41 protein-coding genes and 1 pseudogene are annotated in these 44,174 nt (G+C 76.0%); 23 read left to right on the top strand and 19 right to left on the bottom strand.

Going from position 1 to position 44,174, the window contains the following annotated elements; translation table 11 throughout:
- On the top strand, positions 1-623 hold a 623-nt coding region (locus KVT14_RS12815; protein WP_217616013.1), incomplete at its 5' end, for a sugar nucleotide-binding protein.
- A gap of 45 nt (positions 624-668) precedes the next feature.
- On the opposite strand, the gene rfbA is transcribed toward KVT14_RS12815, so the two are convergent.
- On the bottom strand, positions 669-1,541 hold the full coding sequence (gene rfbA, locus KVT14_RS12810; RefSeq protein ID WP_217616012.1) for a glucose-1-phosphate thymidylyltransferase RfbA: 873 nt from the start codon (positions 1,539-1,541) through the stop codon (positions 669-671).
- Positions 1,542-1,663: 122 nt separating this feature from the next.
- Here rfbA and KVT14_RS12805 point away from each other — a divergent pair, with 122 nt between their 5' ends.
- A complete protein-coding gene (locus tag KVT14_RS12805; RefSeq protein ID WP_217616011.1) occupies positions 1,664-2,611 on the top strand; it encodes a glycosyltransferase family 2 protein in 948 nt (315 codons plus the stop codon).
- Here KVT14_RS12805 and KVT14_RS12800 read toward each other — a convergent pair.
- Entirely contained in the window at positions 2,580-3,566 is a 987-nt protein-coding gene (locus KVT14_RS12800; protein ID WP_217616010.1) for a lysylphosphatidylglycerol synthase domain-containing protein, read from the bottom strand. The two genes, KVT14_RS12805 and KVT14_RS12800, sit on opposite strands and share 32 nt — an antisense overlap.
- Positions 3,567-3,622: 56 nt before the next feature.
- On the opposite strand from KVT14_RS12800, the gene KVT14_RS12795 reads away from it, so the two are divergent.
- The 4 genes from KVT14_RS12795 (at position 3,623) to KVT14_RS12780 (ending at position 9,020) form a co-directional block, all read left to right on the top strand.
- Positions 3,623-4,717, top strand: coding sequence for a glycosyltransferase family 4 protein (locus tag KVT14_RS12795; protein ID WP_217616009.1), 1,095 nt, complete (start codon positions 3,623-3,625; stop codon positions 4,715-4,717).
- Positions 4,718-4,748: 31 nt separating this feature from the next.
- A complete protein-coding gene (locus KVT14_RS12790; protein ID WP_217616008.1) occupies positions 4,749-5,612 on the top strand; it encodes a bifunctional 2-polyprenyl-6-hydroxyphenol methylase/3-demethylubiquinol 3-O-methyltransferase UbiG in 864 nt (287 codons plus the stop codon).
- 86 nt (positions 5,613-5,698) lie between these two features.
- Positions 5,699-6,901, top strand: a complete 1,203-nt coding sequence (manA, locus tag KVT14_RS12785; protein WP_217616007.1) for a mannose-6-phosphate isomerase, class I — start codon at positions 5,699-5,701, stop codon at positions 6,899-6,901.
- 13 nt (positions 6,902-6,914) lie between these two features.
- Positions 6,915-9,020 (top strand): hypothetical protein, encoded by a 2,106-nt coding sequence (locus KVT14_RS12780; protein ID WP_217616006.1) that lies wholly within the window; start codon positions 6,915-6,917, stop codon positions 9,018-9,020.
- 75 nt (positions 9,021-9,095) lie between these two features.
- Here KVT14_RS12780 and KVT14_RS12775 read toward each other — a convergent pair whose 3' ends face one another.
- Positions 9,096-9,854 carry a TIGR03089 family protein gene (locus KVT14_RS12775; protein WP_308161057.1) on the bottom strand — a complete coding sequence of 253 codons (759 nt, stop codon included), beginning with the start codon at positions 9,852-9,854 and terminating at the stop codon, positions 9,096-9,098.
- Positions 9,855-10,037: 183 nt separating this feature from the next.
- Between KVT14_RS12775 and KVT14_RS12770 the strand changes: the two genes are divergently transcribed.
- Genes KVT14_RS12770 through KVT14_RS12760 form a run of 3 tightly spaced genes read left to right on the top strand, consistent with a single transcriptional unit; the run spans position 10,038 to position 16,067 of the window.
- Positions 10,038-10,367: a WhiB family transcriptional regulator gene (locus KVT14_RS12770; RefSeq protein ID WP_306795790.1), complete on the top strand. Its 330-nt coding sequence runs from the start codon at positions 10,038-10,040 to the stop codon at positions 10,365-10,367.
- Between the two features lie 26 nt (positions 10,368-10,393).
- Entirely contained in the window at positions 10,394-14,428 is a 4,035-nt protein-coding gene (locus KVT14_RS12765; protein ID WP_217616005.1) for a glycosyltransferase, read from the top strand.
- 1 nt (position 14,429) lies between these two features.
- Entirely contained in the window at positions 14,430-16,067 is a 1,638-nt protein-coding gene (locus tag KVT14_RS12760) for a DUF5719 family protein (protein WP_217616004.1), read from the top strand.
- Between the two features lie 15 nt (positions 16,068-16,082).
- Here the strand turns inward: KVT14_RS12760 and KVT14_RS12755 are convergent, their stop codons facing one another.
- Positions 16,083-16,976 carry a glycosyltransferase family 2 protein gene (locus tag KVT14_RS12755; RefSeq protein WP_217616003.1) on the bottom strand — a complete coding sequence of 298 codons (894 nt, stop codon included), beginning with the start codon at positions 16,974-16,976 and terminating at the stop codon, positions 16,083-16,085.
- Positions 16,977-16,988: 12 nt separating this feature from the next.
- Positions 16,989-17,468, bottom strand: coding sequence for a metallopeptidase family protein (locus tag KVT14_RS12750; protein WP_308161056.1), 480 nt, complete (start codon positions 17,466-17,468; stop codon positions 16,989-16,991).
- Between the two features lie 73 nt (positions 17,469-17,541).
- Here KVT14_RS12750 and KVT14_RS22445 point away from each other — a divergent pair, with 73 nt between their 5' ends.
- From KVT14_RS22445 to KVT14_RS12725, 5 genes are all read left to right on the top strand, one after another.
- Positions 17,542-17,922: a DUF3499 domain-containing protein gene (locus KVT14_RS22445; RefSeq protein WP_147794069.1), complete on the top strand. Its 381-nt coding sequence runs from the start codon at positions 17,542-17,544 to the stop codon at positions 17,920-17,922.
- A 6-nt stretch (positions 17,923-17,928) separates the two neighbouring features.
- Positions 17,929-18,222 carry a hypothetical protein gene (locus KVT14_RS12740; protein WP_254630858.1) on the top strand — a complete coding sequence of 98 codons (294 nt, stop codon included), beginning with the start codon at positions 17,929-17,931 and terminating at the stop codon, positions 18,220-18,222.
- Between the two features lie 75 nt (positions 18,223-18,297).
- Positions 18,298-19,767 carry a phosphomannomutase/phosphoglucomutase gene (locus KVT14_RS12735; protein ID WP_308161055.1) on the top strand — a complete coding sequence of 490 codons (1,470 nt, stop codon included), beginning with the start codon at positions 18,298-18,300 and terminating at the stop codon, positions 19,765-19,767.
- A complete protein-coding gene (locus tag KVT14_RS12730; RefSeq protein WP_205693691.1) occupies positions 19,764-19,973 on the top strand; it encodes a Trm112 family protein in 210 nt (69 codons plus the stop codon). The genes KVT14_RS12735 and KVT14_RS12730 overlap by 4 nt, the downstream gene beginning before the upstream one ends.
- A gap of 76 nt (positions 19,974-20,049) precedes the next feature.
- A complete protein-coding gene (locus KVT14_RS12725; RefSeq protein ID WP_217616001.1) occupies positions 20,050-20,973 on the top strand; it encodes a cation diffusion facilitator family transporter in 924 nt (307 codons plus the stop codon).
- A gap of 120 nt (positions 20,974-21,093) precedes the next feature.
- Here the strand turns inward: KVT14_RS12725 and KVT14_RS12720 are convergent, their stop codons facing one another.
- The 9 genes from KVT14_RS12720 to KVT14_RS12680 all read right to left on the bottom strand — a co-directional run bounded on the left by KVT14_RS12720 (position 21,094) and on the right by KVT14_RS12680 (position 31,647).
- Positions 21,094-22,536 carry an MFS transporter gene (locus tag KVT14_RS12720; protein ID WP_217616000.1) on the bottom strand — a complete coding sequence of 481 codons (1,443 nt, stop codon included), beginning with the start codon at positions 22,534-22,536 and terminating at the stop codon, positions 21,094-21,096.
- Positions 22,533-24,029 (bottom strand): allophanate hydrolase, encoded by a 1,497-nt coding sequence (locus KVT14_RS12715; protein ID WP_217615999.1) that lies wholly within the window; start codon positions 24,027-24,029, stop codon positions 22,533-22,535. Before KVT14_RS12715 ends, KVT14_RS12720 begins: the two co-directional genes overlap by 4 nt.
- On the bottom strand, positions 24,026-24,700 hold the full coding sequence (locus tag KVT14_RS12710) for an urea amidolyase associated protein UAAP2 (RefSeq protein ID WP_217615998.1): 675 nt from the start codon (positions 24,698-24,700) through the stop codon (positions 24,026-24,028). The genes KVT14_RS12715 and KVT14_RS12710 overlap by 4 nt, the downstream gene beginning before the upstream one ends.
- A 2-nt stretch (positions 24,701-24,702) precedes the next feature.
- The gene (locus KVT14_RS12705) at positions 24,703-25,539 is read right to left on the bottom strand and encodes an urea amidolyase associated protein UAAP1 (protein WP_217615997.1); all 837 of its coding nucleotides are present in this window, start codon (positions 25,537-25,539) and stop codon (positions 24,703-24,705) included.
- 9 nt (positions 25,540-25,548) lie between these two features.
- A complete protein-coding gene (locus tag KVT14_RS12700; RefSeq protein ID WP_217615996.1) occupies positions 25,549-26,190 on the bottom strand; it encodes a cysteine hydrolase family protein in 642 nt (213 codons plus the stop codon).
- Positions 26,191-26,226: 36 nt separating this feature from the next.
- Positions 26,227-27,225, bottom strand: a complete 999-nt coding sequence (locus tag KVT14_RS12695) for an ABC transporter permease (RefSeq protein WP_147794062.1) — start codon at positions 27,223-27,225, stop codon at positions 26,227-26,229.
- Positions 27,226-27,297: 72 nt separating this feature from the next.
- Positions 27,298-28,182, bottom strand: a complete 885-nt coding sequence (locus KVT14_RS22440; protein WP_210417357.1) for an ABC transporter permease — start codon at positions 28,180-28,182, stop codon at positions 27,298-27,300.
- On the bottom strand, positions 28,179-29,936 hold the full coding sequence (locus tag KVT14_RS12685) for an ABC transporter ATP-binding protein (protein WP_217615995.1): 1,758 nt from the start codon (positions 29,934-29,936) through the stop codon (positions 28,179-28,181). Before KVT14_RS12685 ends, KVT14_RS22440 begins: the two co-directional genes overlap by 4 nt.
- A gap of 94 nt (positions 29,937-30,030) precedes the next feature.
- On the bottom strand, positions 30,031-31,647 hold the full coding sequence (locus KVT14_RS12680) for an ABC transporter substrate-binding protein (protein ID WP_217615994.1): 1,617 nt from the start codon (positions 31,645-31,647) through the stop codon (positions 30,031-30,033).
- Between the two features lie 255 nt (positions 31,648-31,902).
- Here KVT14_RS12680 and KVT14_RS12675 point away from each other — a divergent pair, with 255 nt between their 5' ends.
- On the top strand, positions 31,903-33,168 hold the full coding sequence (locus tag KVT14_RS12675; protein WP_217615993.1) for an amidohydrolase family protein: 1,266 nt from the start codon (positions 31,903-31,905) through the stop codon (positions 33,166-33,168).
- Complete coding sequence (locus KVT14_RS12670; protein WP_217615992.1) at positions 33,161-33,892, top strand: TetR/AcrR family transcriptional regulator; 732 nt, start codon at positions 33,161-33,163, stop codon at positions 33,890-33,892. The genes KVT14_RS12675 and KVT14_RS12670 overlap by 8 nt, the downstream gene beginning before the upstream one ends.
- A gap of 143 nt (positions 33,893-34,035) precedes the next feature.
- On the opposite strand, the gene KVT14_RS12665 is transcribed toward KVT14_RS12670, so the two are convergent.
- The 3 genes from KVT14_RS12665 to KVT14_RS12655 form a co-directional block, all read right to left on the bottom strand.
- A complete protein-coding gene (locus tag KVT14_RS12665) occupies positions 34,036-34,962 on the bottom strand; it encodes a glycine betaine ABC transporter substrate-binding protein (RefSeq protein WP_217615991.1) in 927 nt (308 codons plus the stop codon).
- Between the two features lie 97 nt (positions 34,963-35,059).
- Positions 35,060-35,959, bottom strand: a complete 900-nt coding sequence (locus KVT14_RS12660; RefSeq protein WP_308161054.1) for a proline/glycine betaine ABC transporter permease — start codon at positions 35,957-35,959, stop codon at positions 35,060-35,062.
- Complete coding sequence (locus KVT14_RS12655; protein ID WP_217615990.1) at positions 35,956-37,308, bottom strand: glycine betaine/L-proline ABC transporter ATP-binding protein; 1,353 nt, start codon at positions 37,306-37,308, stop codon at positions 35,956-35,958. Before KVT14_RS12655 ends, KVT14_RS12660 begins: the two co-directional genes overlap by 4 nt.
- A 541-nt stretch (positions 37,309-37,849) precedes the next feature.
- Here KVT14_RS12655 and KVT14_RS12650 point away from each other — a divergent pair.
- The 5 genes from KVT14_RS12650 (at position 37,850) to KVT14_RS12630 (ending at position 42,474) form a co-directional block, all read left to right on the top strand.
- Positions 37,850-39,283, top strand: a complete 1,434-nt coding sequence (locus KVT14_RS12650) for a sensor histidine kinase (RefSeq protein WP_254630856.1) — start codon at positions 37,850-37,852, stop codon at positions 39,281-39,283.
- A gap of 52 nt (positions 39,284-39,335) precedes the next feature.
- The gene (locus KVT14_RS12645; RefSeq protein ID WP_217615989.1) at positions 39,336-40,001 is read left to right on the top strand and encodes a response regulator transcription factor; all 666 of its coding nucleotides are present in this window, start codon (positions 39,336-39,338) and stop codon (positions 39,999-40,001) included.
- A 164-nt stretch (positions 40,002-40,165) separates the two neighbouring features.
- Positions 40,166-40,756, top strand: a complete 591-nt coding sequence (locus KVT14_RS12640; RefSeq protein WP_217615988.1) for a hypothetical protein — start codon at positions 40,166-40,168, stop codon at positions 40,754-40,756.
- A gap of 46 nt (positions 40,757-40,802) precedes the next feature.
- Positions 40,803-41,114: a hypothetical protein gene (locus tag KVT14_RS12635; RefSeq protein WP_217615987.1), complete on the top strand. Its 312-nt coding sequence runs from the start codon at positions 40,803-40,805 to the stop codon at positions 41,112-41,114.
- 121 nt (positions 41,115-41,235) lie between these two features.
- Positions 41,236-42,474 carry an acyltransferase family protein gene (locus KVT14_RS12630; RefSeq protein ID WP_217615986.1) on the top strand — a complete coding sequence of 413 codons (1,239 nt, stop codon included), beginning with the start codon at positions 41,236-41,238 and terminating at the stop codon, positions 42,472-42,474.
- Here KVT14_RS12630 and KVT14_RS12625 read toward each other — a convergent pair.
- A complete protein-coding gene (locus KVT14_RS12625; RefSeq protein ID WP_217615985.1) occupies positions 42,464-43,027 on the bottom strand; it encodes a hypothetical protein in 564 nt (187 codons plus the stop codon). The two genes, KVT14_RS12630 and KVT14_RS12625, sit on opposite strands and share 11 nt — an antisense overlap.
- A 102-nt stretch (positions 43,028-43,129) precedes the next feature.
- On the opposite strand from KVT14_RS12625, the gene KVT14_RS12620 reads away from it, so the two are divergent.
- Positions 43,130-43,426: a nucleotidyltransferase family protein gene (locus KVT14_RS12620; protein WP_217615984.1), complete on the top strand. Its 297-nt coding sequence runs from the start codon at positions 43,130-43,132 to the stop codon at positions 43,424-43,426.
- Between the two features lie 19 nt (positions 43,427-43,445).
- The gene (locus KVT14_RS12615) at positions 43,446-43,757 is read left to right on the top strand and encodes a HepT-like ribonuclease domain-containing protein (RefSeq protein ID WP_217615983.1); all 312 of its coding nucleotides are present in this window, start codon (positions 43,446-43,448) and stop codon (positions 43,755-43,757) included.
- Between the two features lie 146 nt (positions 43,758-43,903).
- On the opposite strand, the pseudogene KVT14_RS12610 reads toward KVT14_RS12615, so the two are convergent.
- Positions 43,904-44,174, bottom strand: a pseudogene (locus tag KVT14_RS12610) (LLM class F420-dependent oxidoreductase); the annotation flags it as partial.

Below are 44,174 nucleotides of genomic sequence, written 5' to 3'. Positions count from 1 at the left end.
CGACGGCCGCCGGACCCGCCCTGCTGGACCGCGCCGCGCGCGCGGCCGGGGCCCGCCTGGTGCAGGTCCCCACCGACTACGTCTTCGACGGACACGCGGACCGGCCGTACGCCGAGGACGCCCCGATCCTGCCGCGCTCCGCGTACGGCCGCACCAAGGCGTCGGGGGAGTGGGCCGTGCGCGCGGGGGCGCCGGACCACCTGGTCGTGCGCACGGCGTGGCTGTACGGCGCGCACGGCGGCTGCTTCCCGAAGACCATCGCACGCGTGGCCGCGGAGAAGGGTGGCCTCGACGTCGTGGCCGACCAGGTCGGGCAGCCCACGTGGACCGCCGACCTGGCGGACCTCGTCGAGCGGCTCGTCGCGTCGGGGGCGCCGGCCGGCACCTACCACGGCACGTCCCAGGGGCGGACGTCGTGGCACGGGTTCGCGCGGGCCGCCGTGGCGGCCGCCGGCCTCGACCCCGCGATCGTGCGGGAGACGACCTCGGAGAAGTTCGTCCGTCCCGCGCCGCGGCCGGCCTACTCCGTCCTCGGGCACGAGGCGCTGCGCGCCGCGGGGGTCGAGCGGATCGGGGACTGGGCCGCGCGCTGGGAGGCCGCGGCAGGGTCCGTCCTCGCCTGACACCGGCGGGCGGGTCCGGCGACGTCGCCGGACCCGCCTCCCGGATCAGCCGCGGCCGTCGGTCAGGAGACCGAGCAGGTAGGTGCCGTACCCGGACTTGACCAGCTTCTCCGCACGCACCCGCAGGTCGTCGTCCGACAGGAACCCGCGGCGCCAGGCGACCTCCTCGGGCGCGCCGATCTTCAGGCCCTGCCGGGACTCGATGGTCCGCACGTAGTCCGAGGCCTCGAGCAGCGAGTCGAAGGTCCCCGTGTCGAGCCATGCGGTCCCGCGGTGGAGCACCTCGACCTGCAGGCGCCCCTGCTCGAGGTAGTGCCGGTTGACGTCGGTGATCTCGTACTCGCCGCGGGCGGAGGGCGCGAGGTCCTTCGCGATCGCGACCACGTCGTTGTCGTAGAAGTACAGGCCCGGGACGGCGTAGGACGACTTCGGCTCGGCCGGCTTCTCCTCCAGGGAGAGCGCCCGGCCCTGGTCGTCGAACTCGACGACGCCGTACGCGGTCGGGTCGGCCACCCGGTACGCGAAGACGGCGGCGCCGTCGATGTCCTCGAACCGCGTCAGCTGCGACCCGAGGCCGGGGCCGTAGAAGATGTTGTCGCCGAGCACCAGGGCCGCGGAGTCGTCGCCCACGAAGTCCTCGCCCAGCACGAACGCCTGCGCGAGCCCGTTGGGCTCCGCCTGGACGGTGTAGCTGATCGAGATGCCGAACTGCGAGCCGTCGCCCAGGAGGCGCCGGAAGTGCTCCGCGTCGTGCGGGGACGTGATGACCAGCACGTCCCTGATGCCCGCGAGCATCAGGGTGGAGAGCGGGTAGTAGATCATCGGCTTGTCGTAGACCGGGACCAGCTGCTTGCTGACGCCGAGGGTGATCGGGTGCAGGCGGGTGCCGGAGCCTCCCGCGAGGATGATGCCGCGCATGGGCACACAGTGTGGCGCATGACGGTCCCGGTGCGCGGCGTGACCACCCGGGAGGGTGGCGGGCGACCCCTGCGCGGGACCTGCGATACTGACGCGTCCCCTCCCCGCGCGTCAGGAAGCTCATGAAGGTCTTCGTCCAGATCCCCTGCCTCAACGAGGAGGACACGCTCCCCGCCGTGCTCGCCTCGATCCCGAAGCAGATCGACGGCGTCGACGAGCTCGAGATCCTGGTCATCGACGACGGGTCCTCGGACCGCACCGTCCAGGTGGCCCGGGAGCTCGGCGTGCGGCACGTCGTCCGGCACTCCCGGAACATGGGCCTCGCCCGGTCGTTCCGCGACGGCGTCGACTACGCGCTGTCGCACGGGGCCGACGTCGTGGTGAACACGGACGGGGACAACCAGTACCCGCAGGACCGGATCCCCGACCTCGTGCGGCCGGTCATCGAGGGGGTCGCCGACATCGTCATCGCCGACCGGCAGACCGCGACGATCGCGCACTTCTCACCGTTCAAGAAGGTCATGCAGCGGTTCGGCAGCGCGGTGGTCAACCGTGCCGCGGACACCCGGCTGCCGGACGCGGCGAGCGGCTTCCGCGCCTACTCGCGCGCCTCGCTGTACCGGCTGAACATCGTCACCGAGTTCTCCTACTGCATGGAGACCATCATCCAGGCGGGCCACAAGCGCCTGCGGATCGTGTCGGTCCCGGTCACCACCAACGCCAAGACCCGCGAGTCGCGGCTCTTCAAGAACATCTTCCACCACATGGCCAAGTCGGGTTCGGCCATCGTGCGCAGCTACCTGATGTTCAAGCCCTACGCGATCTTCGCGACGCTCGCGGTCGTGTTCGGCGCGCTGGCGCTGATCCCGATGGTGCGCTTCCTGATCCTGTGGGCGCTGCACGGGGACGCGGGCAACGTCCAGTCCCTGATCTTCGCCGCGATCATGTCGGTCGCGGCCCTGCTCTCCGTCGCGCTCGGCGTGCTCTCCGACCTGCAGCGCACCAACCGGGTGCTGCTCGAGGACCAGCTCGAGCGGATCAAGCAGATCCAGTACGACCGGACGCGCTGACCGCCGTCCGGCGGGCGTGCGCCTTCTCGGCCAGGATCGCGGCCCCGGCGCTGACACCGTCCCCGGCGAGCATGAGGAACCGGCTCACCACGGCGAGCACGAGCGCGTCCTCACGGGGGAGCGCAGGGGCCAGCGCCAGGACCAGCGCGGCCTCGCGTGCCCCCGCTCCCGCGGGGAGGAACACGATCACGAACCCGACGACCCAGGCGAGTGCGTAGCCGCCGGTCGTCAGCAGGAACAGGCCCTCCGAGGGTGCCCCGACGGACCGGGCGAGCAGCCACAGGTGCGTGCCGAACGCCGCCCACATCCCGAGGCACCACAGCGCCGACGTGAGCACGGCCCGGCCGCCGATCGCGCCGGCGGGCTCGCGGCGCGTGACCCGCAGCGCCAGCGTCACCAGCCGGTTGAAGACGGGGGGCAGCAGCACGACGACGCCGGCGACCGCGACCAGCACGAGCCACCAGTAGCTGGCGAACGCGTCGGGCGAGGACAGTGCCAGCGTGACACCCGCCACGCAGACGCCGACGACCAGCCCGACCAGCATCTGGGTGAGCGACGCCAGGCCGGCCCGGGCCCGGGGGACGCCGTACTCCTTCGACAGCTCGGCCTGCGCCACGATCGGCCACACGCTGCCGGGGACGTACTTGCCGAGCTGTCCGAGGAAGTACACGCGCGCCGCTGCGAGGTGCGGCAGCCGGGAGCCGACGCCGGCCAGCACCGCACGCCAGGACAGCATCGCGCAGCACAGCCCGGCGAGGATGGCCACGACCGCGCCGGCGACGGACGGCAGGTCGAGCCGTCGCAGGCCCGCGACGAACCCGGACCACTCCTGCGCGACGAACACCGCGGCGAAGACCACCACGAGCCCGAGCGCGGCCCACTTGAGGACCGCGCGCCAGCGGGCCCGAGGGGTCGCGGCGGCGGGCGTGGTGGTCTGCGGTTCGGTGTCGGGCACCCCGCGATGGTAGTCGGCGCCGGGATGCTGCCCCGTTCCGCGTAGGGTGCAGCACCGTGGCCACCGCGACGCTCTTCGTGACCCGGAAGTTCCCTCCCTCCGTCGGCGGGATGGAGACGCTCGCCTCCGACGTGTGGGCGACGCTGTCGGCCGGGGGCGACGGCCGCGACCGGCTCATCGCCCACGGCGGGCCCAACGCGCGGATGCCCCTGTGGCTGCCCGGGGCGGTGCTGCGCACCGTCCGGCTCGTGCGGCGTCGCGAGGTCGGGTACGTCCTGGTCGGGGACGTCCTGCTCTACCTGCTGCTGCGCCCGGTCCTCGTGCTGCTGCGGGTCCCGCACGCCACGATGGCGATGGGGAAGGACGTGGTGTGGCGGCAGCCCGTCTACCAGCGGCTCGTGCGCCTCGTGCTGCCGCGCGCGCCGCGCGTGCTCGCGATCAGCGCCGCGACGGCGGCGACCGTCGTCGACGCGGGAGCTCCGGCAGACCGGGTCGTCGTGGTGCGCCTCGGGGTGCGGCTGCCCGAGGGCGGTCCGGCGCGCGACGCCGCGCGGGCCGAGCTGAAGCGCCGCTTCGCCGTCCCCGAGGGGGCGACCGTGCTGGTCACGGTCGGTCGCCTCGTCCGACGCAAGGGGGTGGCCTGGTTCCTGGACACGGTGCTGCCGGAGGTCCCCGGTGCCGTGCACCTGGTCGCCGGCTCGGGGGAGGACGCGGACCGGATCGCCGCCGCGGTCGCGGCGCACGGGCTCGGCGACCGGGTGCGGCTCCTGGGAGCGGTCGACGATGTGGACCGGGAGCTGCTGATGCGCGGCGCCGACGTGTTTGTGCAGCCCAACGTGCCGGTCGCCGGGGACATGGAGGGGTTCGGCCTGGTGGCGGTCGAGGCGGCCGTGCGCGGGTCGCTGGTGCTCGCCGCCGATCTGGAGGGTCTGCGCGACGCGGTGCTGCCCGGGGAGACGGGCGAGCTGCTGCCGTCCGGCGACGCCGAGGTGTGGCGCGCGGCGCTGGACGAGGTGGCAGCCGACCCCGTGGCGGCGGAGCGTCGCGCCGAGAGGTACGCGAGCCGGTGCCGCGAGGTCTACTCCCGGGAGCAGATGGGTGCGCAGCTCCGGCTCGCGCTCGGGGCGGCGTCGACCCCCCCGAACCGCTGACGCGACGTCCGTCGTTCCGTACATTGAGGACATGACGGCGAGCAGCCCAGGGGGCCACGACGGCGTGCGCGGCGAGGCGACGACCGAACGCATCACGGTCGACGAGTACCAGTCGTCGGAGGGCGACTACCTCATCTACGTGCTGCACACCGCGACCTACGACTTCGCGCGGCCCCACGTCGAGGGCAAGGAGGTCCTCGACTTCGGATGCGGCACCGGCTACGGGACAGCCGGGTTGGCGGGGGTGGCGACGCGCATCACGGGGGTCGACATCGCACCCGAGGCCGTCGCGCACGCGCAGGCGCACTACCAGCTCCCGAACCTCGAGTTCCGGACCATCGGGGCGATCGAGCACAGCGCGCTGCCGTTCGAGGACGACGTGTTCGACGTCGTGGTGTCGTTCCAGGTGATCGAGCACGTCCGCGCGGTCGACCGCTACCTCGCGGAGATCCGACGGGTGCTGCGGCCGGGCGGTGTCTTCCTGTGCGTCACGCCCGACCGGACCCTGCGGCTCTTCCCGGGCCAGCGGCCCTGGAACGAGTTCCACATCACCGAGTACGCACCCGAGGGGCTGCGCTCCGTGCTGGCCACCGAGTTCCCCGACGTCGAGCTGCTCGGCATGACGGCAGGTCCGGCCGTGCTGCGCGCGGAGCTCAGCCGGTACCGGCGGACGCGCCTGCTGACCTATCCCGTGACGTTCCCCGGCATCCCGGACCGCTGGCGTCTCGGGGGCGTGCGCCTCGTGAAGCGGCTGATCGGCGGCAGGTCGGCGGGAGGCGCTCCGACGGGAGGCCGGCGCGACTTCGGGTTCGGCCCGGGGGACGTGCGCGTCGCGGCCGGCGCGACGCCGTGCGTCAACATCGTCGCGGTGGCGCGGACGCCGCAGCACGGCTGATCGCGTCACCCGAACGCGCACCAGGAGGCCGTGAGGCGGCGGCTACCATCGGATCCCTGTCCTGCCGCCGAGCTCCCGGGGACCACGTGTACCGCCTGACGACCGCGATCCAGAACTACGCCTGGGGATCGCCGACCGCGATCCCGACGCTGCTCGGGCTCGAGCCGACGGGACAGCCGGTCGCCGAGGCGTGGTTCGGCGCGCACGCCAGCGCCCCGTCGCGCTGCGTCCCGGAGGAGGGCACGCCGGGGCCGCCGATGCACGAGGTGATCGCCGCGGACGCGGCGGCCGTGCTCGGGACCGACGTGGAGGCGCGGTTCGGCGCCGCCCTGCCGTACCTCCTCAAGGTGATCGCAGCCGAGACGCCCCTCTCGCTGCAGGTGCACCCGCAGATCGATCGCGCCCGCAGCGGGTTCGAGGAGGAGGAGTCCGCCGGCGTCCCGGTGGACGCACCGCACCGGAACTTCCGCGACCGCAACCACAAGCCCGAGCTCGTCTACGCCCTGACCCGGTTCGAGGCGATGTGCGGGTTCCGTGCGCCGCGCCGGGCCGCCGAGCTGCTCGAGGGGCTCGACGTGCCGCTCGCTCGCGAGCTGCACGCGACGCTCGCTGCGTCGCCGTCGGCGGCGGGCATCGAGGCCGTCTTCACGCGTCTGCTGCGGCCCGAGACGCGGCCGGCCCCGGAGGCGGTCGCGGAGGTCGCGGCGGCGTGCGCGGCCCGGCTCGAGGGCGGTTCGGTCTCGCCGCGGGCGGATCGCACCGTCGTGCGCCTGCAGGACGCGTATCCCGGGGACCCCGGGGTGGTGACGTCGCTGCTGCTCAACCCCGTGACGCTCCAGCCGGGAGAGGCGCTGTTCGTCCCCGCGGGCGGGGTCCACGCCTATCTCAAGGGCCTCGGCATCGAGATCATGGCGAGCTCGGACAACGTGCTGCGCGCAGGACTGACGCCGAAGCACGTCGACGTCGACGAGCTCCTCCGGAACGTCGACTACGTCGCGGCCCCGCCGATCCGGATCGCGCCCGAGAAGTTCCACGGCGCGACCCGGGTCTACTACGCGCCCGTCGACGACTTCGAGCTGTCGGTGACGCGGGTGGACGACGGTCAGGTGCACCCTCTCCCAGGGCGTGGCCCGCGGGTCCTGCTGTGCCTCGAGGGGCGCATGACGGTGAGCTCCGCGGGAGACGGCGCCCTCACGCTGACCCGCGGGCAGGCGGCGTTCGTCCCGGCGTCCGACGGGGCGCTCGCCGTCGAGGGCGGCGGCACCCTCGTCCAGGCCGACGTCCCCTGACGGGGCGACCGCGGTGAACGTGCCGCGCGGCGAGCTGCAGGCCCCGCCCGCAGTCCGCCGGCCGGAAGCCGTGCGGCGCACCGCCGAGCTCGCGGGTGCCGCGGTCCGCGAACTGCCCGACCGGGCGCCCGTCGTCCTGCTGGCGCTCGGGCTCGCGGCGCTCCTCGCCGTGCTGGCGGGGCAGTTCCGGCCCGTTGTCGTGCTGCCCGTCGCGGTGGTCCTCGTCGTCGTCACGTGGCGCTGGGTCCCGTCGTCGCCCGCGGGCCGGCGGCACCTGCTGGCCGCCCTGGCGGCCCTCGCCCTGGTCGCGGGGTGGGCGGTCTGGGGATGGTCCCGCGCGGGCGAGTACGTCGTCGTGAACCGCGACCCCGGGTTCCTGACGTTGAAGGCGCTGTGGCTCACGCACCACTCGTCCAGCGCGATCCCCGTCGGGAGCGCCGAGGCTGCGGCCGCGGCGACCGCGGGAGGCAGTGCAGCCACCGAGGCGTTCTGGCTGCAGGACGGCGCGCTGCACGCCCAGGGCAGCAGCATGCTGCCGGCCCTGCTCGCGGTACTCGGCTGGGGCGGCGGTGAGCAGGCCGTGCTGGCGGGCGGGACGGTGCTGGGCGCGGTCGCGCTGCTGGCCGTGTTCGCGGCGGCGCGCCGGGTCGCCGGACCCTTCTGGGCGCTGACGCCCGTGGCGGCCCTCGCCGCCAGCCTGCCGTTCCTCGTCGGCACGCGCGCCGCGTACACGGAGCCGCTCACGATCGCACTGCTGTGCGGCGGGCTCGCGGTCGGCCACGGCGCCTGGCGCCGCGGGGCCGTGGGGACGCACGCACTCGCCGGGCTGCTCCTGGGCGCGGTGGGTGCCGCGCGGATTGACGGCGCCGTCGTCCTGGTCGGCCTCGCCGTGGGCTGCGCGGCGGCAGGTGCGTCGCCGCCGGGGCGGGCCGACCGCCGGGCCGCGACCCGGGGTGGGTTGGCCGCACTCAGCGCCGGTGCGGCGATGGTGGGGCTCGGCCTGGCCGACGTGCTGCTCCTCAGCCCGGAGTACGCGCGGGTGCACACCACGCAGCTCCGAGCGCTCCTCGTCGCCGCGGGGCTCGTCGTCGTGCTCACCGTCCTGGTCCTCGTGCTGCCGTCCGCGTGGCTCCAGCGCGTCCGGGCGGCGGCGCTCGATCGTCGCCGCGGCTCGGGCCGCGTCGCGATGGCCGTGATCGTCGCCGCTGGCGTGGTGCTCGCCAGCCGGCCGTCGTGGTGGCAGGGCCACTACGTCGACCCGTCGTCCGGGGCCGGCTACGCCGTGCAGATCCTGCAGGCTGCGGCAGGCGAGCCGCTGGACGCCACGCGGTCGTACGACGAGCGCACGCTGGCCTGGGTCGGCTGGTACCTCGGCGTGCCCGCCGTGGTCCTGGGCTTCGCCGGTCTCGCGCTGCTCGCGCGCCGGGCCGTGGCGGGCCGCGACCCGGCCGCGACGGTGGTCGCGGCCGTCATCGGTGTCGCGGCCGTGTTCCCGCTCGTGCGCGCGAGCATCACCCCCGACCAGGTGTGGGCGGTGCGCCGGCTGCTGCCGGCGACCTTCCCGGGGCTGCTCATCGCGGGGGCCGTGGCGCTGCAGGCGCTCGCCGGCGCGCGGTGGTCGGGCGTGCTCCCGGCGGCGGCACGACGGGTGGTCGCAGCCGGCCTCGCGCTCGCAGTCGTCGCGTTCCCGCTCACCACGTGGCGGCCCGGCGCGTCGGTCGTCGAGTTGTCCGGCCGGGCCACGCAGGCGCACGCCGTGTGCGACGCGCTCGACGGCCTGGGCGTCGAGCGCGTGGTGTGGACGCACTCGAGCCCGTTCCGGTATCTCGCGACGCTGCGGGTGCTGTGCGACGTCGAGGTGGTCGAGTTCGTGACGCCGCCGACGACGGCCGACCTCGCGGCGGTGCGCGCCGCGTGGGGCGGCGGCCCGGTGGCGGCGCTGAGCTTCGACCCGGGCAGCTACGTCTGGACGGTGCCGCCCGCCGGGTCCGTCGGGAGGACCGCGTCCACGACGCTGGGCCGGACGCTGACGGGCGTGCCGCGGACCGTCGACACGACGTGGAGCGAGGTCTGGATCGGTCTGGTGCAGCCGGACGGGACCGTCGCGCCGGCGGGCTGAGCGCGCTGCCACGATGTGACGACCTCGTGGGCCGGGCGCGCCCCGGAGGCGGGTCCGACGCAGCCGGGGGCGGCGTCAGAGGCGCGCCGTGACCAGCTCGGACGTCGCGATCCGCTCCGCCCGGTCGGCGGCGTCCCCGGGCTCCGGGCGCAGCAGCACGACCGAGCCGCCGCCCGCCAGCACCCCCAGCGTCGCGAGCAGCGCCGACGCGGTCGCGCCCCGCTCGTCCGACACGGGCAGCAGCGCGCGCGACCCCGCCGGCACCGGCGCCGCGCCGGACGCCGCCGCGACCAGCCCTGCGTGCGGCACGGGGGTCGCGCCCACCTCCAGCGCGGGCTCCGCGGGCTCGACCGCGGGCGCCCAGCCGACCACGTCGCCGTAGGTCATCACCGACTGCGCGGCGTCCAGCGCCCCGGCGGGCAGGTCGCCGTCGAACCGGCGGGCGAGCGCGGGCAGCGCAACCGCGACCGCCCCGGCGCCCCGGGGCAGGTCGAGCACCGCCGGGCGGTCCGAGACGACCACGTCGGCGGTCGCTGCGGCGGCGTGCGCGTCGGTGGCGACCGTCGCGCCCACCCGCCAGGCGGCCAGCGCCCAGACGACGGTGCGCCAGTGCGGCGGCAGGTCGAGGAGCACACGCGTGCCGGGGCCGGCGTCGAGCTCCTCCACGAGCAGGTTGGTGGTCTTGCTCACCCAGTTGTCGAGCACCGCGCCGGACAGCTCGATCCGCTCGCCGGCGGGTCCGTACCAGGTCACGCGGGGGCGCCCCGGCTCGCTGAGCAGGGCCGACAGGACGTCGGCGACGGAGGCGGCGGGACGGGGCGTCGAGAGGGGCACGGGAGCAGCCTAGGTGCCCGTGATATCGAGGATCCGGACATATCGCCCGGTAAGCGCTTCAGTACCAGTCTTCCGCTTGACTACGCGGAACGACACGCGTGTAATTCCCTGGAACGGGTGGCGCGCGGGTGATCGCGGACCGCCCCGCGGACCATCGACACGAGCACGACGGGGGAGGCACACATGTGGAGTCTGCTCGACGACGAGGGACCCTTCCCGTCCGAGGCGCGCACGCCCCAGCCTGAGGCGGTCGCGCCCGTGCTGCCGCTCTTCGGCACGCCCGAGGACGACGGCATCATGGGCTGGCAGGAGCGCGCCCTGTGCGCCCAGACGGACCCCGAGGCGTTCTTCCCCGAGAAGGGGGGCTCGACGCGCGAGGCCAAGAAGGTCTGCACCGGCTGCGAGGTCCGGGCGGAGTGCCTGGAGTACGCGCTCGCCAACGACGAGCGGTTCGGCATCTGGGGCGGCCTGTCCGAGCGTGAGCGCCGCAAGCTCAAGCGGCGTGTGGTCTGATCGCGCCCGCCGGGGCGCCTGACGTCGTGACCGCCAGCACGCTGCACCCCGGCGCGCCCACGACGGGTTCCCTCCCCGCCGCCGCACCCGCGACGGCGGTGGTCGTCGCCCGCGGCGTCACCCCCTTCGTTGCGACGACGCTCCGCGCGCTCGCCGCCCAGACCCGCGCGCCCGCGCGGGTGCTGCTCGTCGACGCGGGCGACCGTCCCGACCCGGGCCTCGCCGCGGTGCTCCGCCAGGCGGGCCTCCCCGCGGGCACGACGACGCTGCTGACCGCCCCCGGCGCGCGCACCTTCGGCGACGCCGTGCGCGCCGCCGTCGCCGCCGAGGACGACCTGCCCGGCGGCGCCTCGCGCTGGCTGTGGCTGCTGCACGACGACTCCGCCCCCGACCCGGCCGCGCTGGCGGAGCTGGTGCGCGCCGTGCAGGCCGCGCCGTCCGTCGGCGTCGCCGGCGTGAAGCAGCGCACCTGGACGGCGCCCGCGCGGCTGCTGGAGGTCGGCGTCCGCACGTCGCGGTCGGGACGCCGCATGACCGACATGGAGCCGGGCGAGGTCGACCAGGGCCAGCACGACGGGCGCGAGGACGTGCTCGGCGTCGGCCTGGTCGGCGCGCTGGTCCGGCGGGACGTGTGGGCGGAGCTGCGGGGGACCGACCCGGCCCTCGGCCCGTTCGGCGACGGCCTCGACCTCTCCCGGCGCGCGCGCCTGGCCGGGCACCGGGTGCTCGTGGTGCCGTCGGCGGTCGTCCGGCACGCCCAGGCGGCCTACCACGGGCTCCGCGACCCCGGCACCGACCCGGCCTCCATCGTCGACCTGGACGCGGACGGCGAGCCCGACGGCGCCGACCCGCGCCGGTCGTACGCCGCGCGCCGGGCCGCGCTGCTGCACCAGCGCCTGGTGTGGGCGCCGCTGCCCCTGGTGCCGTTCGTCGCCGCCATGGCCGTCCTGGCCGGGCTCGTGCGCGTGCTCGTGCGGATCGCGACCAAGGAGCCGGCCCTCGCCGCCGCCGAGCTCGCCGCGCCGCTGCGCGCGCTCGGCCGCCCCGCCTCCGTCGTCCGCGCCCGGGCGCAGGCCCGCCGCACGCGCGCGGTGCCGCGCCGGACGCTGCGGCCGCTGCAGGCCGACGGTCGGACCGTGTGGCGGCAGTGGCGCGACCGGCGCCTCACCCGCGCCGAGGCCCGTCGGGTGGTGCGGGCGCCGAGCGAGCTGGAGCTGCGCGAGCTCGCGGCGCTGGCGCTGCGGCGCCGCGCCGGCCTCGCGGTCGTCGCCGTCGCCCTCGTCGTCGTGACGGCCGCCGCCTTCGGGCCGCTCGTGCTCGGCACCCTGTCCGGCGAGTCGCTGGTCGGAGGTGCGCTGCTCGCGGCCACGTCCGGGCTGGGCGACGTGTGGGCCGCGGCCACCAGCGGCTGGGTGTCGGGCGGCCTCGGCTCTCCCGGACCCGCCGACGCCCTGGTCACGGCCCTGCTGCCCGGGACCGCGGTCGCCGGCGGCAGCCTGGGCGTCGCGCTCGCCGTGCTCGTGCTCGGCTCGGTGCTGCTCTCCGGGCTCGGCGCGTGGTTCGCCGCGGGCGCCGCCACCCGGTCCGTCGGCGTCCGGGTGTGGGCCGCGGTCGTGTGGGCCGCGCTGCCGAGCCTGCTGCTCGCCGCGGGCCAGGGCCGCGCCGGGGCGGTGCTCGTGCACGTGGCGCTGCCGTGGCTCGCGCTCGCGCTGGCGCGGGCCGTCGGGGCGCAGCAGGTCGACGTGGTGCTGTCCGGCGTCGTCACCGCCGCGCGCGCGGAGGACGGCGCCGTGCCCGGGCGGGACCTCGGCGCCGAGGAGTGGCCCGACCCCGAGGCGTGGGCACGCGCGGGCGAGCCCGCGCGTCGCCGTGGGCGCCGGGCGGCGGGGCGCGAGGACGGCGACGCGGGGAGCGCGACGGGCGCGACCGCGGCGGACTCCGGCGCGACGCCCGTGGTCACCGGCGCGACGCCCTTGGTCACCGGCGCGACGCCCGCGGTCGAGGGCGACCGCGCGGAGGCAGCCGGCGACCTGCAGGCGACGGACGCCACATCCGCCGAGGCCGCGGGCGGGCCGGCCGCGGAGCGCGATCGCGACGAGGCCAGCGACGTGACGCCGGTGCGCGGCACCCGCGCGGTGCCGGCCACCACCGGGGCGACCGAGGCCGTGACGGCGCGGGTCCCGGCGACCGACGACGCGGTGGACGACACCACCGACACGGCTGACGACACCACCGGCACGGCGGCTGACGACACCACCGGCACGGCGGCTGACGACACCGCCGGCGCGACGGCTGACGCCGCGGCCGACGCCCACCCCGACGACCTCTCCGCCGCCCCCACCCGCCCGTCGGGCTCGATCGCCGCGGCCGCCGCCGCGTCCCTCGCGTTCGCCGTCGTGGCCGCCGGGGCCCCGGTGCTGCTGATGCCCGGCGTGCTGCTCCTGCTGGTGGTCGCCGCGTGCGCCCCACGCGGCCGCCGGCTGCGTGTCGTGCTCGCCGCGGTGCCCGCGCTCGTCCTGCTGGGCCCGCTGCTGGCCGAGGCGGTGTCCCGCGGCCTCGACGGCGTGCGGCTGCTCGTCGCCGACCCCGGCGCGCCGCTCGCCTCCGACCCGGCGTCCGCCGTCGCCGCGCTGCTCGGCGTGCCGGTCGACGCCACCGCCCTCGTGCCGTCCTGGCTGCCCGGCTGGGCGCCCGAGTCGGTCGTCACCTGGTGGCCGGTCGCGACCGGCGGTGCCGTCCTGCTGCTGGCCTTGATCGCCCTGCTGCGCGGGGCACCGGCCGCCCGGGCGGTGCGGCTCGGCTGGGTGGTCGCCGCCGTCGGCCTGGCCGCCGCCCTGGTCGCCGGCCGGGTGGCCGTCGGCGAGGACGACGGCACGGTCGTCGTCGGCTGGGCGGGCTCCGGCGTCTCGCTCGCGATGGCCGGGCTGCTCGCCGCCGCGGTGCTCGGCACCCGCGGGACGCGGGCGTGGCTGGACCGGGCGTCGTTCGGCTGGCGGCAGCTGACCGCCGTCGTCGTGACCACGGTGGTCGTCGTGCTGCCGCTGACCGCGTGGGTCGGCTGGGCGTGGCAGGCGCGCGACGGCGCCGCCGCGGACCTGACGACGATGGACCGCGCGGTCGTGCCGGCCATCGGGCGGCAGACCCAGCAGTCCGAGGACGCCCCGCGGGTGCTCGCGCTCGTGCCGTCGACCGAGGACCCGGCGAGCGGTGGCACCGCCGCGGGCGCCGTCGACTGGCAGCTGCTGCGCGGCGACGGGCCGCAGGTCCTCGAGTCCGCGGCGGCCGCGCGGACGGCGGACCTCGCCGGCGGGCTGACCGACCCGGCCGCCGCCGAGCCGGACGACGCGGACGCCGAGGTCGAGGCCGTCGTCGGCACGCTCGCCGTCGGGTCCAGCACGGACGTCGCCGCGGACCTGGCGGCCCTGGCCGTCGCGGACGTGCTGGTCCCCCCGCTGCCCGCGGCCGAGGACGACCTCACGCGGCAGCAGGCGCGCACGGCGCTGATCGGGCGCCTCGACGCCACGCCCGGCCTCGAGCGGATCACCGAGGGCGACTCCGGGGTGATCTGGCGCGTGCAGCCCTCGGGCGGCGCGGTCGGCGAGGACGCGCAGGGCTCGACGGCCGACGCGTCCGCCGACGCCGGCCCGGCCGCCGACTCCGCCGTGCCCGCCGTGGTGACCGCGTGGGCGCGCCTGGTCCCGGACGCCCGCGCCACCCAGGACGCAGCCGGCCTGGCGTCCGCCGACGCGGTCGCCGTGCCGGCGGTGCCGGGCGTCGTCGCGCGGGTGGACACGGAGATCGAGCCGGGTGACGACGGGCGGCTGCTCGTGCTCGCCGAGCGCGCGGACGCCGGGTGGCGCGCGACGCTCGACGGCCGGCCGCTGCGCGCGGTGACCGACGGCTGGCGGCAGACGTTCGAGGTCGGGGGTGAGGGCGGCCGCCTGGTCGTGACGCACACCGCCCCCGACCGGACGGCGTGGACGGTCGCACAGGGTGCCGTGGGGCTGCTGGCCCTGCTGCTCGCGCTGCCGGTCCGCCGCCGTCGGGCTGGGAGGCGATGACATGACGGACCCGACCGTCGGGCGCCCGCGCCGGACCGGGCGCGCCGCGCGCCTGCTCTCCGGCGCGCTGGTGCTCGGCCTCACCGGCGGTGTGGTCGCGATCGCCGTGGCGGCGCCGCCGACCGAGGCCCGCCCCGTGCCGGCCGCCACCGTCGACGTCGCGCCCACGGCCACGACCCTGGTCTGCCCGGGGCCGCTCCAGCTGCCCGACGACACGCTGTCCGGCGACTCGGCCTTCGACCGGGTGCCGGTCGCGCCCGTCGAGCGGGTCACCGCCTTCGACACCGTGACGTCGGCGACCGCCTCGCTGACCGTGCTCGGCGCGGACCCGGTGGCGCTGACGGGCGGCACGGGGTCCGTCGCGTCGCCCGACGCCGCGACGGTGCTGCGCGCTGAGCCCGTGGACGGCGAGCCCGCCCGGGTGGCCGGCGCCACGTCCTCGGTGGTCACCGACGGCGACCTCCGCGGCCTGTCCGCCGCGTCCTGCGCGCGCCCCTCGGCCGACGTCTGGCTGGTCGGCGGCAGCACGGAGCTGGAGAGCACCGCCGACCTCGTGGTCGTGAACCCGGGTGCCACGCCCGCGGACGTGACCGTCGAGGTGTGGGGCCCGTCGGGCGCGGTCGACCTCGCCAACGGCGGCACGTTCCTCGTGGCGCCGGGGGCCGAGCGCGTGCTGTCGCTGCCGGGCGTCGCCGCCGAGCAGCGCCGGATCGCGGTCCGGGTCACCGCCGCGGGCGGCCAGGTGTCGGCCTACCTCCAGGACTCCCTGCTCGACGGGTTCACCCCCCGCGGCACCGACCTCGTCACCGCGGGCACCGGCCCCGCGACGACCCAGGTGGTCCCGGGCATCTCCGTCGTCGCCACCGAGGTGGACGCCGCGGACGCGGGCGCGCTCCGGCTGCTCGTGCCCGGTGACGAGGACGCGACGGCGTCGGTCCGGCTGCTCGGGCCGGACGGCGACGTCGAGCTGCCCGGCGCGCAGGAGCTCGACCTCCCCGCGGGCGAGGTCACGGACGTGTCGCTCGGCGGGCTCGCCGCCGGCAGCTACACCGCGGTGGTGGAGTCGACCGAGGCCGTGGTCGCCGGCGCGATGATCGCGCGCGAGGGCAAGGCCGGCGAGCTGGACGAGGGGCCGCGGCTGGAGCGGGCCTGGGCCGCGTCCGCGACCCCCGGCAGCGGGTTGGTGGCGGTGCCGGCGGGAGCGGCAGGCACGCTCACGCTCACCGCGGTGCCGACGGGCGACGAGGGCGCGCCCGCGCCTTCCCCGACCGCCTCGGCCACGCCCACCCCGGAGCCGACCGAGGGCCAGCGGCCGGACCCGGAGGCGGACGCGGCTCCCGAGGGCCCCACCGTCACGGTGACCCTGCGTGCCTACGGCGCTGCCGGGGTGGTGGCCGAGAAGGACGTCGAGGTGCCGCTCGGGTCGACCCTGCCCTACGCCGTGAAGACGCTCGGCACCGGTGTCGTCGGCGTGGAGGTCGTGGCGCCCGACGACGACGCGGTCGACCTGTCGTGGGCGCTGTCGGCGGCCGTCTCGCACGCGATCGGACCGCTCATCTCGGTGCTGCAGCCGGTCACCGACGCCGAGGCGGTCACCCGGGCCCAGGTGCGCGAGGGGTCGCGGGTCGGCCTCGACTGAGGCTCACCCCCGGGCTCAGCGCGCTGCGCGCAGCTCCACGACCTCGCGCGCCTTCAGCCCGACCGACACCGCGGCGCGCACCGGCCACTGGTACCACCGGTGGTACCGCCGGTGCAGGTACCGCTCCGCGGACCGGTGGTGCGCCGAGATCATCGCGGCCGGCTTCGCCTTCCACGACACCCCGCCGACGTGCATCACCCGCGCCGACGGCACGTAGACGTTCGGCCGCCCCGCGAGCGCGAGACGCTCGCCCAGGTCGACGTCCTCGAAGAACATGAAGTAGGCGTCGTCGAACCCGCCGACCGCCTCGAACGCGTCCCGGCGGAGCAGCAGGCAGGCCCCGGACAGCCAGCCGGCGGACCGCTCGGCACCGACCGTCTCCTGCCGGCGCTGGTAGGCGCGCGTCCACGGGTTCCCGGGCCAGACCTTGCCGAGCACGGCGTGGCCGGCGCCCTGCGTCAGCGACGGCAGCTCGCGCGCCGACGGGTAGACCGTGCCGTCCTCGTTGAGCAGCGCGGGCCCGAGCGCCCCGGCCGCGGGGTGCCGCTCCGCGGCGTCGAGCAGGGCGTCGAGGGAGCCGGGCTCCCAGACGACGTCGGGGTTGGCCACCACCAGGAACGGCTGCGTCGCGCCGCGTGCGCCGGCGTTGGCGCCGCCGCCGTAGCCGAGGTTCTCGCCGGTGCGGACCACGCGGCCGCCCGCCTCGGCGGCGACCCGGTCGGCGACGGCCGGGTCGGCACCGTTGTCGACCACGACGAGCTCGACGGGCGCGGTCGTCGCGGCGGCGAGGGACCGGGTGAAGTCGGTGAGCTCCGGACCCGGGTTGTACACGATCGTGATCACGCGGACGGCGGGGCGGCCGGCGGACGGGGTGGCGGGGGCGCGGCTCGGCTCGGGGGTCGTCGTCATGGCCGGGTCAGGCTACCGTCCGTCCCCGAGCTCGGGGTCGACCTCCTCGGGCGAACGTCCCAGCAGGTGCGCGACCTGCTCGACGACCACCTCGTGCACGACGTCGGCGAGCTCGTCCGCGTCGACGGCCCGGGACTCCACCGGCCGCCGGTACACCACGATCCGCGGCGGCAGGCCGGGCTGCGACGGGAACGACCGGCCGAGCGGCACGCCGCCGGACTCCCACGGCGCCGGGTCGGACGGGGGCACGTCCTCCACGGCGAACTCCACCCCGTCCAGGTACTTCCCCCAGCGGACCTCCAGGCGCTCGACCGAGTCCAGCACGAGGTCGTCGAACCGCTCCGCGCGGGTGCGGTGCGCGGGCAGCGAGGCCGGGAGCAGCGGGCCGCGAATGCCGCGGCCGCGGCGGTCGCGGCGGCGGACGGCGCCGACGCGGGGGACCGGTCCGCCCGGGGTGCCGGGGGCGGCGGGGACGTGCCGACGGGGTGCCACCACGGCACTGTATCCGGGTGACAACGCGGGTCGCGCGCACGCTCCGGCCGCGGGCGGCGGTAGGTTCTACCCCGTGAGACCCGTCCGCCAGTGCTCCCGCACCGCGTGCGGTCGTCCGGCGGTCGCGACCCTGACGTACGTGTACGCCGACTCGACGGCCGTCCTCGGCCCGCTCGCCAACCTCGCCGAGCCGCACTCCTACGACCTGTGCGCCGAGCACGCCTCGCGCCTCACCGCCCCGCGGGGGTGGGAGGTCGTCCGGCTGACGCCCGAGTTCGTCGAGACCGGCCCGAGCCACGACGACCTGCTCGCGCTCGCCGACGCCGTGCGCGAGGCGGGCCGCCCGGCCCCCCGGCACGCCGCCGCGGTGCCCGACGGCCTGCCGCCGGCCGCCGAGCTCGACACCGAGCGCCGCAGGGGTCACCTGCGCGTGCTGCGCGGCGAGGAGGGCTAGCCCGCGATGGCCGGTGCAGGGGGCGGTGGGACAGGTCGCCGCAAGGGACGCCGGGGAGAGCCCGAGCCGACGCCGCTGGGGTCGCTGAGCCAGGCCGGGCAGGAGCACGCCCCGGGGACGGGCGAGTGCGAGGTCTGCGGGTCGACGCGACTCACCCGGCTGCACCTCGCGCTGGCCGACGGGACGGACGTGACGTTCGTGTCCTGCCACGAGTGCGAGCACCGGGCGTGGTTCCCGCTGGACGGCGACGGGACGTCGCTGAGCCGGGACGAGGTCGTGCGGCGGTCCATCCGGGGCTGATCCCACTCGTCCGGGTGGAGGGGGAGCACCCCTGGTGGCCCACGTGGCCGCACACCGATGGGATACCGTGACGCCGTGCCTGAGACCTCCGCGCTGCCCGACCTGACCGGCCTGATCAAGGCGTACGACGTCCGGGGCACGGTCCCGGACCAGCTGAACGCCGGGGTCGCCCGCGCGATCGGCGCGGCCTTCGCCGACGTCGTCGTCCTGCCCGAGGCCGCGGACGGCGCCCGTCCTCGCGTGGTGATCGGCAACGACATGCGCCCGTCCGGCCCGGAGCTGGTCGGCGCGTTCGCCGAAGGGCTGGCCGCGCGCGGCGTCGACGTCATCACGATCGGGCTGTGCTCGACGGACGGCCTGTACTTCGCGTCGGGCAAGCTCGGCATCCCCGGCGCCATGTTCACCGCGAGCCACAACCCCGCCGAGTACAACGGCATCAAGCTGTGCCGCGCGGGCGCCCGCCCGGTCGGCCAGGACTCCGGGCTGTCCCGGGTGCGCGACCTCGCGGCCGAGTACCTGCGCGACGGCGTGCCGGGCGCGGCCGAGGGCACGGCGGCCGGCGAGGTCACCGAGCAGGACCTGCTGGGCGACTACGCCTCGTTCCTGCGCGGCCTGGTCGACCTGTCCGGCATCCGCCCGCTGAAGGTCGTCGTGGACGCCGGCAACGGCATGGGCGGGTTCACCGCGCCGGCCGTGCTCGGCACCGGCGCTGGCCTGCCCGAGCTGCCGCTCGAGGTCGTGCCGCTGTACTTCGAGCTCGACGGCACGTTCCCGAACCACGAGGCGAACCCGCTGGAGCCGGAGAACCTGCGCGACCTGCAGAAGGCGGTCGTCGAGCACGGCGCCGACATCGGTCTGGCGTTCGACGGCGACGCCGACCGCTGCTTCGTCGTCGACGAGAACGGCGACCCGGTCAGCCCGTCCGCGATCACGGCCCTCGTCGGCCTGCGCGAGATCGAGCGGGAGAAGGCGGAGGGCCGCACGCCCACCGTGATCCACAACCTCATCACCTCGATGGTCGTGCCGGACCTGGTGACCGCGGCCGGCGCCAAGGCCGTCCGCACCCGCGTGGGCCACTCGTTCATCAAGGCGCAGATGGCCGAGTCGGACGCGGTGTTCGGCGGCGAGCACTCCGCGCACTACTACTTCCGCGACTTCTTCTTCGCGGACACCGGCATGCTCGCGGCGCTGCACGTGCTCGCCGCGCTCGGCGGCCAGCCGCACCCGCTGTCGGCGCTCGCCGAGCAGTACCAGCCGTACGTCGCCTCGGGTGAGATCAACTCCCGCGTCGCGGACGTGGCCGCCGCCCGCGCGCGCGTCGTCGAGGCGTACGTCGAGCAGCAGGGTGCCGGCCCGGTCACGGTCGACGAGCTCGACGGCCTGACGGTCTCGCACTGGGACGCCCAGCCGCAGTGGTGGTTCAACCTGCGCGCGTCGAACACCGAGCCGCTGCTCCGCCTGAACGTCGAGGCCGCGGACGAGGACATCATGGAGAAGGTCCGCGACGACGTGCTCGCCCTCGTCCGCCAGGACGGCGCCGCGTGAGCGCCGCCGAGCCCGTGGGCACCACCGGCCTCGCCCCCTGGGTGCGGGAGCTGCTGCGCTGCCCCGTGACCGGCGCGACGCTCGTGGACGGCGTCGGCCCGGGCGGCCAGCCGGAGCTCGTGTCGACCGACCCCGACCGCCCGCTGGCGTACCCCGTCCGGGACGGCATCCCCGTCCTCCTCGCCGACGAGGCCCGCCCGGTCTAGCATCACCGCTCGGGCCACCGCGCGGCGGCCTCGGGGGACCTCGGTCGCCCGTGCGCTGACCAGCGGAGGGACCGGCATGGCACACGGAGGCGGGAACAAGGCGATCATCGCCGCGCTGTCCGCGAACCTGGGCATCGCGGTGACGAAGTTCATCGCCTTCCTGCTCACCTCGTCGAGCTCGATGCTGGCCGAGGCGGTGCACTCGGTCGCCGACTCCGGCAACCAGCTGCTGCTGCTCGTCGGCGGCCGCCGGGCCCGGCGCGCGGCGGACGAGGAGCACCCGTTCGGCTACGGGCGCGAGCGGTACATGTACGCGTTCATCGTCGCGATCGTGCTGTTCAGCCTCGGCGGCCTGTTCGCGCTCTACGAGGCGTGGCACAAGTTCGCCGACCCGCACCCCATCGAGTCCTGGCAGTGGGTGCCGCTCGCGGTGCTCGGGGCGGCGATCGTCATGGAGGGGTTGTCCTTCCGGACGGCGATCGGCGAGGCGAACCACACCCGCGGCAAGCAGGGCTGGGTGTCCTACATCCGCACCGCGAAGGCGCCCGAGCTGCCGGTGGTGCTGCTGGAGGACTTCGGTGCGCTCATCGGCCTCGTGCTGGCGCTGTTCGGCGTGTCCATGACGCTGGTGACCGGCGACGGCCGGTGGGACGCGGTGGGGTCGGCGGCGATCGGCCTGCTGCTGGTCGTCATCGCGATCGTGCTGGCGGTCGAGACCAAGAGCCTGCTGCTGGGGGAGTCGGCCACGCGGAAGGACGTCGACGCGATCCGCGCCGCGCTGGTCGGCCCGGGCGTCCCGTCGGTCATCCACCTGCGCACGCTGCACCTCGGCCCGGAGGAGCTGCTGGTCGCGGCCAAGATCGAGGTGCCGGCGGCGTCCAGCGCGGGCGACGTCGCGGAGGCGATCGACGCGGCGGAGCAGCGGGTGCGGGCGGCGGTGCCCATCGCGCGGGTGATCTACCTGGAGCCGGACCTGCGGCACGCGCTCGCCGCGAGCTGACCGCCGGGCCGCCGCCCTCGAGTGGAGCGTTCTGCCCGACACGCCGGCGCGTGTCGGGCAGCACGCTCCACTCGTCGCCACTCCCGGGAGGAGCCGGGCCGGGTTCCGGTGGACGGGCGGTCAGACGGCCGCGACCGCCGGGCGGCGGGACAGGACCGCGACCAGGACCACCGCCACGACCATGACCGCCGCCGCCGCGGCGCCGAGCACCGCGTAGCCCGGGCCGGCCACGACCCAGCCGCCCACCAGGGCGCCGAGGCCGGTGCCGAGCGAGATGATCGACGAGTTCAGCGCCACGACCAGCTGGCCGTGCCGGCCCGCCAGCGTGAGCAGCACGTTCTGCAGGGGGGAGTTCATCGCCCACGCGGCGAACCCCCACAGCGCGAAGACCGCCAGCGCGGTCCACGCGGTCGCCGTGGCGGGGGTGAGCAGCAGCAGCGCCACCACCGACGTCGTCAGCGCCAGCACGATGCTGCGGGCGGCGCCGAACCGGTCGGCGAGCCGCCCGCCCACGACGTTGCCCGCCACACCCGCCACGCCGTAAGCCAGCAGCACGGCGCTGAGCAGCGCGCCGGTCAGCCCGCCGAGGTCGGTGAGCAGCGGCGACGAGTAGGTCTGCACCATGAGCGCCGACGCGGTCTCCAGCATCGACACCAGCAGGACGACGGCGACCAGCCCAGGCAGCGCGGGGCCGGCGCCGGCAGGCGCGGCGGTGGTCGCCGGGGTGCCGGTCGACCGGGCACGGGGTGACTCGTCCGGCACGACGACCGGCGCGGCCACCGCGAGTTCGGTGCGTCCAGCCGAGTTCGGTCCCTCTGACGTCCGAACTCGGCTGGAGGGACCGAACTCAGCGGCGGCAGCCGGTGCCGGGCTTGCCGAGGGCGACCCGGCGGCCGACGGAGCCGCCGCGACCGCGCACGGGACGCGGACCAGCGCCAGGACGCTCACCAGCGCCACCAGCGCCAGGCCGCCCACCAGGGCGTAGACGCCGCGGTAGCCGAGCGCCGGGCCGAGCAGGTTGCCCGCCGGCGCCCCGAGCACGGTCGCCGTCGTCAGCCCGCCGAACACCGTCGCCACCGCCCGCCCTCGCCGCCCGGGCGGGGCCAGCCGCGCGGCGAGCACCGTGGCCGTCGGCGTGAACCCGCCCGCCGCCACCGCCGACAGCCCGCGCAGCGCGGCCACCTGGTCGTAGGTCGTGGCGAACGCCGTCGCGCCGGTGGCCAGCGCGAACAGGCCCAGCGCGACGGCCATGAGCAGCCGGCGCGGCACGCGCCCGACGACGAGCGTCAGCAGCGGCGTGGACACCGCGTACGTGAAGCCGTAGACGCTGACCAGCGTGCCGACCTGGCTGACCGACACGTCGAGCTCCGCGGACACGCTCGGCACCAGCCCGGCCATGACGTACGAGCCGAACCCGATCGCGAACGTGCCGGTCGCCATCGGCCAGAGCCGGGGCCCGCGCGCCCCGGTGGGGCCCGGGGACCCCGCGGGCGGTGCGGGGGACGAGACCGCGCCGCCCGCACCGCCCGCGACGCCCGGCCCGGTCGCGGCGCCGACGGTCACGCGGGCACCGGGCTCGCGGCCCGGTCCCCGTCGACCCCCGCGCGCGTCCCGGCCGCGGGCGTCCCGGCCGCGAGCGACCCAGCCCCGAGCGACCCAGCCCCGAGCGACCCAGCCCCGAGCGACCCGGCCGCGGCGGCGCCATCGGCCCCCGGCCCCGGCGGCGCGCCGTCCAGCACCTCCCACGCCCGCGGCCCGGCGACGGCCAGCAGCCGCCCCGCGAGGTCCAGCGCGGCGCCGTCCGCGAACCCGCGGGTCAGCACGGAGACGCCGACCCGCTCGCCGGGCACCCCGGCGTCGACCGGCACGGCCACCGCGGCGTACCCGAACAGGTTGCAGAAGTTGGTGTAGGTCCCGAGCCGGGAGTTCACCGCCACCGGCGCGCCGGCCACCTCGGCCAGCGTCGGGTGGTGCGTGGTCGTGGGCAGCAGCAGCGCGTCGGCGTCGCCCAGCGCGGCCTCCGCGACGACGCGCAGCTCCGCGAGCGTGACGAGGTCCGCGGCGTACCGGTGCGCGGGGAGCTCGCCCGCGGCGCGGATGATGCCCGCCACCACCGGGTCCAGGCCCTCGGGCTCGGAGTCCACCAGCGCGCCGACGGCGGCGTACCGCTCGGCGACGAACGCCCCGTCGTACAGCAGCCGCGCGGCGTCGAGGAACGGCGTCAGGTCGACCTCGCGCAGCGTCCACCCCGCGGACCGGAGCGACGCGACGGTCGCGTCGAACGCCGACCGCCACAGCGGGGCGAGCGCGTCGAGGTCGGCCGCCCGGGGCACCGCGAGCACCGGGGCGTCCGGCGCGGGCGCCGCGACGTCGGCGGGCACGGGCCGCGCCGCCAGCGCGTCCACCCCGTCCGGCCCCGCCATCAGGCCCACCGCGAGGGCCGCCAGCGGCAGCGACCGCGCGAACACCCCCACGCAGTCGAGCGACCGGCACGCCGGCAGCACCCCGGTGGTCGGCACCAGCCCGGGCGTCGGCTTGACCCCGACGACGCCCTGGAGCGCGGCGGGCACCCGGTTCGACCCGGCGGTGTCCGTGCCGAGTGCGAGGTCGACGATCCCGAGCGCGACGGCGACGGCCGACCCGGACGACGACCCGCCGGAGATCCGGTCGGGGTGGTCGGCGGACCGCACCGCGCCGTAGGGGCTGCGGGTGCCGACCAGGCCGGTGGCGAACTGGTCGAGGTTCGTCTTGCCGAGCACCACGGCGCCGGCCGCCCGCAGCCGGGCGACGGCGGTGGCGTCGGCGGCCGCGGTCCAGGCCACGCCCGGGCAGCCCGCGGTGGTCGGCAGCCCGGCGACGTCGATGTTGTCCTTGACCGCGACCAGGCGGCCGAGCAGCGGCAGGTCGGCCCCTGACGCCGCCCGGTCGGCCTGCGCGCGCACGTCGGCCTCGACGTCGGCCCGCGGTCGCAGGTGGATCCACACCTCGGGCCGGTCGACCTCGGCGATCCGGGCGTAGGCGCGCGCGACCGCGTCGAGCCCGGGCGCCGAGGTCACGCCGCCCCCTCGGTCACGATCATCCGCACCGGCGTCGGGTCGAACCCGTTGCACGGGTTGTTGATCTGCGGGCAGTTCGACACCAGCACCAGCACGTCGCGCTCGGCGCGCAGCGTCAGCGACAGGCCCGGGGAGGAGATCCCGTCGACGATGCCCAGCGCGCCGTCCGCCTCGACCGGCACGTTCATGTACCAGTTGATGTTCGAGACGAGGTCGCGCTTGCCGAGCCCGTGCCGGGCGCCCTCGGCGAGGAAGTTCTCGACGCACGCGTGCTGGTGCACGGTGTGGTGGCCGTACCGCAGGGAGTTCGACTCCTTGGAGCAGGCGCCGCCGATGGTGTCGTGCCGGCCGACCTCGTCGTGCACGAGCGTCATCAGCGCGTCGCCGGTGCCGGCCCGCAGCACGGACCCCTGCACCAGGTAGACGTTGCGCTGGGCGGCGATTGTGTCGGACGCGGAGTACCGCACGGAGGTGTCGTGCGCGTCGTAGAGCAGGCAGTCGACGGCCTGGTTGCCCTCCAGGTCGACGATGGTGAGCTCCTGGCCGGCGCGGACGACGGTCGACCACGCGGACCGGCGCGGGACGACCTCGTCGAGCACGACGGCGGCGCCGGCGAGGCGCGCGGGCAGCGCGTCCGTCGACGGGGCGGGGGAGGTGGGTGCAGCGGTCATGGTCACAGTCCCCTCGCGCGGGCGTAGTCGATGGTGTTGGCGAAGGCGCGCTCCGCCTCGGGGCCGACCGTGGCCTCGGGCGCGTCGTGCCCGGCGGGCGCCCCGCGCCAGGCGCGGACCCGCAGCGGCGTCGACACGTACTCCGCGCGCGGGTCGACCGGGTGCGGCACGTTGGCGAGCAGCACGACGCACGGCAGCTCGAGCCGCAGCCGGACCCGCGCACCGGCGCCGGCCGACCCGGTGAACTCCGTCGTGCCGTCCTCCGAGACCCGCACGCCCTGGAAGAACGACAGGCTCGGCGGCACGTCGCGCGCGTCCAGCCCGTTCTTCAGCGCGGCGAGCAGCAGCAGCTCGCGTCCGGCGGGGGTGCCGCCCTGCGGGGACCCGTCGCCGTACCGGGCCTCGTTCGCGGCCTTCGACGACGTCCCGGCGAAGGTGTCGTGCCGGCCCGAGGTGTCCTCGACGACCGTCGCGAGCACCCGGCCGCGGTCGGACAGCAGCATCGAGCCGGCGCCCAGGTAGGCCTGCCACTGGATCTTCACGGTGTCGGCGACGTTCAGCCGCTCGTCGACCTGGACCGCGTTGGTGAGCACGAGGTGGGCGCACGCGTCGCCCTCCAGGTCGGTGAGCTCGAGCACCGAGCCGCGGGCGAGCACGACGGTGGTGTAGTTCCCGCCGGCGACGGTCTCGGCGTGCAGCCGGTCCTCGGGCGCCACGTCGGCGGGCCAGTCGGCGGCGGTCGCCGCGGGCACGGTCGGCATCGTGCCGACGACCGTGCCGCCCTGGGCGCGCGCGTGGTCGCGCGCCCCCAGCGGCGAGGCGGTGGAGATGCTGGTCATCGGTCCTCCTCAGACGGCCTGGGCGGTGGTGGCGAGCGCGCGCTGCACCTCGGGGTTCGGCTCCGCGGTGACGAGCCACTGCTGCACGTCCTCCGCGGTGACCAGCGCGTCGCGCTGCAGGTAGTCGATGGCGCGCAGCGCGGCGTCGTGCGCCTCCTGGGAGGACCCGCCGACCGCGTCGGTGACGACCCGCACCCGGTAGTCGTGCTGGTGGGCGTCGACGGCGGTGTAGTGGATGCACACGTCGGTCAGGCCGCCGATGAGGATGACGGTGTCGGCCCGGTACGCCTTGAGCACGATCTCCAGCTCGGTGCCGAAGAACGCGGAGTACCGGCGCTTGCGGATCAGGAACTCGTCGGGCCGCGGGTCCAGGCCCTGCGCGAGCTCGGTCTCCGGCCAGCCCTCGACGCAGTGCGGGCCCTCGGCGCCGTCCAGCTCGCGGCCGATGTCGATCAGCGAGGGCTTGTGCACCTCCTGGATCCAGACGACCGGGATGCCCTGCTCGCGGCAGGTGGCGATCATCTTGCGCACGCGCGGCGCCCGCTCGGTGCGGCCGGGCATGTACGGGATCTCGGTGCGGGACTCGGCGCGCTCGACGTCGCCGCCCTGGATGTCGACGACGATGAGCACGGCGTTGCCGGTGACGTTCATGGGGGTGGTTCCTTCCGGGGGGTGGTGCGACCGCGCTCAGGCGAGGGCGATGCGGCGGTCGGCGGCGGCCTGGAGCACGTCGACGACGGTGTTGAGCAGGACGTAGACGACGCCGAGCAGCAGGGCGACGCCCGCGATGGCGGGGAAGTCGGAGGCCGCGACGGACTTGTCGAGGTAGGAGCCGACGCCGGGCCAGTCGAAGATCTTCTCGACGACCACCAGGCCGGCCAGGAGCATGCCCGCCTGGATGCCGACCATCGACAGCGTCGGGCCGAGGGAGTTCCGGACGGCGTGCCGCACGAGGATCTGCCGCTCGCCCATGCCGGCGGCGCGGGCGGTGCGGGCGTGGTCGGCGGCCATGTTGGCCTTGAGCCCGTCCACCAGCACCCGGCCGATCGCGACCGCGGGGGAGATGGCGGCGCACAGGGCAGGCAGCGCGAGGTGCGTGACGGCGTCCCCGGCCACGTCGAACCGGCCGGCCAGCAGCCCGTCGAGCACCAGGAACCCGGTCGGCCCGGCGGGGGCGTCCCGCAGCCCGGTGCGGCCGCCGGACGGCAGCCAGCCGAGGTTGCCGTAGAACACCAGCAGCGCGACCATCCCGAGCAGGAACGTCGGGGCGGCGGCGCCGCTGAGCAGCACCACCCGCACGATGCCGGCGCCGCGCCACCGCAGCGTGGTGAGGGCCGCGAACGCCACGCCGAGGACCAGCGCGATGCCGAGCACCCACGCCGCGAGCTCGAGGCTGGCCGGCAGCACCTGGGCCAGGTTGTCGGCGACCGGGGTGCGGCTGCGCAGCGAGTTCTGCAGGTCGCCGTGCAGCAGGCCGTCGAGGTACGTGAGGTAGCGCTGCACCAGGGGCTCGTCGAGGCCGAGGCGCTCGCGGGCGGCGGCCACGGCGTCGGCGGAGGCGTTGGCGCCGACGTACGCCTTCGCGGGGTCGACGCCGCTGACCTCCTGGAGGCCGAACAGCGCCATCGTCAGCGCGAGCAGCACGCCGATCGTCGCGGCGACGCGCTTGACCAGGAACATCACCATGCGAGGGCCTCCTCGGCGGCTCGGGACGGGCGGAGGGCGGCGGGGACGGCGGGGGCGGCGGGGCGGCGCATCTCAGCGCCCCCGCATCAGGTCGCGGACGCCGTCGCCGGCGAGGTTCGCCGCCAGGGCGATCACCAGGACCGCCAGGCCCGGGAAGATCGGCACCCACCAGGCCTGCAGCAGGTACGCCATGCCCTGGGCGGCCATCGCGCCGAGCTCCGGGGCGGGCGCCGGCGAGGACAGCCCGATGAACGACAGCCCGGACAGCGCGACCACCAGCCCGCCGACGTCGAGGCTCGCGGCGACGACGATCGTGGAGCGGACCCCCGGCAGCAGGTGCCGGGTCACCCGGGTGCCCCACGGGGTGCCGGCGAGTCGCGCGGCCTCCAGGTGCGGCCGGGCGGCCCACGCGCGGACCTCGCCGCGGACGAGCCGCGCGTACAGCGGCCACCAGACCACCGCCACGCCGACCAGCGCCGAGGTGAACGACGCGCCGAGCGCGGCGGCGACGGCCATCGCGATGACCAGGCCGGGCAGCGCCAGGAACAGGTCGGTGGTGCGCATCAGCAGCGCGTCGACCCAGCCGGGCAGCGCCCCGGCCAGCAGGCCGATCAGCCCGCCGACGAGCACGCCGGACGCGATCACGATCACCGCGGCCACCAGGCTGGACCGCATGCCGAACAGGAGGCGGGACAGGATGTCGTAGCCCAGCGCGTCGGTGCCGAGCAGGTGCTCGGGGCTCAGCGGCGGCAGGAACGCCTCGCCGCTGCGCAGGACCGGCGAGTGGGGCGCGAGCACGGGGGCGGCGAGCGCGACGGCCACGATCAGCGCGAGCGCGCCGATGGCGACCAGGTCGACGCCGAGGGCGCGGTGCCGGACGGCGGTGACGCGGGCCCAGCGGCGGGCGGCGCGGGTGGTGGCGCCGCCGGGGGAGACGGCGAGGTCGGCGGTGGTCACAGCGCGGCTCCGATCGTGGGGGTGGCGACGCGGTCGCGGCGGTGCTGCGGGCCGGGGATCGCGCCGAGCAGCGTGCGGGTGTACTCGTGCTGCGGGCGCTCGCAGACGTCGTCGGTCGCGCCGACCTCGACGATCCGGCCCTCGCGCATGACGGCGACCCGGTCGGCGACGATCCGGGCGGCGGCGAGGTCGTGCGTCACGAACAGCACGGACATCCCGAGCTCGCGGCGCAGCCGGCCGATCAGGTTGAGCACGGTGGCGGCGAGCGACACGTCGAGCGCGCTGGTCGGCTCGTCGCACAGCAGGACGGTCGGCGGCACGATGACCGCGCGGGCGAGCGCGACGCGCTGCCGCTGGCCGCCGGAGAGCTGGTCGCCGCGGGCCCGCGCCGTCTCCGGCGGCAGGCCGACCGTGCGCAGGGCGTCGAGGACGCGGTCGGTGCGCTCCGCGCGGGACATGCCCGTGACGTGCGCCTGCAGCCGCTCGTCGAGCATCGTGCCGACCCGGAGCCACGGGGTGAGCGAGGCGCCGGCGTCCTGGAACACCATCTGCGGGGCGGCGCCCGCGGCGACGGTCACCTCGCCGGCGGTGGTGGTCTCCAGCCCGGCGACGACGCGCAGCAGCGTCGACTTGCCGCAGCCGGACTCGCCGACCAGCGCGACGGCCTCGCCGGCGCGGACTTCGAGGTCGACGCCGCGCAGCGCGGCCAGCTCGCGGCGCTTCCACGGCGGGCCGCTGCGGAACACGCGGTGCGCGTCGCGGACGGTGACCGCGGCGCCCTCGCGCAGGACCACCGGGGGCCACACCTCGGGGAGCCCGGGGGCGGGCGCGCCGGGGGCGAGGTCGAGCACGCCGTCGGCGCCGACGGCGACGTCGTCGTCCGCGGGGGCCTGGGCCGGGGCGGTGCTCGCGGGCACGGTGGCGCTCGCAGCGCCCGCAGTGGCCACCGGCATCGCCGCCAGCGGCCGGTCCCGCGGGGTCCGCAGGTCGATCCGCGACCGCAGCAGGTTCTTCGTGTACGCGTGCGTCGGGTTGCCGAACACCTCGTCGACCCCGGCGGACTCGACGATCCGCCCGTGCTGCATCACGGCGATCCGGTCGCAGACCTGCGCCGCGACGCCGAGGTCGTGGGTGACGAACACGATCGAGCAGCCGATGTCCTCGCGCAGCGTCAGCAGCAGGTCGAGGATCTGCGCCTGCACCGTGACGTCGAGGGCGGTGGTCGGCTCGTCGGCCAGGATCAGCGAGGGGCGGCGGGCGACGGCGAGCGCGATCATCACGCGCTGGCGCAGGCCGCCGGACAGCTGGTGCGGGTAGGCCTTCAGCCGGTCCGCGGCGCGGGGGATGCCCACGTCCTGCAGCAGGGACAGCGCGTGGGCCCGGTCGCGGGTGACCTCGCCGAGCTGGCGCCCGATGGTCATCGTCGGGTCGAGCGAGGTCATCGGGTCCTGGAACACCGCGCCGACGTGCTGCCGTCGGGCGGCGCGCCGGGCCGCGTCGGAGGCGCCGACCATGTCGGTGCCGGCCAGGTCGACCGCCCCGGAGACCACCGGCCGGGCGGAGGCGGGCAGCAGGCCCATGACCGACAGGCCGAGGATGCTCTTGCCCGAGCCGGACCCGCCGACCAGGCCGACCACCTCGCCGCGCTCGACGGTGAGGTCGACGCCGCGGACCGCGTGCACGGTCTCGCCGTCGCGGGTCAGCCGGACGTCGAGGCCGTCGACGCGCAGCACGGGGCTCTCGGCAGCGGGCATGGCGGTCTCCTTGGGGAGGGAACGAGGGGTGGAGCCCGGGACGGGGCCGGTCAGGGGGTGACGACCCCGCCCCGGGGTCAGGGGTGGCGCGGGGTCAGCCCCGGCCGAGGGCCGCGAAGTGCAGCACGTCGTACTCGAGGACGTTCTGCGCCTCGGTCGTGCCGGTGACGTCCGGCGTGGTCAGCAGGGTGGTGTTGAGCGACCCGATCGAGTACCAGTAGCGCGTGGCGTTGATCGCCTCGGCGACGGGGGCGTACGCCGTGATGTCCTCGCTGGCGCGGGCGGTGTCGAGCAGGTCGGTCAGGCCCGGCACCTCGGCGCCGAACAGGTCCAGGCCGCCGGCCGGGGTGTAGATGATGCTCGCCCAGGCGTCCGGGTGGCCGGCGTCGGGGAACACGGAGAACACCGCGAGGTCCGGGCCCTCGGCGCCCTCGTCGGCGATGCCGTAGATCGTGCCGGCGGAGTAGGCGACGGCCTCGGCGGGGATGCCGGCGGTGCTCAGCCGCGAGCCGAGCTCCTCGGCGACGGCCTTGCCGTCCGCGCTGGACCCGGCGTACGCGATGCGCACGGTGCCGGAGGCCGGGGTGCCCAGCGCGTCCCAGGCGCCCTCGTCGTAGGCGATGCCCTGGTCGTCGATGCTCGCGTCGACCATGCCCTGCGGGAACAGCTGGTCGGTCGGCACCTCCAGGCTGCCCATGGCCTCGTCGATGATCGACTCCTTGTCGATCCCCGCGAACAGCGCCTCGCGGTCCGCGACGTCGGCGAGCCAGGCCGAGCCCGGGTTGACGTAGATCATCTGCGTCGTGAAGTTCGGGAAGGTCGACGTCGTGACGTCCTCGCTGCCCTCGAACGACTCGAACGAGGTCTTGTTGAGGTTGCCGAGGATCGCGTCGATCTCGCCGCGCTCGAGCTGCAGCTGCGCCGACGAGGCGTTCTCGGCGACCTGGATCTCGATGGACGTGAGCTCCGGGGCGTCGCCCCAGTAGCCGTCGTACGCGGTGAGCTCGTAGCGCTCGCCCGTCTCGACCGCGGTCAGCTCGTACGGGCCGGTGCCGGCGTCGTGCGTCGTCAGGTAGGTCTGCGCGAAGTCGTCGCCGGCCTCGTCGGCGAGCACCGTCGGGCTCACGAGCTTCACGCCGAACGGCGAGGCGAGGTAGTCGAGGAACGCGGCGTTCGGCGCGGTGAGCGTGACGACGGCGGTGAGGTCGTCCGGGGTCTCGACGGACGCGACGTCGCCGACCATGTACGCCGGGCCGGCGTCGACCTGGGTGCGCCGCTCGAACGACGCCTTCACCGCCTCGGAGGTGAGCTCGGTGCCGTCGTGGAACGTGACGCCCGACCGCAGGGTGAACGTGTAGGTGAGGCCGTCGTCCGAGACGGTCCACTCCTCGGCGAGCTCGGGGACGATCGTCGGCTCCTCGACGCCGTCTGCGTAGGCCACCAGGCCCTCGTAGGTGTTCTCGATGATGTTGAGGCCGGGGCCGTCGTAGTTGACGTCCGGGTCCGGCGGCGTGGTGTAGCCGGTGAGCATCACGGCGGTGAAGGTGTCGTCGCCGCCGGCGGACCCGCCGCCGACGGTGCCGCTCTGCCCGCAGGCGGTCAGGGCCAGCAGCCCGGCGACGGCGGCGGCCGCGGTGGCCGTGCGCGTGCGGGCGGCGGTGCGGGTGCGGCGGGCGGACCGCGTGGTGGCGCGGGCGGTGCTCGGGCTCATGCTCGGTGCCTCTCGGTCGGGGGTGCGTCGACGGGGTGCGGGAGGAAGGGGCCGCGACGCCGAGGGGAGGGAGGTGCGGGGGAGGGGCAGACCCGGGGATCCGCGCCGTGGTGCGGCCGACGCATTTCCTGTCGGTGACCGGAAAAGTAGACCCGGGTCGTTGCCACGGGGTTGCGCGGTGTTGCCGGGACGTAAAATCTGTCTGTGACAGGTAATGGGCTAGCCTGGCCGCTCCCGACCCCGAGGAGCCCGCCCGTGACCGACCTGCTGCTGCGCGACGTGCGCCTGATCGACGGCACCGGCGCCGACCCGCGGCCGGGCACGGACGTGCTGGTCTTGGACGACCTGATCGCCGCCGTCGGGCCCACCGGGACCGTCGTGCCCGGCGCGGCGACCGCCGACCCGGCGCGCCTCGACGTCCTCGACGGGGCGGGCCGCACGCTGCTGCCCGGGTTCCTCGACTGCCACGTGCACGTCAGCACGTCGCCCGGCGGCGACACCCTCGGCACCGTCCTGGCGCCGGAGTCGCTGCTCACCCTGCGGTCCGTCCCCCACCTGTCGGCGACCCTCGACGCCGGGGTGACGACCGCCCGCGACCTGGCCGGGGCGGACTCCGGGTTCCGGGACGCGCTGGAGCAGGGGCTGGTGCGCGGCCCGCGGCTCCAGGTCGCCATCCGGATCCTGTCGATCACCGGCGGGCACGGCGACTGGCGCACGATCGAGGGGGTCGCGCTGGACACGGGTCCCGGCGCGGGGGCGGTGGCCGACTCGCCGGCCGAGTTCGTGCGCGCGGTCCGCGAGGTGCTGCGGCAGGGCGCCGACTGGGTCAAGGTCGCTGCGACCGGCGGCATGGGCAGCCCCCGCAGCCACCCGGAGTCCGGCGGCCTGTCCGAGCCCGAGCTCCGCGCCGTCGTCGAGGAGGCCGACCGGCACGGCGGGGTCGGGGTCGCCGCGCACGCGCAGGGCGCCGCGGGCATCGCCGCCGCGGTCCGGGCCGGGGTGCGCAGCGTCGAGCACGGCTACCTCGTCGACGACGCCACCATCGACCTGATGGGGGAGCGCGGCACCTGGCTCGTGCCGACGCTGTCCACGCTGACCCGCCCGGTGGCAGAGGGGGTCGCGCCCTGGGTCGCCGCGAAGCGCCGCGCTCTGAAGGACACCGCGCGGGAGCGGCTGCACGCGGCGATCTCGGCCGGCGTGCCGGTCGCGCTCGGCACCGACGCCGGCATCGCCCCGCACGGCACCAACCTCACGGAGCTGGCGCTGCTGGTCGAGCACGGGCTGTCGCCGGCCGCCGCGGTCGTCGCGGGCACCTCCGGTGCGGCGCGGATGCTCGGGATCGCGGACCAGGTGGGCACGGTGGCGCCAGGGCTGCGCGCCGACCTGGTGCTCACCGACGCCGACCCGCTCACCAGCATCGACGCGCTCGCGGACCCCCGCCGGGTGCAGGTCGTGGTGCAGGATGGGCGGGTCGTCAAGGACGCCCGCGCCGACGACGGGAGGACGGTGGACCGTGGCTGAGCAGGCCGAGGCCGCGCCGCGCCGCCGGGGCCGGCCGCGGTCGGCCCCGCGCGCGAACTCCGCGCTGAGCACTCGCGAGGAGATCCTGGCGGCCGCCGCGTCGCTGTTCGGCTCGCAGGGCTACACCGAGACCACGACCCGGCAGATCGCCGACGCCGTCGGCATCAAGCAGGCGTCGCTGTACTACCACTTCGCCGACAAGAGCCAGATCCTGCGCTCGCTGCTCAAGGGCACCGTCGCGCCGTCCGTGCAGTTCGCCGACTGGCTGCGCACCGCCGGCCCGGACGGCGGCCCCGTCGACCCGGCCGCCGCGCTCGCGGGGCTCGCGCGGTACGACCTCGACGGGCTGCTGCGCGACCGGTGGAACCTGCACGTCGTCTACCGGCTGCTCGACATCGCCGAGACCGAGTTCGTGGAGACCCGGGAGAGCCAGGTCGCGCTGCGCGGGCACTACCGCGCGCTGTCCGTGGCGGTGCTGGAGCGGCAGGGCGTCGACGCGGCGGCCCTGCCCGACACGGACCTGGAGCTGGCGTTCGGGCTGGTCGAGGGCATCATCAGCCAGCGGCAGTGGGGCGACGACGGCACCCGCGCGGCCTACGCCGAGGCCGTGGTGCGCGGCTGCCTGCGCCTCGTGCACGTCCCGGAGCCGGACATCGCAGGAGCCGTCGCGGCGGGCGAGTCCCTGGCGGCCCGCTTCCGCGAGGCGGTCCCGCAGCCGGACTGACCCCGCCCCCGGGAGTGGAGCGTTCTGCCCGACACGCCGGCGCGTGTCGGGCAGAACGCTCCACTCGTCTTCACTCCCGGGCGCACGACGACGCCCCGGCCACCTGACGGTGACCGGGGCGTCGCGCGCGGAGCGGTGGGGCGTCAGACGCCCGCCTTCTCCTTGAGGTCCGTGACGAAGTCCGGGTTCTCGTCGAGCCACTGCTGCGCGGAGCCGGTCGGGTCCGACCCGCCGTCCTCGTTGAACATGAGGTTCTCGAGCGAGAACAGCTGCTCGTCGGTCAGCTCGAACGCGCCGATGAGCTTGGTCAGCGTCGGGTAGTCCTCGCCGAAGCCGGTGCGGCCGACGGTGTGGATCTCCTCGGCCTCGCCCATGGCGCCCTCGGGGTCCTCGAGGTCGCGGACGGGGTAGGCGTCGTACGCCCAGTGCGGGCGCCACAGGGTGACGGCGATGTTCTCGCCGGCGTCGGTCGCGCCCTTGAGCTCGGCGAGCATCGCCGGGGTCGAGGAGACGACGAACTCCATGTCGTCCAGGCCGTAGGTCGGGATGGCCTCGTCCTGGGTGATCCGGGTGAGGCCGGCGCCGGACTCGATGCCGACGATCCGGTTGCCGAACGCGTCGGCGTTCTCGGCGAGCTCGTCGATCGAGGTGATCGGCGCGTCCTCGTTCACCGCGATGGTGAGGCGGGCGTCGTCGTACCAGACGCCGAGCTGCTCCATGTCGTCGCCGTACTGCTCGAGGTAGTCCTCGTGCGTCGTGGGCAGCCACATGTCGAAGTTGACGTCGAAGTCGCCGCCGGCGAGGCCGGTGTAGACGACGCCGGCGTCGGCCTCCTGCGACTCCACCGTGTAGCCGTCCTCCTCCAGCATGGTCTGGAACAGCGCCGACACGGCGATGCCCTCGTCCCAGCCGGAGTGCACGCCGATCGACACGGTGGGCAGGTCGCCGTTCTCGAGGCGTTCCTCGTCGGAGGCGCTGCCGGAGCCGCCGTCGGAGGCGCAGGCCGTCAGGGCCAGGCCGGCGACGAGCGCCGAGGCGGCGAGGGCGGAACGGCGGGTGCGGGTGCGCATGTGTGTCCTTTCCGTGGGCGCGCGGCGTCGTGCCGCCGCCCGGGTGGGGGTGGGTGGGGTGCGGGACCGCCGAGCGGCCCCGGTGGGGTGGGGGGCGTCAGGCCTTCGTCGCCGCGGCGACCGCGCGGGCCGTCTTCGAGCGGGTGCCGAACGCCGAGGTCACGCGGTCGAGGAACATCGCGAGGATGACCACGGCCAGGCCGGCCTCGAAGCCGAGCGAGACGTTGACGCGCTGCAGGGCCTGGACGACGTCGCCGCCGAGGCCGGGGGCGCCGGCCATGCCGGAGATGACCACCATCGACAGGGCGAGCATGATCACCTGGTTGACGCCGGCCATGATCGTCGGCATCGCCAGCGGGAGCTGGATCTGCCGGAGGATGCGGCCGTCGGAGGAGCCGAACGCGTGCCCGGCCTCGACGACCTCGCGGTCGACCTGCCGGAGGCCCAGCTCGGTGAACCGGACGCCGGGCGCCATCGCGAAGATGACGGTCGCGACGATGCCGGGGACGACGCCGACGCGGAAGATGACGACGGTCGGGATGAGGTAGACGAAGGCGGGCATCGTCTGCATGAAGTCGAGCACCGGCCGCACGGCCCGGGACACCCGGTCGTTGCGGGCGGCCCAGATGCCGAGCGGGATCGCGATGACGAGCGCCACGACGCTCGCCAGGATGACCAGCGCGAGGCTGTCCATCGCGTTCTCCCACTGGTTCACGCCGGCGATGACGACGAGCCCGGCCAGCGTGCCGACGGCGAGCTTCCACCCCTTCGCGAACAGCGCGACCAGCGCGAGCGCCACCGCGATGAACCAGAACGGCGGGCCGCTGAGCACGGTGTCGAGGCCGTCGTAGGCGCCCTCGAAGATGCTCTTGATCGCGGAGAACAGGCCGCGGAACGTGGTGGTCACCCAGTCGACGGCGACGTCCACCCACTCGCCGAGCGGCAGGCGGGGGACACCCTGGTCGGTGGACTCGAGGGCGAGGATCGGGGCGGTCACGCGCGCACCTCCGTCGTGTCGGCCGCACGGCCCGCGCTGGGGGCGGCGGTGGTGGCGTCCGGCGCGGTGCCGAGCGGGTCGGCCTCGGGCGCCGGGGCCGCGGTCGGGTCGGCGTCACCGGCTGCGGGAGCGGCGGCCTGCTCGGCCGTCGGGGTGCCCTTCGGCGGGGTGCTGGTGTCGACGGGGACCATCGCCTCGAGCAGGATCGCCCGGGGGATGACGCCGACCAGGCGGCCCTTGTCGTCGGTCACGGGGACCGGCAGCGGCGACTCCGCGGCGGGCGCGAACACCTCGGCCAGCGGGGTGTCGACGGACACCGAGGTCAGGCTGTCGTCGATCAGGCCCTCGAGCGTGTCCTTGCCGGCGCGGGTGGCGTCGACGGCGTCGGCGTCCCGGACGATGCCGCGCAGCACGCGGGTGCGGTCGACGACGTAGGCCGCGGCCACCTGGGCGTCGCGCATGGTGCGCAGCGCGAGGCGCGGGCCGCCCCCGGCGAACGCGACGGCGGCGGGCCGGCGCATCACGGAGGCCGCGGTCAGCACGCGGGTGCGGTCGACGTCGGCGACGAACTGCGCCACGTAGTCGTCGGCGGGCGCGGACAGGATCTGCTCGCTGGTGCCCACCTGGACGACGCGGCCGTCGCGCATGACGGCGATCCGGTCGCCGAGGTACATGGCCTCGTTGAGGTCGTGCGTGATGAACACGATCGTCTTGCCCAGCGTCTGCTGGAGCTCGAGCAGCTGGTCCTGCATCTCGCGGCGGATCAGCGGGTCGAGCGCGGAGAACGCCTCGTCCATCAGCAGGATGTCGGTGTCCGCGGCGAGCGCGCGGGCCAGGCCGACGCGCTGCCGCATGCCGCCGGACAGCTCGTGGGGGAGCGAGTCGCCCCACTCGCCGAGGCCGACCATCTCGAGGGCCTCGTCGGCCTTCTTCCGGCGCTCGGCCTTGTCCACGCCCTGGAGCGCCAGCGGGTAGGCCGCGTTGTCACGCACCGTGCGGTGCGGGAGCAGCGCGAAGTGCTGGAACACCATGCTGACCTTGCGCTGCCGGATGGACCGGAGCTGGGCCGCGCTGACGGCGCTGAGGTCGTCGTCCCCGAGGACGACGCGCCCGGCCGTCGGCTTGAGCAGCCCGTTCAGCATCCGGATCAGGGTCGACTTGCCGGAGCCCGAGAGCCCCATCACCACGAAGGTCTCGCCGCTGCGGATCTCCAGGTCGGCGTCGATCACCGCCGCCGTGCCCCACTGGCGCACGTCCTCGCGGGACGACCCGTCGCGGAGCCGCTTCACCGCCTCGTTCGGCCGGCGGCCGAACACCTTGTACACGCCTTCGACGCGCAGTCCTGTCACTCATCCACCTCGTCACGTCATGACGCGCGGCCCCATCCCCTCCGCGGGCGGAGGTCGGGTGCGCCCCGGGGGTGGGGCGCGCCGGGGGCGCAGCGTCGGTCGGCAGCGCCGCGCGGCCCGCCCGGAGGGGGCCGGTTGCGCGGCGGCGGGACACGCCTCGGCCCTCGCTGCCGCACCCCGGGGGAGGGGCGCTGCGAGGGCCGGAAGCAGGCGTCGCACGCCGACCATTCGTCGATCTGGTCGGGATCCACCGTGCCCCATCTCGGCGCGGATCGCGAGGCGCGGACGTGTCGAAACGGTGCGTCGTGGGACGATTTTACCTAGGTAAAGTCGGCCTGACCTGCAACTTTACCATTCCTTGTATTGTTACCGCTTTGTGACCTGGCGGTCGGGAACCCAGGGGTGCCGACCCGGGGGACGTCCCCCGGAAGGGTGGGTGGCGCACCGGGTGCCGCCGGGCGCACCCCGCACGGGACGATGGTGGGGTCCGACCGACCCGGGGCGCCACCGCGGCGCACCGGCCCCGCACGAGGAGCACGCCATGTCCGCCACCCAGCCGGCCCCCGCCGGACCCGCCGGCCCGGCCGCGGCCCACCCCGGCGGACCGCACCCCGCCGCGTACGCCCCGGGGTCGCCGGTCGCGACCGTCCCGGTGCACCTCACCGCCGACCTGCCGCGTGGTGCGATCTGGGCGCCCGGGGTGATGGGGCGGGCCTGGCGCGAGTACGGCTACCTGTTCCTCGCCCTGCTGATCGCGCCGTTCGCCTTCGCGTACGCGGTGGTCGCGGTCGTGCTGCCCCCGTCGGTGGCGATCACGGTCGTCGGCCTGTTCGTGGCGGGCTGGGTGGTCGTCGGCGGCCGGATGTGGGCGGCGCTCTACCGGGGGATGGCGCGCGGGATGCTGGGCACCTCGATCGCGGCGCCGATGCCGCGTCGCCGGCGGCGCGGGTTCTGGCGCCGGCTCGGGGTGCTGCTGGGCGACGCGCCCGGCTGGCGCGGGGTCGCGTTCGGGGCGCTGTCGCTGCCGCTCGCGATCGTCGGGTTCGTGGTGCCGACGACCTTCCTCGCCGTCGCGCTCGGCGGCACCACGCACTGGTTCTGGTACCGGTGGCTGCCGCTGCAGGAGGCGTCCGACGGCACGCTGCACCGCGGGGCGTCGTTCGGCACCGACTACTTCATCGACACCCCGCCGCGGCAGTGGATCCTGATCGCCGTCGGCCTGCTGGCCTTCCTCGCCTGGCACCGGCTCACCCTCGGGTTCGCGCACCTGTTCCGGCTGCTCAGCACCAGCCTGCTCGGCCCGACCGCGTCCAGCCTGCGCGTCGCGCACCTCGAGCAGACCCGTGGCACCGCCGTGACCGACGCCGACACCCGGCTCCGCCGCATCGAGCGCGACCTGCACGACGGGACGCAGGCCCGGCTGGTGGCGGTCGCCATGCAGATCGGCGACGCCCGGGACCGGCTCGCGCACGAACCCGGCGCCGACCCGGCGACGGTCGGGCTGCTCGACGAGGCGCACGGCGCGCTCAAGGACACGCTGACCGAGCTCCGCGAGATCGCCCGGGGCATCCACCCGCCGGCGCTCGACAACGGGCTCGCGGTGGCGCTGGAGACGCTGGCCGCGCGGAGCCCGGTGCCGGTGACCGTCGACGTCGACCTGGCCGCCGCCCGGCCCGCGCCCGAGGTCGAGACGATCGCGTACTTCGCGGTCGCCGAGCTGCTCACGAACGTCGTCCGGCACTCGGGCGCGACCGGGGCCTACGTCCGGGTCGAGGCCGACGGCGGCGCGCTGTGGCTGCGGGTGCGCGACGACGGCCGGGGCGGGGCTCGCCTCGGGCTGCCCGGCGCGTCCGGCGGTTCGGGCCTGGCCGGCCTGGCCGACCGGGTGGCGACGGTCGACGGCGAGCTCGACGTCGACAGCCCGGTCGGAGGCCCTACGGTGGTGACCGTGCACCTGCCGCTGAGCGCCCGATGAGCCGACCGGCTCCCCGCCCGTCGCACGTCCGCACCCCGGCGGGGGGTGCCCCGTGCGGGTCGTGATCGCCGAGGACTCGGTGATCCTCCGCGACGGGCTCGCGGCGCTGCTCGCCCGCCGCAACCACGAGGTGGTCGCGGCCGTCGGCGACGGGGACGCGCTCGTGCAGGAGGTCGCGGCGCTCGCGGCCGCCGACGCGCTGCCGGACATCGCCGTGGTCGACGTGCGGATGCCGCCCGGGTTCACCGACGAGGGGCTGCGCGCCGCGCTGACCCTGCGCGAGACCCACGCCGGCCTCGGCGTGCTGCTGTTCTCGCAGTACGTCGAGACCCGGTACGCCGCGCAGCTGTTCGGCGGCGACGCCCGCGGGGTCGGCTACCTGCTCAAGGACCGGGTCGCCGACGTCTCCGACTTCCTCGACGCGCTGGAGCGGATCGCCGCCGGGCGCACCGTGCTCGACCCCGAGGTCGTCACGCAGCTCATGGGCGCCGCGCGCGTCGACCCGGGCATCACGCGGCTGACCCCGCGGGAGTCCGAGGTGCTGGAGCTGATGGCGCAGGGCCGGTCGAACGGGGCGATCGCCGACGCGCTGGTCCTCACGTACGGCGCCGTCGAGAAGCACGTGACGGCCATCTTCGGCAAGCTCGACCTCGCCCCCGACGCCGGCGACCACCGCCGCGTCCTGGCGGTCCTCCGCTACCTCAACCTGGAGGCCTGACGCCGGCGCCTGCCCGGCGCGCGTCCCCGGCGCGCGTCCCCGCCCGAGGTCGGCGGTCGCGCCCGAGGTCGGTGGTTCCGCACCCCCTCCCGCGGACGGAAGCCGCGACCTCGCGCTAGCGTCGGTCGAGCGCGCCCGCGCCAGCCGACGGAGGGACCCCCGCCATGCCGAAGCTCACCGCACCGCAGCTGCTCTGGACGGGCGTCGTGCTCGTCGTCGTCGGCATCATCGGGGGCTGGATCGGGCAGGCGCTGTTCATCGAGCTGCTCTACCGGGCCTCCTGGCTGTACGGGTTCGCGCAGACCGTGGGCAGCGCGCTCACCGTGGTCGGCGCGGCGATGATCGGCGGGGCGTTCGTCGTGGGCGCGCTCCAGCGCGGGCCGTCGGCGCCGCGGCCGGCTCCGCCGGGGCAGCCGTACGGCGGCGTCCCGGGGCAGCCGTACGGCGGCTACCCAGCGGCGGGCGGGTACGCGGCGCCGGCGGCGGGCGGGTACGCGGCGCCCGCGGCGGGTGGATACGGCGCCCCCGCGGCTGGCGCGTACGGCGCCCCCGCGGGTGGGTTCGGCACCCAGGCGGTCGGTCACCGGGAGCCCGCGCCGGGCGGGTACGCCGCCGCGCCGGCGCCGAGCGGGTACGCCGCCCAGCCCGGCGCGCCCACGTCCGCCCAGGGCGCCGACCCGGCCCCGGCGCCCTCGGCCGAGCCGCAGCCGTCGCCCGAGCAGGACCGCCCGGCCCCCTCGGCCGGCGACCGCTAGCCGGAAACCCCGCGCGACCAGGGCGTCCGGCGTTACGGTCGAGGACGTGGCCGGGTCTCTCCCGGCGTCGACCGCGAACCGGGAGGACCCCGTGCCGAAGCTCACCGCCCCTCAGCTGTTCTGGACCGGCCTGGTGGCGGTGGTCCTGGGCGTCGTCGGGAGCGCGGGTGCTCAGGTGCTCTACGTCGACCGGCTGTGGGCCGCGCCGGAGGCGTTCGCATTCCTGTCGGCAGCGGCCACCGGTCTCACCGTGCTCGGCGCGGCGCTGGTCGCCGGCTCGCTGGTGCTCGCGGGCGTGCGACGGCACGCCGGCGCGGTGCCGGATGCGGGGGACAGCCCCCGTCCGACGTCGGGTTGACCGCCACGCAGGACGGGGGTCGCACCCGTTCTGACCTGCGGTTCCGTTCGACAGGCTGGTGCCGTGCCCGATCGCCGGGCGCCCGCGCGGGAGGCCGCGCGGTCCCCTCGGGAGCGCCGCCATGTCGACCGTCCTGCCTGCACCGTCCCGCGAGGCGAACACCCTCGCGCTCTCCGCCGGCCCCGCACCCACCCGCCCGGTCCGCGGCGCCGCCGCACCCGCGGTCCCGGCCCCCGCGGCGGCCGCACGGGCCCGTCGTGACCCGTTCGTCGACGGCGTCCGCGCCGTCGGCATCCTGCTCGTCGTGGCGCTGCACTGGCTGATGGTCGAGGCCACCTGGGACGGCGAGACGCTGGTCGTCGGCAACGCCCTCGCGCACGGCGGTGCTTGGCTGCTGACCTGGCTCCAGCCGCTGCCGCTGCTGTTCTTCGCCGCCGGGGCCGCGGCCCGCTACGACCTCGACCGGCACCCCGGCGAGCCCGGCTGGCGGTTCGCGGGCGTCCGGCTGCTGCGCATGGCGCGGCCGGTGGCGGTGTTCGTCGGGGTGTGGGCGCTGCTGGTCGCGGCGCTGCCGTGGCTCGGCGTCCCCACCACTGCCGTCGACCGGGTCGCCCGGATCGTGCCGCAGCCGCTGTGGTTCCTCGGCGTGCAGATCGGCCTGCTCGCGCTGACGCCCCTGCTGCTGCGGGCGCTGCGCCGGTGGGGCGCCGCCCGGGTGCTGGTCGTCGCGGCGGCGCTCCCGGTGGTCGTCGACCTGCTGCGGTTCTCCGACGAGGTCGGGCTGCCCGGTGCGCCGAACGTGCTGCTGGTCTGGGCGGTGCCGTACCTGGGCGGTCTGGTGTACGCCGCCCGCCGGCTCGCCGCGCCGGAGGACGTCGCCGCCCGCGACCTCGTCCCGGAGCGCACCGCGCTGACGCTGCTCGCGCTCGGCGGGTTCGCGGCCACGGTGCTGCTCCTGGCCGTCGGCCCGTACCCGCGGTCGCTGATCGGGATGCCCGGCGACGCGCTGTCCAACCTCGCCCCGCCGACCGCACCCGTCGTGGGCTTCGCGGTGGCGCAGGTCGCGGCGGCCCTGCTCGTCCGGGACGCCGTCGCCCGGTGGGCCGCCCGGTCGCGGCTGGTGCGCTGGGCCGGGTCACGGTCGATGGGGCTGTACCTGTGGCACCTGACGGCGATGTTCGCGGTGTCGGGCGTCGTCCTGCTCGGTGTCGGCGAGGTGCTGCCGGAGCCGTGGACGTGGGACTGGTGGGCGACCCGGGCGTCGTACCTCGGCGCCGCGGGGGTGGTCCTCGCGGGGCTGGTCGTGGCGAGCCGCGCGGCAGAGCGGCTCCTGCCGCGGCGCGCGCGGGTCAGTGCGTGAGCCAGCGCCAGGAGGCGAGGATGAGCTCCGCGGTGTCGCGGCACTCCGGGGGGTCGCTCGTCGCGTGGACCCAGCCCGCGACGAACGCCCAGCCTCCGTGGCTGAAGTGCCAGTCGCGCGACAGCACGCGGTACCCGGTGCCGTCGGAGGTCCTGACACCGATCTCGACGCGGACGGCGGGTTCCCCGGCGAACTGCGACGGGGTGGGCGGGCTCAGCACGACGTACCCGTGGTCGCTGACGTGGTGGGACACCGCCGCGGCCGCGGTCTCGGCCGCAGAGCCGGCGCGCGGCACCCGCCCGATGCACGTGCCCACGGCGACGGTGCGCCGGCCCGACGCCACGGCGAAGTCGGCGCGGGACCCGCTGGGACCCCGCCTGCGGATGTCGTGCGACGGTCCGCCGGTCTGCAGGACGTAGCCCGGACGGCCCGCTCGGTCCGGGGGCACGGTCACGAGCTGATCGAGCACGCCGGAGAAGGGCGGGTGGCCCTGGAGCCGGGCGCGCTGGTTCGCGCGCTCCCGGATGAAGGCGTCGGCGGCTCGTCTGATCACACCCAGGGCATCGGCACGCCGGGCCTCGTCCCTGATGGCGATCGTCCACAGGCCAGGAGGAGGGCTCGCGGAGCTCGGTGACCGGTCGCTAGCGTGGAGGGCATGGTCCAGCTCGACGACATCCTCAGGGACGCGATCGCCGCCTACTGCCGGCGCTACGGCATCGCGCGTCTCGATGTCTTCGGGTCCGAGGCGCGCGACGAGGCGACGGCCGACTCGGACGTCGACGTCCTGTACGACCTCGTGCCGGGCCGCCACCTCTCGTGGGAGGTGGTCGACGCGGCCGACGACCTCGCTCAGATCCTCGGGCGCCCGGTCGACCTCGTGTCCAGGCGAGCGCTGCACCCCCTGCTCCGGGACCAGGTCGAGGCCGAGGCCCGTCCGCTCTATGCAGCGTGACCGCCTGTAACTGACCGGGATGGTCGAGGCCTGCGCCCGGATCGTCGACCTGACCGACGGCAAGGCGGTCGCGGAGCTCGAGACCGAGCCGATGCTCCGCGAGTCCCTGCTCTGGAACTTCACCGTCCTCGGCGAGGCGGCGAACCAGGTCTCGGAGGGACTTCGTGAGGCTCATCCCGATGTGCCCTGGCGACGCGCCACCAGCATGCGCAACCGCATCGGGCACGGCTACTGGGCGATCGAGATGGACGTCATCCTGACCACCGCGCGGGACGTCGTGCCCGGGATGCTGGCCCGGCTCAGGTCCGCGTGGGCGACGCTCGACCACTGAGTCCGTCAACCGCCCCCGTTCGGGCCGGCGACCGCACTGCACGCGTCACGCCGGGCAGGCGCACGCGGGGGAACGGGGCTGGTCGTGGCGAGCCGCGCGACGACCCCGGCGCAGCCGAGCCGACGCAGCGGCCCGGCGCCCCCGAGTCACCGGGTCAGCGCCGGCAGCACGTCCTTCCCGAACACGTCGATCCACTCCCGCTGGTTCCGCCCCACGTTGTGCAGGTACACGTGCGTGAACCCGGCGTCGACGAACCGCTGGATCTCCGCCCGGTGCGCGTCCGGGTCCTCGGAGATCAGGAGCCGGCCCTCGAAGTCCTCGGGCCGCACCAGCCGCGCCATCTGCTCGAAGTCGTACGGGGATCGCACGTCGCCCTTGGGGAACTTCATGCCCCCGTTGGGCCACTCGGTCATCGCG

This window comes from Cellulomonas sp. GbtcB1 (assembly GCF_019091725.1).
In the GTDB taxonomy this organism is placed as follows: Bacteria; Actinomycetota; Actinomycetes; order Actinomycetales; family Cellulomonadaceae; genus Cellulomonas.
This window is presented reverse-complemented; position numbering and strand designations above follow the sequence as displayed.

Coding starts and splice junctions, on each gene's coding strand:
- KVT14_RS12710 (WP_217615998.1), bottom strand. CDS start 24,700: ATGACCGCTGCACCCACCTCCCCCGCCCCGTCGACGGACGCGCTGCCC.
- KVT14_RS12770 (WP_306795790.1), top strand. CDS start 10,038: ATGTGGAGTCTGCTCGACGACGAGGGACCCTTCCCGTCCGAGGCGCGC.
- KVT14_RS12630 (WP_217615986.1), top strand. CDS start 41,236: ATGTCGACCGTCCTGCCTGCACCGTCCCGCGAGGCGAACACCCTCGCG.
- KVT14_RS12760 (WP_217616004.1), top strand. CDS start 14,430: ATGACGGACCCGACCGTCGGGCGCCCGCGCCGGACCGGGCGCGCCGCG.
- rfbA (WP_217616012.1), bottom strand. CDS start 1,541: ATGCGCGGCATCATCCTCGCGGGAGGCTCCGGCACCCGCCTGCACCCG.
- KVT14_RS12725 (WP_217616001.1), top strand. CDS start 20,050: ATGGCACACGGAGGCGGGAACAAGGCGATCATCGCCGCGCTGTCCGCG.
- KVT14_RS12695 (WP_147794062.1), bottom strand. CDS start 27,225: ATGGTGATGTTCCTGGTCAAGCGCGTCGCCGCGACGATCGGCGTGCTG.
- KVT14_RS12680 (WP_217615994.1), bottom strand. CDS start 31,647: ATGAGCCCGAGCACCGCCCGCGCCACCACGCGGTCCGCCCGCCGCACC.
- KVT14_RS12705 (WP_217615997.1), bottom strand. CDS start 25,539: ATGACCAGCATCTCCACCGCCTCGCCGCTGGGGGCGCGCGACCACGCG.
- KVT14_RS12650 (WP_254630856.1), top strand. CDS start 37,850: ATGTCCGCCACCCAGCCGGCCCCCGCCGGACCCGCCGGCCCGGCCGCG.
- KVT14_RS12755 (WP_217616003.1), bottom strand. CDS start 16,976: ATGACGACGACCCCCGAGCCGAGCCGCGCCCCCGCCACCCCGTCCGCC.
- KVT14_RS12665 (WP_217615991.1), bottom strand. CDS start 34,962: ATGCGCACCCGCACCCGCCGTTCCGCCCTCGCCGCCTCGGCGCTCGTC.
- KVT14_RS12790 (WP_217616008.1), top strand. CDS start 4,749: ATGACGGCGAGCAGCCCAGGGGGCCACGACGGCGTGCGCGGCGAGGCG.
- KVT14_RS12700 (WP_217615996.1), bottom strand. CDS start 26,190: ATGAACGTCACCGGCAACGCCGTGCTCATCGTCGTCGACATCCAGGGC.
- KVT14_RS12740 (WP_254630858.1), top strand. CDS start 17,929: ATGGCCGGTGCAGGGGGCGGTGGGACAGGTCGCCGCAAGGGACGCCGG.
- KVT14_RS12805 (WP_217616011.1), top strand. CDS start 1,664: ATGAAGGTCTTCGTCCAGATCCCCTGCCTCAACGAGGAGGACACGCTC.
- KVT14_RS12620 (WP_217615984.1), top strand. CDS start 43,130: ATGGTCCAGCTCGACGACATCCTCAGGGACGCGATCGCCGCCTACTGC.
- KVT14_RS12640 (WP_217615988.1), top strand. CDS start 40,166: ATGCCGAAGCTCACCGCACCGCAGCTGCTCTGGACGGGCGTCGTGCTC.
- KVT14_RS12615 (WP_217615983.1), top strand. CDS start 43,446: ATGGTCGAGGCCTGCGCCCGGATCGTCGACCTGACCGACGGCAAGGCG.
- KVT14_RS12685 (WP_217615995.1), bottom strand. CDS start 29,936: ATGCCCGCTGCCGAGAGCCCCGTGCTGCGCGTCGACGGCCTCGACGTC.